Source organism: Pelovirga sp. C15f, assembly GCF_057178085.1.
Genome location: NZ_JBXUCV010000001.1, coordinates 461,373 through 519,043 on the forward strand (window position 1 = coordinate 461,373; position 57,671 = coordinate 519,043).

Annotated in this window: 54 protein-coding genes and 2 tRNA genes (2 of these 56 cut by a window edge); 34 read left to right on the top strand and 22 right to left on the bottom strand. The window is 49.4% G+C overall.

Annotated elements, in window-relative coordinates; translation table 11 throughout:
• The 5 genes from AC1931_RS02290 to AC1931_RS02310 form a co-directional block, all read left to right on the top strand.
• Positions 1–497, top strand: the final stretch of a protein-coding gene (locus AC1931_RS02290; RefSeq protein ID WP_483875608.1) for a putative manganese-dependent inorganic diphosphatase. 1,159 nt of this gene lie to the left of the window's left edge; the window shows 497 of its 1,656 coding nt (coding positions 1,160–1,656); its start codon lies beyond the left edge, outside the window; the stop codon is at positions 495–497.
• Positions 498–745: 248 nt separating this feature from the next.
• Positions 746–1,687 (top strand): helix-turn-helix transcriptional regulator, encoded by a 942-nt coding sequence (locus tag AC1931_RS02295; protein ID WP_483875609.1) that lies wholly within the window; start codon positions 746–748, stop codon positions 1,685–1,687.
• Positions 1,688–1,785: 98 nt separating this feature from the next.
• A complete protein-coding gene (locus AC1931_RS02300) occupies positions 1,786–2,754 on the top strand; it encodes a polyprenyl synthetase family protein (protein WP_483875610.1) in 969 nt (322 codons plus the stop codon).
• Between the two features lie 122 nt (positions 2,755–2,876).
• The gene (locus AC1931_RS02305; protein WP_483875611.1) at positions 2,877–5,414 is read left to right on the top strand and encodes an ATP-binding protein; all 2,538 of its coding nucleotides are present in this window, start codon (positions 2,877–2,879) and stop codon (positions 5,412–5,414) included.
• Between the two features lie 100 nt (positions 5,415–5,514).
• Positions 5,515–6,888, top strand: a complete 1,374-nt coding sequence (locus AC1931_RS02310) for a sigma-54-dependent transcriptional regulator (protein WP_483875612.1) — start codon at positions 5,515–5,517, stop codon at positions 6,886–6,888.
• 37 nt (positions 6,889–6,925) lie between these two features.
• Here the strand turns inward: AC1931_RS02310 and AC1931_RS02315 are convergent, their stop codons facing one another.
• Positions 6,926–8,122, bottom strand: a complete 1,197-nt coding sequence (locus AC1931_RS02315) for a 6-phosphofructokinase (protein ID WP_483875613.1) — start codon at positions 8,120–8,122, stop codon at positions 6,926–6,928.
• A gap of 195 nt (positions 8,123–8,317) precedes the next feature.
• Here AC1931_RS02315 and AC1931_RS02320 point away from each other — a divergent pair, with 195 nt between their 5' ends.
• Positions 8,318–9,628 (top strand): multiheme c-type cytochrome, encoded by a 1,311-nt coding sequence (locus tag AC1931_RS02320; protein WP_483875614.1) that lies wholly within the window; start codon positions 8,318–8,320, stop codon positions 9,626–9,628.
• A 72-nt stretch (positions 9,629–9,700) separates the two neighbouring features.
• On the opposite strand, the gene purB is transcribed toward AC1931_RS02320, so the two are convergent.
• Entirely contained in the window at positions 9,701–11,056 is a 1,356-nt protein-coding gene (gene purB / locus AC1931_RS02325) for an adenylosuccinate lyase (protein WP_483875615.1), read from the bottom strand.
• Positions 11,057–11,239: 183 nt separating this feature from the next.
• On the opposite strand from purB, the gene AC1931_RS02330 reads away from it, so the two are divergent.
• From AC1931_RS02330 to AC1931_RS02345, 4 genes are read left to right on the top strand one after another with little or no spacing between them, the layout of a single operon-like run.
• Positions 11,240–12,142, top strand: a complete 903-nt coding sequence (locus AC1931_RS02330) for a patatin-like phospholipase family protein (protein WP_483875616.1) — start codon at positions 11,240–11,242, stop codon at positions 12,140–12,142.
• A gap of 36 nt (positions 12,143–12,178) precedes the next feature.
• Positions 12,179–13,660 (top strand): M16 family metallopeptidase, encoded by a 1,482-nt coding sequence (locus AC1931_RS02335; RefSeq protein WP_483875617.1) that lies wholly within the window; start codon positions 12,179–12,181, stop codon positions 13,658–13,660.
• Positions 13,657–15,069 (top strand): M16 family metallopeptidase, encoded by a 1,413-nt coding sequence (locus AC1931_RS02340; RefSeq protein WP_483875618.1) that lies wholly within the window; start codon positions 13,657–13,659, stop codon positions 15,067–15,069. The genes AC1931_RS02335 and AC1931_RS02340 overlap by 4 nt, the downstream gene beginning before the upstream one ends.
• A 9-nt stretch (positions 15,070–15,078) precedes the next feature.
• Positions 15,079–16,470 carry a YhjD/YihY/BrkB family envelope integrity protein gene (locus AC1931_RS02345; RefSeq protein WP_483875619.1) on the top strand — a complete coding sequence of 464 codons (1,392 nt, stop codon included), beginning with the start codon at positions 15,079–15,081 and terminating at the stop codon, positions 16,468–16,470.
• On the opposite strand, the gene AC1931_RS02350 is transcribed toward AC1931_RS02345, so the two are convergent.
• Positions 16,458–17,165, bottom strand: a complete 708-nt coding sequence (locus tag AC1931_RS02350) for a UDP-2,3-diacylglucosamine diphosphatase (protein ID WP_483875620.1) — start codon at positions 17,163–17,165, stop codon at positions 16,458–16,460. The two genes, AC1931_RS02345 and AC1931_RS02350, sit on opposite strands and share 13 nt — an antisense overlap.
• Before the next feature lie 69 nt (positions 17,166–17,234).
• Here AC1931_RS02350 and gloA point away from each other — a divergent pair, with 69 nt between their 5' ends.
• Entirely contained in the window at positions 17,235–17,624 is a 390-nt protein-coding gene (gene gloA, locus AC1931_RS02355; protein WP_483875621.1) for a lactoylglutathione lyase, read from the top strand.
• A 16-nt stretch (positions 17,625–17,640) separates the two neighbouring features.
• On the top strand, positions 17,641–18,411 hold the full coding sequence (locus AC1931_RS02360) for a tetratricopeptide repeat protein (protein WP_483875622.1): 771 nt from the start codon (positions 17,641–17,643) through the stop codon (positions 18,409–18,411).
• Positions 18,412–18,489: 78 nt separating this feature from the next.
• On the opposite strand, the gene AC1931_RS02365 is transcribed toward AC1931_RS02360, so the two are convergent.
• Both AC1931_RS02365 and AC1931_RS02370 read right to left on the bottom strand, forming a co-directional pair.
• The gene (locus tag AC1931_RS02365) at positions 18,490–18,780 is read right to left on the bottom strand and encodes a PxxKW family cysteine-rich protein (protein ID WP_483875623.1); all 291 of its coding nucleotides are present in this window, start codon (positions 18,778–18,780) and stop codon (positions 18,490–18,492) included.
• Between the two features lie 121 nt (positions 18,781–18,901).
• The gene (locus AC1931_RS02370) at positions 18,902–20,056 is read right to left on the bottom strand and encodes an MFS transporter (RefSeq protein ID WP_483875624.1); all 1,155 of its coding nucleotides are present in this window, start codon (positions 20,054–20,056) and stop codon (positions 18,902–18,904) included.
• Between the two features lie 480 nt (positions 20,057–20,536).
• Between AC1931_RS02370 and AC1931_RS02375 the strand changes: the two genes are divergently transcribed.
• On the top strand, positions 20,537–21,955 hold the full coding sequence (locus AC1931_RS02375) for a phosphoglucomutase/phosphomannomutase family protein (RefSeq protein ID WP_483875625.1): 1,419 nt from the start codon (positions 20,537–20,539) through the stop codon (positions 21,953–21,955).
• A 130-nt stretch (positions 21,956–22,085) separates the two neighbouring features.
• Here the strand turns inward: AC1931_RS02375 and AC1931_RS02380 are convergent, their stop codons facing one another.
• Complete coding sequence (locus AC1931_RS02380) at positions 22,086–22,445, bottom strand: PilZ domain-containing protein (RefSeq protein ID WP_483875626.1); 360 nt, start codon at positions 22,443–22,445, stop codon at positions 22,086–22,088.
• A 149-nt stretch (positions 22,446–22,594) separates the two neighbouring features.
• Here AC1931_RS02380 and AC1931_RS02385 point away from each other — a divergent pair, with 149 nt between their 5' ends.
• From AC1931_RS02385 to AC1931_RS02455, 15 genes are all read left to right on the top strand, one after another.
• Positions 22,595–23,194: a TetR/AcrR family transcriptional regulator gene (locus AC1931_RS02385; protein ID WP_483875627.1), complete on the top strand. Its 600-nt coding sequence runs from the start codon at positions 22,595–22,597 to the stop codon at positions 23,192–23,194.
• Positions 23,191–24,702, top strand: coding sequence for a TolC family protein (locus tag AC1931_RS02390; RefSeq protein ID WP_483875628.1), 1,512 nt, complete (start codon positions 23,191–23,193; stop codon positions 24,700–24,702). The genes AC1931_RS02385 and AC1931_RS02390 overlap by 4 nt, the downstream gene beginning before the upstream one ends.
• A gap of 9 nt (positions 24,703–24,711) precedes the next feature.
• Positions 24,712–25,770 carry an efflux RND transporter periplasmic adaptor subunit gene (locus tag AC1931_RS02395; RefSeq protein ID WP_483876159.1) on the top strand — a complete coding sequence of 353 codons (1,059 nt, stop codon included), beginning with the start codon at positions 24,712–24,714 and terminating at the stop codon, positions 25,768–25,770.
• Positions 25,770–28,868, top strand: a complete 3,099-nt coding sequence (locus AC1931_RS02400; RefSeq protein ID WP_483875629.1) for an efflux RND transporter permease subunit — start codon at positions 25,770–25,772, stop codon at positions 28,866–28,868. The genes AC1931_RS02395 and AC1931_RS02400 overlap by 1 nt, the downstream gene beginning before the upstream one ends.
• A 178-nt stretch (positions 28,869–29,046) precedes the next feature.
• A tRNA-Gln gene (locus AC1931_RS02405) sits at positions 29,047–29,121 on the top strand.
• 315 nt (positions 29,122–29,436) lie between these two features.
• Complete coding sequence (locus AC1931_RS02410; RefSeq protein ID WP_483875630.1) at positions 29,437–30,396, top strand: tetratricopeptide repeat protein; 960 nt, start codon at positions 29,437–29,439, stop codon at positions 30,394–30,396.
• 228 nt (positions 30,397–30,624) lie between these two features.
• Positions 30,625–31,932, top strand: coding sequence for an aminotransferase class I/II-fold pyridoxal phosphate-dependent enzyme (locus tag AC1931_RS02415; protein WP_483875631.1), 1,308 nt, complete (start codon positions 30,625–30,627; stop codon positions 31,930–31,932).
• A gap of 101 nt (positions 31,933–32,033) precedes the next feature.
• Positions 32,034–33,308, top strand: coding sequence for a tRNA nucleotidyltransferase/poly(A) polymerase-related protein (locus AC1931_RS02420; RefSeq protein ID WP_483875632.1), 1,275 nt, complete (start codon positions 32,034–32,036; stop codon positions 33,306–33,308).
• A gap of 28 nt (positions 33,309–33,336) precedes the next feature.
• Positions 33,337–33,412, top strand: a tRNA-Gly gene (locus tag AC1931_RS02425).
• Between the two features lie 65 nt (positions 33,413–33,477).
• Positions 33,478–33,990 carry a PaaI family thioesterase gene (locus AC1931_RS02430; protein ID WP_483875633.1) on the top strand — a complete coding sequence of 171 codons (513 nt, stop codon included), beginning with the start codon at positions 33,478–33,480 and terminating at the stop codon, positions 33,988–33,990.
• A 364-nt stretch (positions 33,991–34,354) separates the two neighbouring features.
• Positions 34,355–35,707, top strand: a complete 1,353-nt coding sequence (locus AC1931_RS02435; RefSeq protein WP_483875634.1) for a TrpB-like pyridoxal phosphate-dependent enzyme — start codon at positions 34,355–34,357, stop codon at positions 35,705–35,707.
• Between the two features lie 32 nt (positions 35,708–35,739).
• Complete coding sequence (locus AC1931_RS02440) at positions 35,740–35,934, top strand: DNA gyrase inhibitor YacG (protein ID WP_483875635.1); 195 nt, start codon at positions 35,740–35,742, stop codon at positions 35,932–35,934.
• 14 nt (positions 35,935–35,948) lie between these two features.
• Positions 35,949–36,320: a 6-carboxytetrahydropterin synthase QueD gene (gene queD / locus AC1931_RS02445; RefSeq protein WP_483875636.1), complete on the top strand. Its 372-nt coding sequence runs from the start codon at positions 35,949–35,951 to the stop codon at positions 36,318–36,320.
• Positions 36,298–37,047, top strand: coding sequence for a 7-carboxy-7-deazaguanine synthase QueE (locus tag AC1931_RS02450; RefSeq protein ID WP_483875637.1), 750 nt, complete (start codon positions 36,298–36,300; stop codon positions 37,045–37,047). The genes queD and AC1931_RS02450 overlap by 23 nt, the downstream gene beginning before the upstream one ends.
• An 8-nt stretch (positions 37,048–37,055) precedes the next feature.
• Positions 37,056–37,772, top strand: coding sequence for a creatininase family protein (locus tag AC1931_RS02455; RefSeq protein ID WP_483875638.1), 717 nt, complete (start codon positions 37,056–37,058; stop codon positions 37,770–37,772).
• Positions 37,773–37,775: 3 nt separating this feature from the next.
• Here the strand turns inward: AC1931_RS02455 and coaD are convergent, their stop codons facing one another.
• Both coaD and rsmD read right to left on the bottom strand, forming a co-directional pair.
• Positions 37,776–38,264 (bottom strand): pantetheine-phosphate adenylyltransferase, encoded by a 489-nt coding sequence (coaD, locus tag AC1931_RS02460; RefSeq protein ID WP_483875639.1) that lies wholly within the window; start codon positions 38,262–38,264, stop codon positions 37,776–37,778.
• Positions 38,261–38,827, bottom strand: a complete 567-nt coding sequence (rsmD, locus tag AC1931_RS02465) for a 16S rRNA (guanine(966)-N(2))-methyltransferase RsmD (RefSeq protein WP_483875640.1) — start codon at positions 38,825–38,827, stop codon at positions 38,261–38,263. Before rsmD ends, coaD begins: the two co-directional genes overlap by 4 nt.
• A gap of 184 nt (positions 38,828–39,011) precedes the next feature.
• Here rsmD and AC1931_RS02470 point away from each other — a divergent pair, with 184 nt between their 5' ends.
• A complete protein-coding gene (locus AC1931_RS02470) occupies positions 39,012–40,145 on the top strand; it encodes a deoxyguanosinetriphosphate triphosphohydrolase (protein WP_483875641.1) in 1,134 nt (377 codons plus the stop codon).
• A gap of 62 nt (positions 40,146–40,207) precedes the next feature.
• On the opposite strand, the gene AC1931_RS02475 is transcribed toward AC1931_RS02470, so the two are convergent.
• The 10 genes from AC1931_RS02475 to AC1931_RS02520 form a co-directional block, all read right to left on the bottom strand.
• Entirely contained in the window at positions 40,208–42,241 is a 2,034-nt protein-coding gene (locus AC1931_RS02475) for a M1 family metallopeptidase (RefSeq protein ID WP_483875642.1), read from the bottom strand.
• A 103-nt stretch (positions 42,242–42,344) separates the two neighbouring features.
• Positions 42,345–42,953 carry a hypothetical protein gene (locus AC1931_RS02480; protein WP_483875643.1) on the bottom strand — a complete coding sequence of 203 codons (609 nt, stop codon included), beginning with the start codon at positions 42,951–42,953 and terminating at the stop codon, positions 42,345–42,347.
• 125 nt (positions 42,954–43,078) lie between these two features.
• Positions 43,079–44,167 carry a KamA family radical SAM protein gene (locus AC1931_RS02485; RefSeq protein ID WP_483875644.1) on the bottom strand — a complete coding sequence of 363 codons (1,089 nt, stop codon included), beginning with the start codon at positions 44,165–44,167 and terminating at the stop codon, positions 43,079–43,081.
• 5 nt (positions 44,168–44,172) lie between these two features.
• Complete coding sequence (locus AC1931_RS02490; protein ID WP_483875645.1) at positions 44,173–44,649, bottom strand: GNAT family N-acetyltransferase; 477 nt, start codon at positions 44,647–44,649, stop codon at positions 44,173–44,175.
• Positions 44,642–45,649 (bottom strand): D-alanine--D-alanine ligase family protein, encoded by a 1,008-nt coding sequence (locus AC1931_RS02495; RefSeq protein ID WP_483875646.1) that lies wholly within the window; start codon positions 45,647–45,649, stop codon positions 44,642–44,644. The genes AC1931_RS02490 and AC1931_RS02495 overlap by 8 nt, the downstream gene beginning before the upstream one ends.
• Entirely contained in the window at positions 45,627–46,694 is a 1,068-nt protein-coding gene (locus AC1931_RS02500) for a D-alanine--D-alanine ligase family protein (RefSeq protein WP_483875647.1), read from the bottom strand. Before AC1931_RS02500 ends, AC1931_RS02495 begins: the two co-directional genes overlap by 23 nt.
• A 262-nt stretch (positions 46,695–46,956) precedes the next feature.
• The gene (yhbY, locus tag AC1931_RS02505; protein ID WP_483875648.1) at positions 46,957–47,256 is read right to left on the bottom strand and encodes a ribosome assembly RNA-binding protein YhbY; all 300 of its coding nucleotides are present in this window, start codon (positions 47,254–47,256) and stop codon (positions 46,957–46,959) included.
• A gap of 21 nt (positions 47,257–47,277) precedes the next feature.
• Positions 47,278–47,601, bottom strand: coding sequence for an AzlD domain-containing protein (locus tag AC1931_RS02510; RefSeq protein WP_483875649.1), 324 nt, complete (start codon positions 47,599–47,601; stop codon positions 47,278–47,280).
• Positions 47,601–48,299: an AzlC family ABC transporter permease gene (locus tag AC1931_RS02515; RefSeq protein ID WP_483875650.1), complete on the bottom strand. Its 699-nt coding sequence runs from the start codon at positions 48,297–48,299 to the stop codon at positions 47,601–47,603. Before AC1931_RS02515 ends, AC1931_RS02510 begins: the two co-directional genes overlap by 1 nt.
• A gap of 55 nt (positions 48,300–48,354) precedes the next feature.
• Positions 48,355–48,519 (bottom strand): hypothetical protein, encoded by a 165-nt coding sequence (locus tag AC1931_RS02520; protein WP_483875651.1) that lies wholly within the window; start codon positions 48,517–48,519, stop codon positions 48,355–48,357.
• A 163-nt stretch (positions 48,520–48,682) separates the two neighbouring features.
• On the opposite strand from AC1931_RS02520, the gene AC1931_RS02525 reads away from it, so the two are divergent.
• Positions 48,683–49,645, top strand: coding sequence for a LysR family transcriptional regulator (locus tag AC1931_RS02525; protein ID WP_483875652.1), 963 nt, complete (start codon positions 48,683–48,685; stop codon positions 49,643–49,645).
• A 20-nt stretch (positions 49,646–49,665) separates the two neighbouring features.
• On the opposite strand, the gene AC1931_RS02530 is transcribed toward AC1931_RS02525, so the two are convergent.
• On the bottom strand, positions 49,666–51,342 hold the full coding sequence (locus AC1931_RS02530) for a Na/Pi cotransporter family protein (protein ID WP_483875653.1): 1,677 nt from the start codon (positions 51,340–51,342) through the stop codon (positions 49,666–49,668).
• A 260-nt stretch (positions 51,343–51,602) separates the two neighbouring features.
• Between AC1931_RS02530 and pfkA the strand changes: the two genes are divergently transcribed.
• The 3 genes from pfkA to AC1931_RS02545 all read left to right on the top strand — a co-directional run bounded on the left by pfkA (position 51,603) and on the right by AC1931_RS02545 (position 53,719).
• Positions 51,603–52,568 carry a 6-phosphofructokinase gene (gene pfkA / locus AC1931_RS02535; RefSeq protein WP_483875654.1) on the top strand — a complete coding sequence of 322 codons (966 nt, stop codon included), beginning with the start codon at positions 51,603–51,605 and terminating at the stop codon, positions 52,566–52,568.
• An 82-nt stretch (positions 52,569–52,650) separates the two neighbouring features.
• On the top strand, positions 52,651–53,388 hold the full coding sequence (locus AC1931_RS02540) for a dienelactone hydrolase family protein (protein WP_483875655.1): 738 nt from the start codon (positions 52,651–52,653) through the stop codon (positions 53,386–53,388).
• Positions 53,389–53,425: 37 nt separating this feature from the next.
• Positions 53,426–53,719, top strand: a complete 294-nt coding sequence (locus tag AC1931_RS02545) for a rhodanese-like domain-containing protein (RefSeq protein ID WP_483875656.1) — start codon at positions 53,426–53,428, stop codon at positions 53,717–53,719.
• A gap of 148 nt (positions 53,720–53,867) precedes the next feature.
• Here AC1931_RS02545 and AC1931_RS02550 read toward each other — a convergent pair whose 3' ends face one another.
• From AC1931_RS02550 to AC1931_RS02560, 3 genes are all read right to left on the bottom strand, one after another.
• Positions 53,868–54,602, bottom strand: a complete 735-nt coding sequence (locus tag AC1931_RS02550; protein ID WP_483875657.1) for an amino acid ABC transporter ATP-binding protein — start codon at positions 54,600–54,602, stop codon at positions 53,868–53,870.
• Positions 54,595–55,554 (bottom strand): amino acid ABC transporter permease, encoded by a 960-nt coding sequence (locus tag AC1931_RS02555; RefSeq protein WP_483875658.1) that lies wholly within the window; start codon positions 55,552–55,554, stop codon positions 54,595–54,597. The genes AC1931_RS02550 and AC1931_RS02555 overlap by 8 nt, the downstream gene beginning before the upstream one ends.
• 97 nt (positions 55,555–55,651) lie before the next feature.
• A complete protein-coding gene (locus AC1931_RS02560) occupies positions 55,652–56,455 on the bottom strand; it encodes a transporter substrate-binding domain-containing protein (RefSeq protein ID WP_483875659.1) in 804 nt (267 codons plus the stop codon).
• Positions 56,456–56,881: 426 nt separating this feature from the next.
• Between AC1931_RS02560 and AC1931_RS02565 the strand changes: the two genes are divergently transcribed.
• Positions 56,882–57,671: the 5' portion of a DMT family transporter gene (locus AC1931_RS02565; protein ID WP_483875660.1), read on the top strand. The gene runs 143 nt beyond the window's last position; the window shows 790 of its 933 coding nt (coding positions 1–790); it begins with the start codon at positions 56,882–56,884; its stop codon lies beyond the right edge, outside the window.

Genomic DNA, 57,671 nt, shown 5'->3' on the forward strand with positions numbered 1-57,671 from the left:
TGCTATCTGATACTCTGGTTTTGAAATCGCCAACGACCACCGAAGTAGATCGTCAACTGGTTCCCTGGCTCGAAGAGTTGTCCGGGCTGGAACACGCCGAGTTTGGTGCCCGATTGTTTGCCGCCGGCAGTTTGATGGCGAGTGGCGCACCGGCCCGTCAGCTCATTTATACCGATTTTAAAGAATATTCCGTAGGGAATTATCAGCTTGGTCTGGGACAGGTTGAGGTCGTTAACTTCCATACTTTTTATGACCGCCAACAGGAACTTGCCAGTGAACTGACAGCTATTCGTGCAGAGAAAGACTATGATCTGGCAGCGTTGCTTATCACTGACATTGTTATGGAAACCAGCTATCTGCTGACCGCCGGCCCCAGTGAACTACCCTATGTGATTGGCTATCCTCAAGAAACCGATAACCTTTATCGGCTCAAGGGCGTCATGTCACGAAAAAAACAATTGGTTCCGCATTTGATGAAGGTATTTAAAGGCTTGTGATAGAGGCAAAAAAATGCCCCGCGCCAGGAGGGAAAACGCGGGGCTAAGCTGTCTTAAGTTGTTGATTAACATTATAGCCGACAAATGATTAAAGTCAACTAAAAAAAATAAATTAATTTTAAATATTATTTTTAACGCCTGTTTGTCGTCCTGCTCAGATTATAAATCAAATGACTTCAGTGGTTTGCCGCGTTGGTGAGATTCTGTTACACTCCGGCAACCTTGTCGGAAATGCGGATAAATAAGTCATGATTTCTTTAGATCCATCATCAGTTGCGGTTGACGGTTCGGCTTTACGGCGAATTCGTGAAGAAAAGCGCCTGACACAGCTGTATGTGTCGAAGGTCGTCGGAGTTACAACTGACACTGTTTCACGTTGGGAAAATAATCGTTATCCAACCATCAGACGTGAAAACGCAGTTAAGCTTGCTGAAGCCCTTGAGGTTGAACTGGAGGATATCATTAAAAAAGATATCCAGATTCAACCTGGAGTAGAACAACAAGATTCCAGATCTTTGAGTAAAATCATCTGGTCGGTTGCAACCGTCTTAGTAGTTGTCCTGATTCTCGTCTGGTTTTTTGCTTCACAACGTAACCTCCCAATGGATCCACAATTACAGGCCCGGCGGGTGCTGCCGTTCCATGTGGCTCCGGGACATGAGCTGCTGATACAATTAGAGATTTCAGCTGAAACCCCTTTAAAGGGGATGATTCTAAAAGAAGAGTTTCCACCGGGATGGACGTTTATTTCTTCTGAGCCTGAAGCTGCCAGTGTCGATGCGCCGGCCGGGGTTGCCAGATGGATTTTTCGTAATCCACAAACGTTGTTTAATGTTTACTATCGCCTTGGTGTGCCTGATGATGTCCCTCTGGAAAAGATCATTACAGTCAGTGGCGAGTTAACTGCCAATCCTGAGGGACGGCAATTTATTTTGCCTGTCTCTGCTGATCAACGTACCAGTATCAGACCATTTCACTGGGCTGATACCAACGCTAATTATGTCATTGATGATATGGAAATTCTTGTTTTTTCCGAACTGACTGAAAACACCTCCGAACTTGATGAGGAATGGTATCTGGTTGAGCAGATCTGGCATTCAGGTTCGTATCAATGGGATGATGTTAACTATCGTTTTGTTCCAGTCTCCGCAGAAGAAAATCCAGCGCCATCACCACCAGGTGGCAATTGAATTTGACATTGGATGAGGCCCTTTTTAGAATGCCGCATGTGTCGGGATCTCTTCTTTGTCCCTCTTTAGCATAACTTGATGTCGGGAAAGAAAAAAACATGGATGCAGTTGTTGCCCTGATAAAAGATGAGATGCAGGCGGTTGAAGAACAGATCAAGAACCATCTGTCGTCTGAGGTGGAGTTGATCGGCCAGGTCGGACAGTACGTTCTGTCCAGTGGCGGCAAGCGCTTGCGCCCGATGCTGTTGATTTTAAGCTCACGCTTGTGCGGGTATCAGGGAAACAAACATATCGACCTGGCCGGCGTTGTTGAGTTCATCCACACCGCTACCTTGCTCCACGATGACGTCGTTGACAGCGCGAGCTTGCGGCGTGGCAACCGTTCGGCAAACTCCGTATGGGGAAATCAGGCTTCTGTCCTTGTAGGTGACTTTCTTTTTGCCAAGTCCTTTTCTGTCATGGTTGGTTCAAATAGCCTGCGCATTCTGAAGTTGCTGGCCGATACGACAACACAGCTGGCAGAAGGGGAAATTCTGCAATTACTTAATACCTGTGATCTGGAGGTTGATGAGAACCGCTACCTTCAGGTTGTACGGGATAAAACCGCCATCCTGATCGCCGCCGCCTGCCAGGTGGGGGCAGTTCTGGCTGGAGCCGAGGCTGAAAAAGAGGACGCCCTGCGTGAATTCGGCCTGGAAATCGGAACAGCTTTCCAGTTGATGGACGATGCGTTGGATTACGTTGCAGATCAAAAAGAATTCGGCAAGGAACGCGGTCATGATCTGTTTGAAGGTAAAATGACCCTGCCGCTGATCCATACTTACCACAGTGCGTCGGCTCGAGAGTGTGCGCAAATTTCCCGTATTGTCGAAGCGGAAGATCTGGTTGTCGAAGATCTTGATTATGTCTGTAAGCTGATAGAAGAGAAGGGAGGCATTACCTACACCCGGGGTAAAGCCTTGGAAAGGATTGCACGAGCAAAAAGTCTGCTGGAAATATTTCCCGATTCAGCGGCGCGCCAGGCATTGTTCGAGCTGGCTGATTATGTAGTTTCGCGCACCAAATAATCATTTTTTTCATCACCAGACTGAATCAATAAGTATCCAGCAGGGCACATTCTAACCGATCCTTATGCCTGGCGAGCATGTGTCGATTGTGCCGCGCAAGGATTCTGGTTTATATTCTCACCATGCTACGCATAAAGCTTCATACCAAGGTTCTCGGTGCCCTGCTGTTGTTGGCACTGGTGCCGCTGATACTGCTCTTGTTCAGTTCGCATCACAGTTTGCGGCTGGTTGAAGATCTATTGCGTCAACGCACCACCGAAACCCTCGACACCCAGGCAACCAGAGCGCTGGAAAAAAGAACCCAGATGGTTGCTGATCAGATTTCTGCCTTTCTCCAGCAGATTGAAGGGACCCTCTTTGACCTGACCCTGCTGGAGCCTCGTCAGGACAATTATCAAAGATTCAGCAATAATCACCAGCGTCAGATCTGGTATCGCGGTGGCAGCAACAATAATCCAACGGAAATTCGCGAGACCGTTCCGCTTTACAGTGAGCTGGCATTTATCGATGCGACCGGCATCGAACGAGTCAGAATTGTCAATGGCAAACCATGTAAACAGCTAAGGGACATTACCGATCCTTATCAAACTACGTACCCGGGGGAAGATTATTTTGAACAGGCATCGCGACTTTCTCCAGGTGAGATCTGGACTACCCATCTTTCCGGTTGGCATGTCTCTCGCGATGAACAGTTGCAAGGTGCTGCCAATCCCCTCGAGGCAGTTGAAGGAAAAAAATACTCCGGGGTGATCCGTTTTGCCACTCCGGTCTACGACCAGGATGAATGGCAAGGAGTCGCAGTGCTTTCCCTGGATCATCGTCATCTGATGACCTTTACCCAGCATATATCGCCCATTGACGATCAGGATGCGGTTTTCCCCTCCTATGAGAGTGGCAACTATGCTTTCCTGTTTGATGATGAAGGATGGATGATTACTCATCCAAAGTTCTGGAATATCAGGGGATTTGATACCAATGGAGAGTTGGTGCCACCCTATACGGTCGATACACCACAAAAGGTTATTGAGGCCGGAAGGATTCCTTTTAATTTATTAACCGCAGGTTTTGTCCATCCTAACTACCCGCAGGTTGCCAATCTGGTACGACGCGGTGAATCCGGTGCCCTGTCAACAGTCAATGTTGGTGGTTCAAACAAAATCATGGCCTATGCGCCGATCCCCTACAACAAGGGTGTTTATCGGCAATCAGGAGTATTTGGTGGTATTACCATCGGTGCTGAAATCGATCTGTTTCATTTGCCAGCCACATCAACGGCGCTACTGATTGAGAATGAAATCAGTAATTATCTGATGCAATCCTGGCTGGTTATTTCCATCACGGTACTGCTTGTTGCCTTTGTTGCCTATCTGCTGTCAAACAGCATTGTGCGACCGATTCAATTGCTGACCGAGGGGACCCGCGAGATGACCAGCGGCCATCAACTGCGGGTAAAGGTTGACGTAACATCCAACGATGAGGTCGGGGCACTGGCTGAGGCCTTTAATCAGATGGTTGAAGAGTTGACCCGCCGCCGCGAACGCCTGCTACGAACCATGCAGGCCTTGCGACATTCCCGCAAGGAGATTATTTCTGAACGAAACTTCAAAAATACTCTGTTTGAAAACATTGAAACCGGCTTGATTACCTTCGACTCTCAGGGACATGTCACATCGGCAAACGGGTCGGCCTGTCGTATCCTCCATATACCGCGTCCAGTTGATAACCCGGCCTGGCAACAGCTGTTGAATGATTGGCCGGAATTAATACGTGTGCTCGACAAATGGTTCAATAACAGCGATTGCGATCGTATGAACTCACGCCCTCTCTATGTTCCGATTGAACGTAAGGGCCGCAAGTTAACCTACCGTACAGCTTTGTTTCCTTTAAGTTTTCGTCAACAGGATGGCTGGTTGTTAACCATCGAAGATTTAACTGAACGGGTGAACATGCGCCAGCAGATGGCGCGCATGGATCGTCTGGCGTCCCTTGGCCGGATGTCGGCAGGGATTGCTCATGAAGTGCGTAATCCATTGACTGGCGTCAGTCTGCTGTTAGATGAGCTCCATGACCGTCTGCTTGGTCAAGAGTCCGACCAGTTACTGATCCGCAGAGCCCTTGAAGAAATTGAACGTCTGGAATCACTGGTTTCACAGATGCTGCGATTTTCTGCTGCTAAGGCGCCCAAATTGAATAATGGCAGAATTGATGAGGTGTTGCATGATTCCATCTTTCTGTTGCGCAATCAGTGTCAGCGTCTGCAGGTTAGAATCATTGAACATATTGCTGCCGATCTTCCTGCCCTGCTGCTGGATGCAGACCGAATCAAGCAGGTGGTCCTGAACCTGCTCAACAACGCTCTTGATGCCATGCCGAATGGTGGTGATCTGAAGATCAGCGCTGAACAGGTTGACAATAACATCCTGATCACAATTGCTGATAGCGGGGAAGGAATCAATGCTGATCAGCTGCCTTTGGTATTTGAGCCCTTTTTTACTACCAAAGGGCAGGGGACCGGCTTGGGTCTTTCAATTTGTCACAATATTATTACCGAGCATGGCGGTGATATTCAGATAGACAGCACGTTGCAGCTGGGCACGCGTGTTCAGATCCTCCTTCCCTTAACCTCTGACCTGCCTGTTTCCGTGAATGAAACACCCTGAACCGCTCTTTCCCCTGACTGGCGAAAATTCACCATTTTGTTTTGGACAGACCTGAAAAATAGGGATATTCTGGCGCCAAAATAAATTGTGGAGGAACAGCATGGAAAAAATTCTGATTGTGGATGATGAAGCATTTATCCGTGAAAATCTTGAACGGATTTTGACCGAAGACGGCTATCGCACTTGCTCGACCGGGAGCGCCGGCGAGGCCATCAATATCGTTACCGAGGATGAAATCGGGCTGGTTCTGCTCGACTTGAATCTGGGCAGCAGTAGTGGCCTTGAGGTGTTGCGCTCCATGCGCGATATTGATCCTGAACTGCTGGTTATCATTATTACCGGCTACGGCACGGTTGAGAGCGCTGTTGAAGCTCTCAAGATCGGTGCCTACGACTATATCAAAAAACCATTCAAAGCTGATGCCATCCATCTGATTGTCAAACTCGCTCTGGAAACACAAAGCCTGAGGCGTAAGGTCAAGCGTTTGTCGCCTCGCGATGCTGATGGAATCAACATGGTTGGCAACAGCCCGCAGTTGATGCAGATTTTCAGGCAGATACGGGAAGTGGCCAAACATGAAACATCAACAGTGCTGTTGACCGGCGATAGCGGCACGGGTAAAGAACTTGTAGCTCAGGCTATTCATCAGCTGTCACCACGCTGTGCCCAACCTTTTATCGAAATCAATTGTGGATCTCTGCCTTTCAATCTGCTGGAAACAGAACTCTTTGGCCATGAGCGGGGAGCTTTTACTGATGCCAAAACCCGTAAAATAGGACTCTTTGAAGAATCAGACGGGGGGTCAATCTTTCTCGATGAAATTGGCGAGATGGATCTTGGACTGCAGGTTAAATTACTGCGGGTTCTTGAGGACAGAAAGATCCGTCGTTTGGGTGGTAATCGCAATATTGATATCAATGTCCGCATTATTGCTGCGACTAACGCTGATCTCAAGGGGGCCATTGAGCGTCGCGAATTTCGTGAAGATCTTTATTATCGGCTGAATGTTTTCCCGATTCATATCCCGCCACTGCGCGAGCGGCGAGAGGATATTCCGGTGTTGCTGGAACACTTCCTTCAGCATTTCAGTCTTGAATTCAAAAAACGGATGCGATCTTTCAGCCGTGAAGCGCTGGAACTGATGTTACGCTATCATTGGCCGGGAAACGTGCGTGAACTGCGTAATGTGGTTGAACGAATCTGCATTATGAATGATGTTGAGATCATCCAGCCGGCTCACTTGCCACGAGAAATCTGGGGTGAAGCACCACAAAGCACATTGCCGGTTCATTGCGATATCCCCCCGGAAGGGATCTTACTCGAAGATGTGATTGATCGCTTTGAGCGGGAACTGGTGGAAAAGGCGTTCATCATTTCAGGAGGGAATGTTGCCAAGACCGCGCGGATTCTCAATGTGCCGCGTGGCACCTTACGCTATAAACTGGAGAAATATCAGCTCGGTGACGACCAGTAGGGGCACGGCGCGCCGTGCCCCTACGTCACAGCAATGTTCACCTGTCGCTGGTCATAATAAACAATGGCTGATGCATGAATGATTCATATTTTGGCCGCAACCGCTCAATGTTATAGTATTTATTCACATTGATGATTTTCTTCTGACCGGTGACTGTAGTAATGGGTACGGTATCATAACGCCCATTATGGATACTCACCAGTCGCCCAGACGTTCCTTCCAGCACCAGATCAAGAGCCAGATTGCCGAAAGCCATAGGAACCATCGAATCGAGGGCATCCGGTTCACCACAGCGCACCAGATAGCCCAGACGCTGGTTCAGCACATTGATGGTGCGACCATTATTGTATCTCGGTGACAGCTCCTTCAACTGTGCGGCCACCCGGTCACCGATTCCACCGAGTTTGCGGTGACCGTACTGATCCACCTCACTGCTCTCAAAAGACATTTCCTTGTCATTTTTCAACACAGCTCCTTCAGAAACCAGCAATACCGAATATTTACTCGGATTGCGGTTGCGATCTTTGGTTGCCAATTCTGCCAGTAGTTCCATCTCAATGGGATGTTCAGGGATCAGACAGCGATCGGCAGCGCCGGCCATGGTTGGAAGCAGGGCGGTGAATCCGGCGTAGCGCCCGAACACCTCGATAACCAGATAGCGTTCATGGCTACCGGCCGATGTACGCAAACGATGGGTCAGTTCGATAGTCCGGGTGACACAGGTTGAAAAACCGATACAATAATCGGTACCCGGCACATCATTGTCCATGGTTTTAGGGATAGCCACAACCTTGACGCCCTCTTCATGAAGACGCTGGGCATAGCTTAAGGTGTCATCTCCACCAATGGGAATGAGAAAGTCAAGACCAAGGTAATCGATATTTTTCAATACCTCTGCTGTTACGTCATTGATGCTGTCAGTGTAACTGTCACGCAGATGCTCAGGCAGGTTGGCTTTCGGTAGGTGACTGGGCCGGGTGCGCGAAGTATGCAGAAATGTACCACCTGTGCGTCCGGCGCGGTTGACTATATCTGTTGTCAGTTCAATAAAATTGCCACTGTTGTCGGCTTTATCATCGCGGACAACTTCTACCAGTCCGGCCCAGCCGCGGCGAATGCCAATAACCCGGTAACCTTCCCGCTTGGCACGAATTGTCACCGCGCGAATTGCTGGGTTAAGACCGGGGACATCCCCTCCGCCGGTGAGAATGCCGATGGTTCCTTTATGGGCCATTTTCTACTCCCTATTCTGTTAGTGTTGATGATTTTGATGTTAGCGTTTTGATCACAGCAAAGCAAAATAAAAGGATAAAATCTCGCAACAATCAGGGTGGCCTTTAAAACTTCTTTATCTATGGGTATTTTGCATATAGAATTTAACTATAAGTTAGGTTGTTTTTGCGATATTTCATGAATTGAAGGAGGTTTTATGCTCTGGGAATCCCCTGTATCACGCGGCTTTTTATTATTTGTGTTTATTATGTTCTTTATCGCATCACCCCTGTTCTCTGCTGTTGAGCCCCCGGTAAATCAGCTGCTCGTTGAAAAACAGCAATTCGAACCCGGCTCATTTGAAGATCCCGGGGTCTGTATTGCCTGTCACTACGACATTTACGAGCAATGGTCCAAGTCTATGCATGCCTACGCGTGGGAGAACAAATGGTATCAGGATGATTATCAACTGGCCCATCGTGAAACAGATGGTGCCACTGATGTTTTCTGTGCAGCCTGTCATGCCCCTGTTGCCGCCCGTACCGGTCAGCTGCCGCCCCATGATGGCAGCCAGTTTGATGCTACCAGTAAACGTGGAATTTCCTGCGATTTTTGTCATACGGTAACCGGCATAGAACGGACGTACAATATGGGTCACGTTTCAGAGCCCGGACCGATGAAATATGCCAACCGCGGAGACGGGGAGTCCCCTTATCATGGGGTTGTTTATTCAAAAATTCACACAGATGCGGTTTTTTGTGGTTCCTGCCACAGTGTTAAACATCCGGTGACTGATGTTGCCGTTATTGATACCTATGATGACTGGCTGAGTGGTCCCTATGCTGACCAGGGGATCACTTGTCAGGATTGTCACATGACACCAACCCCGGGTGTCGGCAGCAACCCTGGAAAATCGAGTCCCATCGGTCAGGAGCGTGACAATGTCGCTGTTCATACCTTTGCCGGGGGCAGTGTGATTGCCCAACGAAATATGGGTAACGATCACCAGGCCAAGCTAGCGGAAGACATGTTGAAAGCCGCTGCCAGGTTGAGTCTCGAACCGAAGGTTACTGCTGACCAGTTGGCATTGACCGTTCATGTTGACAATGTCGGTGCCGGTCATAAAATCCCGACAGGTGTTACCTATATCCGAAAAATGTGGCTGGAAGTTCAGGTTATTGATGATAAGGACACAGTTGTTTTCAGCTCAGGGCTGGTCGACGACAAAAATCATGTAGACCCTGACGCGGTGTTTTACCGTCTGTTGTTCAAGGACAGTGACGGCAATTTAACCGGCAAGAGTTGGCGAGCTGTTGCTATCGGTTACGACCGCCGTATTCCAGCCCGGGGACGCGATACCGAGATTTATTCGATTAAACTGCCGGCGGCCGGTTCTTATCGTGCTGATGTTCGCCTGATGTATCGTTCCTTATCCCAGGAAACCCTGGATTTCCATGAAGGGGATAATTCAGAAAAAATTGAAAGTATAGAGATGGCAACAGCCAGTGTGGCGATCGAGAGTTCCTGATTTATCGCTGATAAGTTTACATTCAAAAGGCCCCTCCGTCATGCTGGACACAGGGGCCTTTTGACTTTTTTTTCAATCAAGCAAATCAACGATGCGATCCGCCATGCCGATATAGGAGGCAGGGGACATGGCGAGTAGCCGCTGCCTGTCTTCTTCGGCCAGATCCAGCTGTTCAATAAAGGTGCGTATGGTTGTGGCGTTAATGACCTGTCCACGGGTTAAATCTTTGAGCTTTTCGTAGGGTTTCTCGATACCGGCCTTACGCATGACGGTCTGGATCGGTTCAGCCAGGACCTCCCAGGCCTGATCGAGATCGGCGGCCAGCTTGTCCCGATTCAGTTTGAGCTTACCAATTCCCTTGATAGTGGCATGGCAGGCAATCATGGTATAGCCAAATCCCACGCCCATGTTGCGCAAGACCGTGGAATCGGTCAGATCGCGCTGCAGGCGTGAAATCGGTAGTTTATTCGACAGGTGCTGGAAGATGGCATTGGCCAGACCGCAATTCCCTTCCGAATTTTCAAAATCAATGGGGTTGACCTTGTGGGGCATGGTCGAGGATCCAACTTCACCGACAACAGTCTTTTGACCGAAGTAGGCCATGGAGATATAGGTCCAGATGTCGCGGTTGAAATCGATCAGGATGGTGTTCCAGCGGGTCATGGCGTCAAAAAGCTCGGCCATATAATCATGGGGTTCAATCTGGGTGGTAAAGAGATTTTGTGACAGGCCGAGTTCACTGGTAATCATCTCACCGCTTAATCGCACCCAGTCAACATCGGGATAGGCAGACAAATGGGCATTAAAATTACCGACGGCACCATTGATTTTGCCAAAAAGTTCGACCTGCCTGATCTGCTGACATTGACGCCTCAGGCGTGATACAAATACCGCCAGTTCCTTGCCGAGGGTTGTTGGCGATGCGGTTTGGCCATGGGTGCGCGCCAGCATAGGGACGCTGCCATACTCCTTAGCAAGAGCACTGATCAACTCGACAATCTGCTCCTGCAAGGGCAATAAAAGCTGCAGCCCATCTTTAAGCATCAGCGCATGGGAGAGGTTGTTGATATCTTCCGAAGTGCAGGCGAAATGAATAAATTCACTGAGATCTTGCAGGCTGGTGTCGGCAATCTGTTCCTTTAAGTAGTACTCAATAGCTTTGACGTCATGATTGGTGACCGCTTCAATCTTTTTAACTTTTTCCGCCTCGACCGGAGTAAAATCGATAATCACCTGGCGCAATGTGCTTTCTTCCGCCGCACTGATCTGCCGGCACTCGGGGATCCCAGGCTCTTTACTTAAAGCGAGCAACCACAGGACTTCGACCCGGATGCGATTGCGCATGAGTGCGTACTCCGAAAATGCGTCGATCAGTGGGGCCACCTTGGCGGCATAACGACCATCAATTGGTGATATTGCAGTAATCATCCCTTGCTCCTTCTTTTTTTCTATTAAACTTTTCGAATCGGCACTATAGCGGTGGACTCAGGCTGCTGCAACTTCTTTATTTTTTCATCAATAGTTTGGTGCGGGTCTCTTGTCAAATGATATTCGGACAGTTTACCCTTAAATGGTGTACATTTAAATCATTCGTGGAGTAACGGGGTTCCAGTGGCAAAAACCAAAAATAAAACTGTTTCTTTAGTATTGGGTAGCGGTGGAGCGCGAGGTCTGGCCCATATCGGGGTGATTCAGGTCCTGGAACAACAGGGATATGACATTCGTTCTATCTCCGGCTCTTCCATGGGTGCACTGGTAGGGGGTATCTATGCTGCCGGGCATTTATCGACATATACCAAATGGGTCAAAGCCCTTGATCGTTTCGATGTGCTTAAGTTGCTTGATGTGTCATTCAGTGGATCAGCTTTTTTCAAAGGGGAACGAATTATCTCAACCCTGCGTGAATTGATTGGTGACAGCAATATTGAAGATTTACCCATTTCCTTTACGGCTGTTGCCACTGACCTTGATGAGAGCAGAGAAGTCTGGTTGTCAAGCGGCCCTTTGTTTGACGCAATTCGTGCATCGATTGCCTTTCCCACGGTTTTTTCTGCGATGAACTATCATGGCAAAACACTGGTTGATGGCGGTTTGCTGAATCCGGTACCGGTTGCACCTACCCTCCATGATCATACTGATCTGACAATTGTTGTCAGTCTGAGTGGTAAATCGAGACACATTTTGCCGGTGCAGCATGAACCCGACAGCAAAAATGGTCGCAGTACTGGTTATCACAAAAAGATTATTGACTTTATTGAGTCCCTGCAGCGCAAAAATAATCGTAAAAATGAGCATCATGACGAAAACTTTTTTGATGTTATTTCAAAAAGTCTTGATGCCATGCAGTCAACCATCGCACGTCTCAAACTGGCAGCCTACACTCCAGATATCGTGATCGAAATTCCAAAGAATGTGTCTACTATCTACGAATTCGAACGGGCACATGAATTAATCGAAATCGGTCGCCAGGAGACCGAAGCTGTCTTACGTCATTTCAATGGACATCATTACTAAACCAGCTGCCGTTAGGTGGTGGAGGACAATTTAAAAATGTATCGACAATTTTTTCTGTTTATTCTTTTCTGTTTGGTTTTTTCGCCCGCTGGCGCTTTTGCTGAAAGTCTGAGTGAACGGGTGCATGAACATCAACTTGAAAATGGCCTGACGGTCCTGCTGGTAGAGCGGCATAACTCGCCGACAGTCGCTGCCTATATCAGCTTCAGGGTGGGTGCGGTTAACGAGAACAGTGAAGAGCGTGGTATAGCACATATGCTCGAACATATGTTGTTCAAGGGCACCGAGACTCTGGGAACCCGTGATTTTAAGGCAGAACTACCGTTGCTTCAACAGATCGAAAAAACCGGCGCCCAGCTGGATCTTCTTAAAAGTCAAGCGGATGCCGACGTTGAAGAGCTGCAACGGTTACACACCCGTTTGGATCAGCTCCAGCTGGAGCACCGTGAATGGGTAGTTAAGGACGAATTTTCCCGTATCTACGCTGAACAGGGCGGTGTCGGATATAACGCCTTTACCAGCAAGGATCAAACCAGTTACTTGATCAATTTGCCTGCCAATAAACTTGAGCTGTGGGCTGCGATCGAGTCAGATCGTCTGCGTAATGCAGTTTTTCGTGAATTTTTTACCGAACGTGAAGTTGTCCAGGAAGAACGCCGCCGTGCTGTAGACGTCAATCCAGGGGGGAAGTTGTATGAAAATATGCTCGCTACAGCGTTCCAGGTCCATCCATATCGTCACCCTATTATTGGTTGGGATTCTGACATTCAGGGGTTCAGTTTGCCAAAAATTCGTGAATTTTTTTCTGCTTACTATGCCCCGGCCAATATGATTATTACCCTGGTAGGAGCCATTGATCAGGATGATACACTGGCAATGATCAATGACTATTTTGGTGATTTGCCGCCCGGGACAAAGGTTCCCGCGGTAACCGATCGCGAACCGCCACAACGCGGAGAGCGTCGAATTCATGTTGATTTTGATGCGCAGCCACGACTGATGATTGCTTACCATAAGCCGACCCTGCCGCATCCTGATGACTATAGCTTTGACCTGCTTGCCAGTGTTTTGACACAGGGGCGAACCTCTCGGCTCTATCAGTCATTAGTGGTCGAACAGCAGCTGGTCACGGATGTCGGCGTATTTACCGCCCCTGGATCACGATATGATAACCTGCTGGTGTTCACTCTGTTGCCGCGCAACGGTGTTTCATTAATGGCAGTAGAAACCGCCCTGGAAAACGAGCTGCAACGGCTGTTGAGTGATCCCTTGAGTTCTGCGGAGATTGATAAGGCCCGTCGACAAATTACTACATCATTATTGCGTGGTATCAGGACCAACAGCGGTCTGGCAAGAACGCTGTCGATTTATCAGGTGATTGGTGACTGGAAATATCTGGTCACTTACGAAGATCGGCTTAATTCAGTCACTCCGGACGATTTAAAGAGAGTCGTTACCACCTACCTGCACAATGCCAATCGCACTGTGGCAACCTTGAGTCGGGGAGGGGAGGAATGAAAAAGTTGCTCACAGGCTTTTATGCGTTTATTCTGTTGCTTGCGGTTATGGTTCAGAACACATCAGCCCTGCGGCCTGACCAGCTGACGTTCCCCCCCCTTGAACTGATTTTCCCTGCTATTTCACAACAGCACACAGTTAACGGGATGATCATCTACCTTAAAGAAAATGATGAGTTACCACTGGTTGATCTGACCCTTATGGTGCCTGGGGGCAGTATCTATGACCCGTTGGATAAAACCGGTTTGTCTGAGTGGTTTGCCCAGTCGCTGGAAACCGGGGGCACGGCATCGTTAACCCCGGCCCAACTGGAAGAAGAGCTTGATCGCATGGCTGCACAGTTAAGTGTAACCAGCAGCGGCTACAATTTTCAGATCGATTTATCCGTTCATCAGCGTGACTTGACCCACGCCATGGAATTGCTTGTTGATCTGTTACGGCGGCCGCGTTTTGACCGTGAGCGGGTGGATCTGGCCAGACAGCAGTTGATCGAAGCTGTCCACCGTCAGAATGATCGACCAGCAGCTATCGCCAGCCGCTACCTGGCTCGAGCGATAAACCCGGGGCACCCTTTCGGAGTTGAACCAACCCTTCAGACTCTGGATAATTTAACGACCGCCGATCTGGTTGCTGTGCATCAGCGTTTTTTCCAACCACAGCAGATCTGGTGGGGGATCTCTGGTGCTATCAATAAAGATGAAATCCTCGACCTTCTCTCAGTTTATACGGGCGACTGGAAAAATGGAGTGGCAGGCGATCTCTCTTTACCGGGTCTTCCCGCATCGCTAACCCCGCGTATTACCATCATCGATCGTCAACTCAGTCAAACGACCCTGCTCATGGGGCACCGGGGAATCAGTAAAGACAACCCGGACCTGCATGCCGTGCGTCTGGCTAATTACCTGCTGGGCGGCGGCGGCTTTAATTCACGTTTGATGCGTGAAATCCGCTCCAATCGCGGATTGGCATATTCGATCTACTCCATGTATCAGCCCGGACGCTATCTGCCTGAACTGTTTGTTGTCAGTGGAGAAACCCGCAATGATGGTGCCGTTGAGGTTATCCAGCTGGTACGCGACATGATGAAAGACCTGATCATTTCCGGGGTGACACATGATGAGCTTGAATCAGCCAAGAACAGCCTGATTAATTCTTTTATTTTTGCTTTTGAGGATACCCATGCTGTGGTTACCCAGAAAATGCGCCTGGACTTTTATGCCTATCCCGATGAGTACCTTGAAACCTATCAGGATCGGATAAAAGCCTTAACCGCCGAAGATGTTCAACGCGTGGCGCGCGAGTACTTCCGACCGGACCAGCTGCACATTGTACTGGTGGGAGACAGTGGTATACTGCTTCCAGATCTGCACGAAGAAGCGCTGGCTACTGAGCTGGTTGAACTTGACTAAGGCAGGACGATGACAGAAGCGGCACCACAACAAAATAGTCTGAAACAACAGCTTAAACGGCTGGTCTGGGAGCAGAATCTGCAAGAGATGCCCTGGGCTAAACGGACGCTGTTACGCCAGCTGCAGATGGTGGTTCTGGTGATCCGTGATTTTTACAACAATCGCAGTTTGTTGCGGGCTTCAGCCCTGACATATTACACCATCCTGTCGCTGGTGCCCTTGCTGGCATTGACCTTTGCGTTGCTTAAAGCTTTTGGAGTGCAGAATCAGCTGCAACCATTGATTCTCGACAAACTGAATGTTGGTGACGGGCAAATCGCAGAAGCAATTGTCGGTTATATCAACAATACCCAGGTTGCCCAGATGGGCGCGGTCGGGCTGGTCTTCCTGCTGGTTGCGGTGATTTCCCTGTTGACCAATATCGAAGCGGCCTTCAATGATATCTGGGGAGTTAACACCCTCAGACCATTACTTCGGCGTTTTTCGGATTACCTGTCGGTCATTCTGGTTGGACCGGTTCTGCTGATCAGTGCTATTTCCATGACCTCATCGTTGATCAGCCACAGTTTCACCCAAAGTTTGATTGAGATGCAGATGATCGGCTCATTGATTGTTTTCGTACTGAAAATTACCCCATTTATCTTTATGTGGCTGGCCTTCACCCTGCTTTACGTCTTCATGTCCAATATCAAAGTTCAATGGCAGGCGGCACTGATCGGCGGTGTCGTTGGCGGCACCTTGTGGCAGATCGCGCAACTTGGTTATGTCCATTTTCAGGTAGGCGTTGCTCGCTATAATGCCATTTACGGAACGATGGCTGCGCTGCCGATCTTTATGGTGTGGGTGTATTTATCGTGGGTGATTGTTTTGTTTGGCCTCGGGGTCTGCTATGCCAAGCAGAATCTGCGTACCGGTGCGCGCGATCTGCGCAGTAACGAGGTGAATCGACGGAGCTTTGAACAGGTGACATTGGCACTTCTGGTGACCCTGGCTGACCGGTTCCATCGTGGCGATCCGGCGATCAATCATGACAAGTTGGCAAGATTACTGTATGTTCCCCCTCGTCTGTGCCGAGCCATTCTCACGCAGCTCGAACAGCTCGGTCTGGTTACTGAAATAAGCGGTCATGCCGGCTGGCCAAGCTACCAGCTCGGCCGTGATGCTGACAACCTGAGTGTGTACGGAATCTATAGGATGTTGCGCAATGTCGGAGAGGATGTCATGTACCTGCATCCCCATTCCCAAACAACGGTGGCGCTGGAAACCTGTCGCAGCCTTGACGAGCTGGTTGATAACCAATTTGGTGCCGTCACTTTGAAGGACCTGGTGATGCGCAGCCGGCAGAAAGACAGTGATTCTGCCGATCTAAAGGATGATGACCCCCTGACTCAGCCGGAATAGGATAACACACTGATCTGGCCGTCTGTCAGCTGGACGTAGCAGCGGCGGTTTTGCCAATCACCGAGGGCAATGACTTCACGTTCATGCTGCCAAAAATGTACCGGAACATGAAAATGTCCACAAATGACCAGATCACACGGGTCGGCTATCGCGTTGGTGTTAAATTCCCGCAGCCATGGGGTGGGATCGTAGGGTTGACGACAAGAGCGTTTGTGTTGCGATTTATCACTTAACCAGATGCCGAATTTCCAGACCAGATCCGGGTGAATCAGACGTGATAAAAACCGGACAAAAGAACTGCGCCACAGTTTTCGCAGACACCGATAGGCTGGAGCCGGGTGAATCAGATCGCCGTGGCAAATCAACAGGGTGCGGTTATCCCATTGAATCAGCGACTGTTCGGTTATAACGGTACAGCCCAGGGTATCGCGAAAGTAGGGGCCAATGGAAAAATCATGGTTGCCTTCAACAAAATACAGTTTTGTCCCCTGCTGTGAAAGACGGTGTAATTGATCCAGCAGCGGCACGTAGGCTGCAAATACCAGGTGGTCATAGCCCAGCCAGAACTCAAAAATATCGCCGAGTAAAAACAGGGCGTCAAGGTCATCCTGTTGTTTCAACAGATTCAGCAGATCTTGATAGTTTTCGTCTGCAAAAGAGCGCAGATGGGCGTCGGAGAGAAAAATCGCTTTCATGGCAGCGACTATAATGAGCTGCTGTTAGCTTGTCAATGAATGATCATTTGAAGATCAAAGGAGAGTTTTATGTATTATCCAATGATACACATATGCTACCGCGTCATGGACCTTGAAGCGTCAGAAAAGTTTTATCAGGAAGCATTCGGTTTTAACATTTCGCGCAAAAAGGACTATCCGGAGGGGCGCTTTACGCTCTGTTATCTGCAATGCCCCGGATTGCCTTTTGAGCTTGAGTTGACTTACAACTATGACCCGCAAAAACCGTACATCATTGGTGACGGCTACTCCCATCTCGCCGTTGCCACCGATGATCTGGAAGGTTCACATCAGCGGCACAGCGCCATGGGACTCACCGTTACTCCACTTAAAGGGTTAACCGCAGGCCAGCCACGTTTTTATTTTGTTACCGATCCCGATGGTTTTCGGGTTGAAGTTGTACGTAGTACGTCCTCCTGACCGAAAAGAGTTATTCATGACTGACAAACGTTTATTTGATGCCGGCGCCCAGGCGCTTGAACGGGGTGATTTCCGAAAAGCCATTGACTGTTTTGAGAGGTTGTTGAAAGAAAACACAACAACTGAGTTAACCCTTGCTCTGGTCGAGGCTTACCTGGAAACCGGGGCCCACAAGAAGGCGTATCAATGTCTGAAAAATGGATTGGAAAAGCATCCGCAGGATATTGATCTGCTTTATGCCCTGGCCGACTACAACTTTGAGAATAATCGACAAGATGAGGCCCTTGCTACCTATCAGCAGATCATTGAGCTCGACCCCGAGGAAGCTGAAGCCTATGTCTGTAAGGCGATGGTCCTGCTTAGTCTGGATCAGGCTGAGGATGCTGTTGCGTTGTGCCAGACTGCCCTGAAAATCGAACCGGATCAAAGCTTTGCACTTAATGCGTTAGGTGATATTTACGCTCAACAAGGCAAGTTTGACACGGCAATAAAATTTTATCGACAGGCGGCACAACTTGATCCTGAAGATTCACAGCCCCTGCTGAATCTGGCCGATGCCCTGTACGAAGAAGGCCAGCTCGACGAAGCTGAAAAGTGTTGTCTTAAAGGCCTGGAACTTGACCCCAGCGTTGCCATGGGTTATTTCATCCTCGGCTCTATCTGCCTCGATCAGGAACGTACAGGTGAAGCGATAGAACATTTTGAACTGTTTTTGCGGCTGGAAAAAAGTCCTGCAGCACAAGATTTGCGCGCCGAAGTAGGTGCTGTTCTGGATGGCCTGAAATAAGCAGGGTGGATAATAAAAAAGGCACAGGCTGGAATTTTCCGACCTGTGCCTTTTACCGTAGAAACGTTGCCGGGATAATTACTTTTTCTTGCCGGCCGCTGCCCGCTTGGCGGCTTTGAGCGGATTAACGCGAACATCTGCAGATTTGATGTCAATCTTTTTATGGGTCGCAAAGTTGCACAAGCCGGCCGCCCATTTTGCTGCGGGATCTGGATAGGATGTGCAGACCTCACCAATGCTGCCGGTGACGACTCGATTACAACCCTGACATTGCTCAACGATAACCTTGCAACTCCCACCATCTGCGGTGCAACCGGCTTTTTTCCAGAAACTGCACTCTGTGCCGGGAAGAACTGTTTGACACTGCATCTTATATTTCCTCCTAAAGATTTCTTTGATACGTTCTCAAGAACGCTAACTAATATCGAATTTGTATTTTTGAGTCAATGGTTTTTATCGTTTAATTACCGCTGCAGGCAGAATCTAGGTTTTAGGTTTCATTTATTCGCTGGCGGTGCCAATAAACCGTGGTTGCAGCAATTGTGATCAATCCGCCGAGGCTGATCAGAGGCAGGGTAAAACTCCCGATTTTGTCATAATAGTAACCGGCCAGCAGTGGAGCAACCGCACCGGGAATATTGGCTGAAAAAAGCCAGCCGTAGATTGAGGCAACCCTTTGTGCTCCCCAGATTTTTGCAACAGATCCTGCATAGATGACCAATACACCGCCATAGTTGAAGCCTGTAAGAATGGCAAACAACTGCAAACCGGCACCGGATATAAGAATAACGGGAGTAAGAAACAGGATGGCAGCCTGGGCCATCAGGTTGATGATAATCGCCTGAACGGTACCAAGGCGATCAAACAGGCCGCCCCAGATGACTCGCCCAGCTGCATTGGCCAGGGCAAAAAAGGAGACGGCACTGACACCGGTTACCAGGGTTGCTGACTGATAGAGCTCTTTAATGTTGGCATTGACGGCGAATCCTGCTGCAAGACCGGTAAACATACAAAAATAGAGTATTAAAAACCGCGGATCACGAAATATCCAGCTCGCTTTCTGAGAAACCCCAGAAACGATGTATTTGAATTTGGGGGGATTCACCATAAAAATGGAAGCAAAGAGAATCAGCAGGGTGAATGTTAAACCAAAATAACCGAACAAATTAAACGGGGTAAACCCCTGGTTGAGGAGAAATCCTGCACCTGAACTGACAAGCGCTGCCCCACCACCGAAGCCGGCGACCGCAATGCCCGTCACCAGTCCTTTATTGTTAGGGAACCATTTCATGCAGGTGGAGATGGGAACTATATAGGCAATCCCGGCACCAATGCCGGCAATAAAACCATTACCGATAATCGTATAGAGGAAGTTTTCTCCTCCCAAAGAAGAAATAAGCCAGCCGCTTCCAAACAGAATTCCGCCACAGATTGTTGAAAAACGTGGCCCGAAGCGTTCAAGCAGCGTCCCAGAAAAGATCATTGTTGCCGGAAAGACAAAATAGAACAAAGTAAAAGGGATCTGGGCGTGGAACTGGCTGATGCCGACAAGATCTCGCAGGTGCATTACATAAACTGACCAGGAGTAGGTTGCCCCTAGGCAAAGTTGCATTAATAATGCTGAAAACACAACCATAAGGGACATGAGTTTACTCCTGATGTTAAAATATTGGAGGTACAGGTTATTGTCTTCTGTTCGCGTATGACAGTAAGCTAAGCAGCGAATGCTTTTTTGTCAATCGCCAACCATGAAAGGTCATGTCAGGTTTGAAATATTCTGCAATAGAATGGGAGTCTCTTTGTGAGCGCTGCGGACGCTGTTGTTACGAAAAATATGAATATCGTGGGCAGTTTTTTTACACTGAGACTCCGTGTGAATTTCTCGATCGACAAACCCGTCATTGCCGTGTTTATCATGAGCGTCAGGATAAACAGCCTGAATGCGAATGTCTCACCCCGGAACTGGTCCAATCGGGGGTACTGCCAGATGATTGTCCTTATGTTACCATGTTAAACAGCAATCGGCGTGACCGAGCTCTTTTAAAGCGCACCTAAACCAGATTGACCCATAATGCCTGGCTACGCGTGATACAATCCGGTAATTTTTTAAGGAGATTAAACAAAAATGGCAAAGATTAAATTTGGCACCTCCGGTTGGCGGGCAATTTTATGCGACGACTTTACCTTGGATAATGTGCGGGCTGTCAGCCGTGCAATAGCTGACTACCTTAATCACGAAGGGATTGCTGACCAGGGTGTCATCATCGGTTATGATGCCCGCTTTATGGGCAAGGATTTTGCCCGTGAGACAGTGCGTGTTCTATCTTCAGCCGGGATCCCTTCGTATCTGTGTGAGCGCGACACCCCGACCCCGGTCATCGCTCATGAGTTGTTGCGGCGCAAAGCCGCAGGTGCCATCAACTTTACCGCCAGTCATAACCCCCACACCTACAACGGCATCAAGTTTTCACCTGCCTGGGGCGGACCGGCATTGCCGCAGACAACCACCGATATTGAAGCGCGCGCCAATGCCCTGAAGGGTTGTGATGTCCCGGTAATGGATCTCGACAAGGCCAAAGCAGAGAATCTTTATACAGAAATTGACCCGCTTCCAGCCTATTTTGACACACTAAAAAAGTTGATCGATCTTGATGCCATTTCCGCATCAGGCCTGCGTATTGCGGTTAATCCTCTTTATGGTTCCGGGCGTGGTTATCTTGATGTTCTGCTTGAACAATCCGGCGTTCCGGTCGTAACCATCAATGCCCACCTTGACCCTTATTTTGGAGGAGAGCCACCGGAGCCTGCCGCGGCCCATATTGCTGATTTTATCAAATTGATTAAGGAAGACAGTCAAATCGCTTTGGGCCTGGCAACAGATGGTGATGCAGATCGCTTTGGTATCGTCGATCGCGATGGAACCTACATTGAGCCGAACTATATTCTGGCTTTACTCTTCGATTATATGATTCGCCGTAAGGGGCTCACCGGCGATGCTGCCCGCAGCGTGGCTACCTCTCATCTGATCGATGCGGTCGCGGCTCACCATCAGGTCAAGGTTCTTGAAACACCGGTCGGGTTTAAATTTATTGGTGAATATATCAGTGCCGGCAAAATTCTGATTGGCGGTGAGGAAAGTGCCGGTCTGACGGTTCGTGGCCATGTCCCTGAAAAAGACGGCATCCTTGCCTGTTTGCTGGTGGCAGAGATGGTTGCCGTTGAGCAAAAAACCCTCAAGGAACTGCTTGCGGACCTATATAACCGGGTAGGGGCATTTTATACGCGCCGGATCAATATCCGTCTGTCGGCTGAGCTGGAAGCTCATCTGCCGGCTAAACTGGAAAATCCACCTGCAGAAATCGGTGGCCGCAGCATAAGCGAAGTGATTCGTATCGATGGCAATAAATTTTTGTTTGCTGATGGCTCGTGGATGCTGTTTCGTAAATCGGGAACGGAACCGGTGGTCAGGTTATATGCCGAAGCTTCGAACGAAGAGACACTGCAACAATTAATTGACGCCGGCAAAAATTTTATTCTCAGTTGATGAGCCTGCCACCACGGCCACCTAGAAAAACAAACGGATCCAGTATGATGGATCCGTTTGTTTTGGGTCAGCTAAGGGTTGAAGTGGTCAGAGATGGCTACTACGACGCCGTTCGATGTCTGCAGCAATATCATGAATGGTGATGACGAACCCACTCATCCAGTTGTTCACTAATCTCTTCCGGCATATCAATAAATTTGATTCCCATTCCCGCTTCAAACGGAAGATGGCTGCCAAAGGGGCGTTTCCAGATGACTTCACATAAACAGCGTGCCGTGCCCTTAAGGGGTGCAGGAAGCTGAAACTCCAGTTCGAGCTGTTGGCCCGGTTCAATCGGGTTGGTTGTAGCTATATACATGCCACTGCGGCTGATATTCTTGCTGTAACCGAAAAGTGTCGGCCGCCCACCATGAACATGAACTTTCTGAATGATCAGCGGGGCACGCAAGTTATGTCGTAGATCAGCGACTGGTCGTTCAATATCGTTCATTGATTGTAACTCTCTGCTGGTTGTTGGTGCTTTTCATTTGCTTGGGCGCACTATGCCATAATTATTCTTTGTTGTCTTGGCTCTTTTGTTGACCTGTAACTATTTTCATGTAAACTCGACTCCGTTCGACATTTATTCCGGAGTTTATCATGAGCGGCACAAGAGAACAAAAAAAACAGCAGACCAGGCGGGCTATTGAAACAGCTGCGATCGACCTTTTCAGTCGTAAAGGTTTTGATGCCACCAGCATGGATGATATTGCCGGCGCTGCAGGAGTCGGCAAGGCAACTATCTACGGTTATTTCCCGGCCAAGGACGATATCTTTCTGCATTACTGCGACGATCGGCTGATAACCGCATTCAATCAGTTTAAAGAACAGCATTCAGAAGAAATTACCTTTGTCGAATATCTGGTTGCTTTTTTTATGATCAAGTTTGCTTCTATTACTGAAAACCGTGAATTTGGTCGATTGCTGCTGCGTGAGATGTTGTTTCCCAGAGAAGCCACTGACAAGGTTCGCGAACATAACCAACGCTATTTTGACATTCTTGAGGGTGTATTTTCTGTCGCTGAAAAGCGCGGGGAAATTGCATTAGATCTTGACCATTTTATGTTGTCGGGCCATTTTTTTTCACTCTATGTCGGCTTACTGGCTGGGTGGTACAGTGGTTATTTCAAATCGTTGGAAGAAGTTGAAAAGAATATGAGAACTCTCTTCCAACAGGTCTGTCATGGGATTGTATCGTGAATTGTCTACCTGTTACTTTATTTGTCTTTGTCTGTCTTTTCTGTCCGCTTCTTTGCTGGTCAGCACCTTCGACCCTTAATGAGCTGATTGTCCTGGGGTTGCGTGCCAACACGCAACTACAGATAGACCAGCTAGAGGTAGACAAGGCACACCAGGCCATTGTGATTGAACAGGCAGCATTCGATCCTGAAGCCTTTACGCTGATAGAGTACGAACAGAGCAGGGTTCCCCTTGTTAATGATGATTTCAGTGGTAGCATAACGACCCGCCAGTATCAGGGGTCTATCGGGCTGCGGCAGCGCTTCAGCACCGGCATGACAGCCACGGCCCAACTGCTGACCGAACGTTTCAGCGGATTTGATGCTTCCAGTACCCTTGACCCGCGTTATCGAAGCACTTTTGTTCTTGAGCTGAACCAGCCTTTACTGCGCAACTTTGGTCGGGTAGCCAACCAGACAGCCATCGACCGCGCCGGCTATCAGCTACGGCAAACAGAACTGGGATTTTTATTCAATGCCCAGGAACTGGCACTGGACCTCGAATACGCCCTGCGCAGTTTGGCCTTGCAGCGGCAGATTATTGGGTTGCGAGAGGATGCGCTGGTATTGGCAGAGCACCTGCTGGATTTTAATCGTCGTCGTTTTGAAGAGGGTCTGGTTGCCATCACCGAAATCCAGGGAGCCGAGGCTACCCTGGCACAACGCCGGTTACTGCTGGCCCAGGCACGTCAAGAGCACGATCTGCTTCAGGAGCAGTTAAATCGTCAACTTAATGGGTTGCTGCCTTCTGATTTTAATCCGGTCCCCATGTTTGCAGGCGAGACCCTTCCTGAGAAAATCGTCAGCGAAGATTCCGCCCTGCTTGAGACTGCACGCGCTAAGCGCCTTGATCTAAAGATTGCTCAATTGTCCCTGGCAAGTCAGCAACGGCAACTTGACTTTTATACCCAGCAACTCAAACCCCAACTCGATCTGCGCCTGCAGGCCGGCCTGAATGGTTTGGCCGGTCGCCAGCAGACGGTCACTGCTTACAGTGGTGTCTGGGGTGATTCTTTTTCCAGCATGAGCAGCGCCGATGGCTATCAGTGGGGTGCCGCTCTTGAGTTTTCTATACCCCTGGGTAACCGCGCGGCTCTATCACGTCAGCGCCAGAGCCAGGTGACTGTTCAACAGCAGCACTACCAGATCAGCGATCTTGATATGGCTATTCATACCCAGATCCGCGAAGGAATCGTAGAACTCAATCACGCATTGGAACAGCAGACAATCAGCGCAGAATTTGAACGTCTGGCGTCCATTGCCCTGGGACAGGAACAGCGTCGCCTTGATGAAGGACTCTCCGATACGTTCCGCTTAGTAACTTTTCAGGACAATATGATTGCTGCCCGAATTGCGCGTTTGCAGTCCACTACCGCATGTCAATTGGCTCACGCCAACATGGCATTTGTCATGGGCGAAATCTTTGATCGATACCAGATTTATCTGGATGCTAACCAGGAGGGCTTTTAAGCGTTGACTATGAGGCAATTTTCTATCTGCAGCCGGCTGATACTGCCCTTGGTGCTGTTACTCATCTGTGGTTGTGATTCCCCGCCACCAGTTGCAAGCGTTGTCGACAACGATCGAGAGGTCAATGTGGTGACCCAGCCCCTGGTTGCGGTTGATCTGACCGAAACCTTTACCCTGCCGGCGCGGGTACAGGCGCGCGACGATTTAACCCTCTCAGCCGAAGTTGCCGGTACGATTGTAAACACGCCTATCCGTGAAGGGATGAGGGTGGTTCAAGGGCAAATGCTGATTGAAATTGATTCCGCTGTGATTCGTGCCCAGCTGGAGCGTGAGACCGAAAATGTCGCCGTATTGACGGCACGGCGTGATCGCCTGCAACGCCTGGCGTCGGAAGGGCTGGTCAGTCGGCAGGAGCTTGATGATGTCAATAACGGGTTGATAGCGGCACAGACGGCATTGGAACAGGCGCAGATACAACTACAAAAAACGACACTGCGTTCACCAATCGACGGCATGGTCGATCGCCGCATGGTTGACGCAGGTGAGTATGTTGACCCCGGCAAATCGCTGCTGCGGCTGGTTTCGGTTGAACAATTAGAGGTTATTGCCGATGTTCCGGAAAAAGATGTAATTTTTTTAAAGCCGGGGCAACAGGTGACCATTACTCCGGCAATTATTCATGGCGATCAGGTTGAGCCACTAACGGCAATGATTGAGTATATTGCCGTGGTTGCCGATGAGGTTTCTCGTACTTACCACACCCGGATGGTGATCGAAGAGCCCGATGGTATTTTGCGGCCGGGGATGATTGTTCGTGCCACCTTTGTCCGACGTGAGCATCAACAGGCACTGGTTGTGCCCTTGTTCTCCGTTCTTGACCGGCGCAACACCAAGGTCGCCTATATCGTTGAAAATGGCCATGCACGTGAGGTGGAGGTTGTCACCGGCAGTTCGGTTGGTCAACAACTGGTTGTGCGCAGTGGCCTCGAAGTCGGCCAACAACTGGTGATCAAGGGCCAGCAGTTGCTGATTGATGGGGTAGCCGTTAACGAGGGAGAAGCACGGTAATGCTGATTACTGATGCCTCGGTTAACCGGCGCAGCACCATTTTTTCGCTGATGCTGATCATTATCATCGCCGGCATGTACAGCTATCTGACCTTGCCGCGCGAATCGACCCCTGATGTCACAGTTCCCTATGTCCTGGTGGTAACTCCTTATGAAGGGGTGGCGCCGGTAGATATTGAAAGTCTGATTACCCATCCGATAGAGCGCAAACTTAAAGGCTTAAAAGACGTTGACAATATCCGTTCGGTCAGTGCCGAAGGGTCATCGATGATTATCATCGAATTTATGCCTGACGTGGATATCGATCTGGCCCTGCAGTGGGTACGAGATAAGGTCGATCAGGCCAAAGGGGATCTGCCGAGTAACCTGGAAAATGATCCCATTGTACAGGAGATTAACCTGTCGGAATTTCCTATTCTGATGGTGTCGGTAGCGGGTATTGCTGACGAAAGCGTTTTAAAAAAAGTTGCAGAGGAACTGCAGGACTGGATACAGACCATCCCCGGAGTTCTGGACGTAGGCTTGAGCGGGGGACGCGAGCGTGAAATCCGCGTTGAATTTGATCCCGACCGCATGTTTGCCTATGAAATTTCCCTCGCCGAAGTGATCCGTGGCGTTCAGCGTGAAAATGTCAATATCCCGGGGGGCAGTATTGATATCGGTGATGCCAAATACCTGTTACGAATCCCCGGCGAGTTTACCGATCCCCACGAAATTGACAATCTGGTGCTGACCCGGCGCGATGGACACATCATCTATTTCAAGGATGTTGCCGATGTGGTTGATGCTTTTGAAGATCGCAGCAGTTACTCTCGGCTTAATGGTGATCAGAGTGTCACTCTTGCGATCAAAAAACGCACTGGCGCCAATATTATTGACGTTGCTGATCAGGTTTTTGCTTTACTGACTGAAGCCGAACCGATGCTGCCTCCGGGAGTTGAGCTGGCAGTTACCTTTAATCAGTCAGATGATATTCGCAAGATGGTACGTGATCTTGAGAACAATATCATTACCGGACTGATCCTGGTGGTTAGTGTATTGTTTCTGTTTCTTGGCCTGCGCAATTCTTTTTTTGTTGCCCTGGCAATCCCTTTCACCATGTTGATTGCTTTTTCCGTTCTTTATCTGCTCGACATAACCCTGAATATGGTTGTCCTGTTCAGTCTGATCCTCGCCCTCGGGATGCTGGTCGATAATGCCATCGTCATCGTCGAAAATATTTATCGTCACATGCAGAGCGGGACCAGTGGTGAACAGGCATCAAAAATAGCAGTGTCTGAGGTCGGATGGCCGGTAATCAGTTCTACGGTAACGACTCTCTGTGCCTTTTTCCCGCTGCTGTTCTGGCCCGGTATTATGGGCGAGTTTATGGCGTTCTTACCCAAGACCCTGATTATTACCCTGCTGGCTTCATTGTTTGTGGCATTGGTCATTAATCCGACGATTTGTGCCCATGTTATGACAGTTCCCCCGGATCGCCGCCTTGAAGATAAAAAACTGCCGCTGATTCTTAAAGCTTATGCCTGGTCTTTGGAGTTTGCCCTGGGTCATCGTTTGCTGGTTGTTCTGGCATCACTGCTCATGTTGGTTGGTATCACTACCCTCTATGTCATGTTTGATCATGGAGTTGAGCTGTTCCCTGATACGGAGCCCAATCGCGCTTTTGTCGAAATTGAAGCACCGGTAGGCACCAACCTTGACGCCTCGGATCTGCTGGCACGAACAGTAGAAGCAATTGCTATGACAGAACTCGACATCAATTTTGTTATCACCGATGTTGGCACTACCAACAGCGATGACGGCGGCGGTGGCAGTGTGCTCTCCAATTTGAGTAAGATCTCGCTGGAGTTTGTTGATCGTCATGATCGCAAGGATCTAGCTACGGATGTGCTGGATCGGATTCGCCAGGCGGTTGCGCCCATTCCAGGTGCTCATTTTGTGGTAGAACAGCAGGAACAGGGCCCCCCCACCGGACCCCCGGTCAATATTGAGGTCAGCGGGGAGGACATCGATGTGATTGAGGGTCTGGTCAAAGAGATACTTGAACGAATCGAGTCGGTTCCCGGCTTAGTCGATATCCAGGATGACCTGGCGCGGGCGCAACCAGAAATCCGGATTGTGGTTGATCGTGAGAAATCCAGCTTGCTGCAGTTGTCAACTTCGGAAATATCGGAAATGGCCAAGGCAGCCATCAGCGGCACTAAACTTGGGGTTTTTCGGGAAGGTGAGGATGAGTATGATATTGTCGCGCGTTTTCCGTCGGAGCGGCGTCAATATCTTGCTGACATTGAAAACCTGTTGATTCCGGCGGAAACCGGGGTACCGATTCCGTTATCGACGATAGCCCACGTGGAAACCGGGGTGGGTTTCGGCTCGATCCGTCATCTTGATTTGAAACGTGTGGCCACTCTGTCGGCAGAAACCTACGGACGCAACAGCAACGAAGTATTGATGGAGATACAGGAGCGTCTTGCCGACCTGACTCTGCCCAACGGCTATTTGATTGACTATTCCGGTGAGCAGGAGGAACAGAACAAGGCCACTGCCTTTTTATCCAAAGCCTTTATTGGTGCCGTATTACTGATAATGCTGGTGCTGGTGACCCAGTTTAATTCCCTGTTGCAGGCGTTGATTGTCATGACTACCGTTATTCTTTCCCTGACCGGGGTTTTCTTAGGCTTGTTGATTACTGCTAAGCCCTTTGGCATCATCATGACCGGAATCGGCGCCATTTCTCTGGCTGGGGTCGTGGTGAATAACGCGATTGTGCTTATCGATTACACCAACCAGTTGATGCGTAACGGTATGGATGCTTTTGCTGCTATTATGCGTGCCGGGATGGTCCGTTTTCGCCCGGTGCTGCTCACCGCGGCAACGACAATCCTTGGTTTGCTGCCGATGGCACTCGGAGTCAGTTTTGATTTTCATACCTTTGGCTGGGAGATTGGTGGTGAATCGTCAGAATGGTGGGGGCCAATGGCCGTAGCCGTTATTTTCGGACTGGCTTTTGCTACTATGTTGACCCTGATTGTTGTTCCGGTTCTTTATTCGCTTGCCGATTCCCTGCGCAATCGGTTCTGGTCTACGAAAAATGTTTAGCTACAAAACAAACCTTCCAGCCACCAAACCACACAGAAAAGCAGGTAAGGGTTGTTGTTACTATAATCTTCATCCTTTTTGCCGGTCTTGGTGAGCTTTTAACCTAGGTGGTTGATTGATTTTTACTTTTCCCTTGACGCTATAAATGATCTTTGCTAGAAAATCGATCTTCCTTGATTGGGGCGTCGCCAAGCGGTAAGGCACCGGATTTTGATTCCGGCATTCCCAGGTTCGAATCCTGGCGCCCCAGCCAATTTTCTCAATTCATAAAACGGTCATCCGCCAGGATTCGAAGCGTAGCGAACGCTGACTTGATGTCAGAAAAGCGGCCACGGATGGCCGCGACAGTGAGCGTAGGGGAGCCTACGCAGGAATCGCCGTGATGGCGATGACGTAGTGGGCGAATCCTGGCGCCCCAGCCAATTTTCTCAATTCATAAAACGGTCATCCGCCAGGATTCGAAGCGTAGCGAACGCTGACCTGGTTGCAATATTTTAAAAATCCCTTCGGTTGATTAATCTTCAGTTTTGCAGTAGATTTTCACGGTCAAGAAGTGAGGTATTTACTGATGTCCAAAACTTTGTCACCGTCCACCGATGAATCCTTTGTGTTCTGGACCCCACCAGCTGGGATGACCTTGTCCATCGGTGAGGATGAACAACTTAAGCTGCCTGCTTTTCCACTGCCTCTGTGCGCTACCGACGCCCCTGATGATCTGTCCGTTACACCATCTGAGCGCCTTATCGGCGAAGGAATTTACGAATATCTGTGTGCCAACCCGGAAACCGAACGGGCTGCTGTTTATGCCGACATCTTGCGTCAGGCTTATCCTTTTTTGATATCCGATATTGGTTCACAGTTGCTGCTGCTTGATGCCCGCCCTCATGATGATGTCGCACTACAGAAGAAAATTCCTCTTTTAAAGATATTGTTGCAGTTGGACGAAAATAATTTCGGTTTGCTGCATAAGTTGGGTGTTTCCTGTTTCAATCTGGCCATGCATCCCAACCATTTAACCGCGACGGGTGAACACCTCAAGTGTGCCCGCCTGTGGCTTGAAAAAGCTCGTCGTATCCGCCCTCAAGATGTCCATAACCTCAATCACCTCGGTCAGGTCTGTTATCTTTCTGGTAATTACCATCAGGCCAAACTATATTGGCTGAATGTCGTCAACCAAATGGACAACGATAAAGAGCAAGCTCAGTTGCAACACCGCCTCGACCTCATTTCCGAGGGTGGCTTTCCGGTACTGGCGTTGCAATTTCAGCTTGAACAAATGGGGCAGGCGAAGAAACTGTTTGATGCCGGCGATATCTCTCAGGCCTATGATCTCATTGAAAAGCTGGTGCATCAGGGTGAGTTGTTGCAGGAGTTGCCGAGCGCTGATTTCTATCACCTTATCGGTATTTGCCGTGAGGCCGCCAATGATCTGGCCGGTGCCTTCGAAGCCTTAACCATGGCAACCCAGCTTGATGATAAGCATGAGCAGGCGCGTACGGCGCTTAAGCGTGTTTCCCCGGTCACCTAGAACAAAATAGAGGGACATATGGCTTCTTTCCGATTTGCTGATATTCTGTTGACTTTGGTTGTCCTGCTGATAACATTTGCTATTCTTTTCCTGGTAGAGCGGACCCGTAGCAAAAATCGTAAGAAAAAAGAAGAAGCTGGTTTCAACACAGATAAAAATTCTTTAGACAACTGACAAATGTTATCCCAAATAAAGTGGCCTGTTGCCAAATATTCCTGACGGAGGATCATGATGAACCCACTTGCAGTGGAACTGAACGAGCTGATTCAAAAAAACAATCCCCATACCCTTGAGATGCTGTCTGATCTGGGTAAAAATCTGTTTTTTCCCAAGGGTATTTTAAGTCAATCGGCTGAGGCAAAAGAAAAGGCCCATAAATTTAATGCCACCATCGGTACCGCCACCGAAAAGGGTGGCCCCATGTTCCTCCAGTGCATTCACGATAAACTCAAGGATTTTGATCCTAAAGACATTTATCCTTACGCACCTCCCGCCGGCAAGCCGGAATTACGCAAACTCTGGCGTGAAAAGATGTTGCGCGAAAATCCCAGCCAGCAGGATAAAGTCTTTGGTGTGCCGGTGGTTACAAATGCTTTAACCCACGGTTTGTCTATTGTTGCCGACCTGTTCATGAACGCCGGTGATCAGGTTGTGATGCCTGATATGATGTGGGGTAACTATAACCTGACTTTTGTTACCCGTCGTGGTGCGGTGGTCAAAAAATTTACCACCTTCACTGAAGCCGGTGGCTTTAACGTCGAAGCCTTCAAGGCGTGTCTCAAACAAACTGCTGTGGAAAAGGGCAAGGCGATTGTCCTGCTTAACTTCCCTAATAACCCCAGCGGTTATACTCCGACCGTCGCTGAAGGTGATGCTTTGGTGGCAACTCTTAAAGAAGTTGCTGAAGAAGGCTGTAACCTGGTGGTTGTAACAGACGATGCTTATTTTGGTCTTTTCTACGAGGACTCCTTAAAAGAGTCATTGTTCGGCAAATTGGCTAACCAGCACCCGCGTCTGCTTAGTGTCAAACTTGATGGTGCCACCAAGGAGGAGTTTGTCTGGGGTTTCCGCGTTGGTTTTATCACCTTTGCCGATGGTATGGCCGGTGACAGCAATGAGGTGCTGACGGCACTGGAGAAAAAGACCCTGGGAATTATCCGTGCGACCATTTCCAACTGTCCCCATCCGTCACAGACCTTTGTTATCGACGCGCTTCGCTCTCCAGACTTTGACAAACAGAGACTGGAAAAGTTTGAGGTAATGCAGGGGCGCGCCCTCAAGGTGAAGGAGGTTCTTGCCGACAGCAGATATGCCGAATCATGGAACTTCTATCCCTTTAACTCCGGCTATTTCATGTGTCTTGAGTTGAAAAGAGTCGATGCCGAAAAACTGCGTGTACACCTGCTGAACAAATATGGTGTCGGTACCATTTCCATCGGCAGCAAAGACCTGCGTATTGCCTTCTCGTGTATCGAAGAGGAGGACATTCAGGAATTGTTTGACCTGATACATCAGGCGGAACAGGATCTTGCTTAGCCCGTTTCCGAATCAGAAATATACTTAATAAAATAGGGCTGCAGCTGATCGCAGCCCTATTTTATTAAGTGCTGTGTTTTTCATCTGCACAATGGATTGTTATGGACAACCCTCAATTTATTGAAAAACTGGGTCAGCAAATTCCTGTTTACTCAGTATTTTTTGACTCTTTGCATGCCAGTGGTTTGACAGCCTGGCTGGTTGGTGGTTGTGTGCGTGATCTGTTGTTGGGTAACGAGTGTGCTGACGTTGATATTGTCAGTACGGAAGATCCAAGCGCTTGGGCACGCGCCTGGGCCAAGGGGAGGGGACACTGGTTCTGGCTTGATGAGCAACGCCGCCAAAGCCGGATTTTACTTCCTGACGGGATGTCTTTCGACTTTGCTCCGTTGCGCGCTCCTACTATCGCTGATGACCTGAAAGCGCGTGATTTTACAATCAACGCTATCGCTGTATCCGTCAACGAATCAACCCTTCTTTTCGATCCCCTGGATGGTGCCGCTGACCTCAAAAAGCGGCAACTGAAAATGTGTTCAGCCTGCAGTTTCAGCGACGATCCGCTGCGGATTCTCAAGGGGATTCGTCATGCCGCAGTTCTTGATTTCACTATTGATGACCAAACCATCACCGCCATGACGCTCAAGGCGCATCTGCTGAAGCAGGTAGCAGCCGAGCGGATTCGTGAAGAACTGCTGAAGATTGTTGCCGTCAGAGATTTCGCATATGTCCTGGATATTTTAACCCGGACAAACATCCTCCAGGTGTTGTTTGGAAAGCCTGATACAAGCTGGTCTGAAAAGGATTATGATACAAACCATCGATTCCTTTGTGAACGTTTGGATGCTTTTTGTGGTGAAGATCGGCTTGCCATCAGCAAGAAATTACACCAACAACGCCCAATCTTTCATCTGGCGGCCCTGTTGGTGGCGTATACCTCACAACCCTTTGTCCATATGTATCCGCTGCTGCGCCTGAGCAGGACTCAGCAACGTCTGTTAGGAGCCTTGTGTCATGAACTGCCGAAGCTTTGGCTCCAGCAGTTGTCGCGATTGTCATCAGTGCGTCAACATGCGCTGGCGGTGGAGCAACTTCACCCTTGTGGTGAGGAACGGATTCTTTATCATGGCTGGTGCCGGGAGCAGCTTCAGGATGATATTGCGATCGCCTTGCTGATGACCTATGAGCAACAACAGGTTAACGGTCGCATTCCTGACCTGCTTGATGGTCATGTGATAACTCAATATGCCGGTACTGATAAAAGCATCATAGGTGAGTTGCTGCAGCAGATTAAAACCTTGGAAATAGAGGGACGGATTCATTCAGTAGCGGATGCACACGCCTGGTTACTAGTGCATTTTGGATTTGACAAAAACTGAACGCTATCTCTATACTGCGCACCACCATGCGGGAATAACTCAGTTGGTAGAGTATCAGCTTCCCAAGCTGAGAGTCGCGGGTTCGAATCCCGTTTCCCGCTCCAATACAATCAAGGGCTTTAGCTGATAACAGCTTTGGCCCTTTTTTTTCACAATACAGGACTTGCGCATGGACACAACTGCAACTGGTACTTATGAAAAGAACGTTGATCTAAGTGGAGATACTAGCTGGACTGATTTTGATGCGCCGGCGCTGGTCGGCAATTCACTGCGATTTGTTTCCGGCGATCCACAGGGGGAGCGCTTTCGTGTCCGCTATTATCGTGATGCTGCCCAGCAGTTAAAAGCGCGGGTGTGGTTCGGCCCGGAAACCGAAGGACCGCCTGGTCATGCCCATGGTGGATCAATTGCAGCAGTACTTGACGAGGTCCTGGGCTTAGCGGGCTGGGCTGCAGGTCACGCGGTAGTTGTTGCCAATCTCAATGTCAGTTTTCGTAACCTGCTGCCGCTGCAAAAAGTGGTGACGGTCGAGAGTGAAGTGGTTTCGGTCAATGGACGTAAAGTCCTGGTGAAGGGGAGGGTGGGCAGCGGGTCAGCTATCTATGCTGAGGCAGAATGCCTGTGCATTGCGATCCGTAACCCAAAAGCCTCAGATGAGATGAACGAGAAGACCAGTTCATGACCAGCGACCAGATCAGCCCTTAAATACCTAGCGCCACAACATGACAACTCCTTGTGCAAATACAGGACAGCACCACAATTGTCGCTTGCCTCAACGCATCTTTAATACCTGGTCAATTCTGTAGGAGTATTTTCCGCAGGAATACATCAATATGGTGTTGATTGATAAAAAACTAGAGCGGTAACATGTTAACCGGTTGAATCCATCAACTGGAGCGCTGGAATCTTGTTTTTACTGTCGTTACATGCTATCCAGACATGTTCATCCTCTTGTAATTTTTTTGCAGAATTCTTTTATTTTCTGTTTTTACTTGAACATTTTTTCACTGATATCGCCAAAGCTTTAATAGCGCAAGGAGACATCCATGCAGACGAAGATTATCCTTCCCGAGTCACAGATTCCACGTCAATGGTACAATATTATCCCCGACATGCCCGGCCCTCTGGCGCCGGTTATCCATCCCGGTACCATGCAGCCGGTCTCTCCCGATGATCTGCTTCCTCTGTTCCCCATGCCGTTGATTGAACAGGAGGTCTCGACCCAGCGCTGGATCGATATCCCGCAGGAAATCCTCGATATTTACCAGCTTTGGCGCCCGGCACCAATGTTCCGTGCCCATCGTCTCGAGAAAGCTCTCGGCACCCCGGCAAAAATCTACTACAAGTATGAAGGTGGTTCTCCGGCCGGCTCCCATAAACCCAACAGCGCCATTCCACAGGCATATTACAACAAAATTTTCGGAACCAAGCGCATCGCTACCGAGACCGGTGCCGGACAGTGGGGTTCATCGATTTCTTTGGCATGTCAGATGTTCGGACTGGAATGTACGGTTTACATAGTCAAGGTTTCCTATAACCAGAAACCCTACCGCAAGAGCATGATGCAGCTCTGGGGGGCAGATGTTATCCCATCCCCCTCGCCCCGTACCAATGCCGGCCGCGCAATTCTTGCTCATGATCCTGACAGCAACGGCTCTCTTGGTATCGCTATCAGTGAGGCGGTTGAAGACGCCGCCACCCGTGAAGACACCCGTTATGCTCTGGGTAGCGTACTCAATCATGTTTGTTTACATCAGACGATTATTGGTCTCGAGGCCAAAGCGCAGATGGAGATGATCGGTGATTATCCGGATGTGGTTATCGGCTGTCACGGCGGCGGCTCCAACTTTGCCGGTATTGCTTTCCCCTTTATTGCCGACAAGGCCAACGGCAAACAGGTACGGGTTATTGCTTTCGAACCGGCAAGCTGCCCGACCCTGACCCGGGGTGTGTATGCCTTTGATTATGGTGATACGGCAAAAATGGCACCGGTTTCCAAGATGTACACCCTTGGCCATGACTTTATGCCACCGGGGATCCATGCCGGTGGCTTGCGCTATCATGGTGCTTCACCACTGGTATCGCAGCTGGTTCATGCCGGTATTGTTGAAGCCAGGGCAGTACAACAGTTGGCTTGCTTTGAAGCGGCGGTACAATTTGCCCGCTGTGAGGGGATTATCCCGGCACCTGAATCGAGCCATGCGATTCGCGGCGCCATCGATGAGGCGTTGCAGGCCAAGGAAGAAGGCAAAGAAAAGACTATTCTTTTTAATCTCTCCGGGCACGGACATGTCGACATGACTGCCTACGACGATTATCTTGCCGGCAAGCTCAATGACTATGAATATCCTGAAGAAGAAATCAAGGAGTCATTGTCACATCTGCCCAAAGTTGGCTAGAATGGAGGATGATGACTAAAAAGGTTGTTTCAATGGAGAAAATAATCAGATTAAACTGCCCTTATTGCAGAACAGAAACCCAGTGGCAGAACAACCCCTCGCGCCCCTTTTGCTCGGAGCGCTGCCGCATGATTGATCTCGGACGTTGGGACAATGAGGAATACGCGGTAGCCGGAGAAAAAGCTCAGGAACCGGCGGACAATACGGACGAAACGCAGTTTCCATAACCTCAGGAGATCCTATGTTCCACCTCTCAATCATAACCAGCTTTGCCGCCGCCCATAACCTGCTGCATTATCAGGGTGACTGTGAAAACCTGCATGGCCACAACTGGAAGGTTGAAGTGACAGTGAGTACCGAAGGCCTGGATAAATCAGGGCTCGGCATCGATTTCAAAATCCTGAAAAAACATACGCGCGAGATCATGAACTACCTGGACCACAAGTATCTTAATGATCTCGATGCCTTTAAGGATATCAGCCCGTCTTCTGAACAGATTGCGCGTTTTATTTTTGAGCAAATTGAGAAGTCGCTGCAGGAATACGAGGTAAATGTCCAGAAAGTAACGGTATGGGAATCGGATAATGCATATGCTGCATATACCCGCAGCTGATCTGATCGAAGTTTTTTCCTCGCTGCAAGGGGAAGGGGAACTGCTAGGACGGCGCCAGGTTTTTATCCGCTTTGCCGGCTGCAATCTCGACTGTGACTACTGTGATACCAGTTTTTTTAGTAGATGCCTGTGCCTGGTAGAGGCAGACCCTGGTTCCGGTGCCCTGGTCGACTATGAGAATCCGGTTCCTCTCGGGCGGATTGTGGATCTTATCCGGCAGTGGACTAAGGTCTACCCTCAAGCCCATCACTCCATCAGCATCACCGGCGGCGAACCATTATTACATGCTGAATTGCTTGAGCTCTGGTTGCCTCATCTGCGTAAACTTCTGCCGATCTCTCTGGAAACCAATGGCACTTTGCCGGCAGCTTTGCGTTTACTGGTGCAACACCTCGATTATGTTGCCATGGATATCAAATTGCCATCGGTGACTGGCCAGGTGACCGACTGGCAGGCCCATGCCGATTTTCTCGCTGTAGCCGTTCAAACTCAGTGTTCAGTGAAGATCATTGTCGGTGACCGGACAACCGACGTCGAACTGATACGCGCGGCCCATCTGGTTCATGACATTTCTGCAGCTACCCCGATTATTTTGCAACCGGTAACCCGCGACAACAAGGTGGCTGTTTCGGTGCGACGTTTACTGGCATTACAGGAGCAGGTTGCTGCAATCCATTCGGAAACTGTTGTTGTCCCCCAAACTCATATATTTATGGGGGTTATGTAGGTGGCGCTATGATAATTGAAGAAATGACCATGGTTGAATTTGCCGCCGGTCTGAAAACCACGCGCACGGTTATTGTCCCCTTTGGTTCGACCGAGCAGCACGGCAATCATCTGCCCCTAGATACCGATACCCTCCAGGCCATCGACATTGCCCGAGTTGCTGCCACCAAACGATCTCTGTTTGTAGCTCCGCCGGTCCATTATGGTGTGTGCCGCTCAACCGCACAGCATCCGGGTACCATCGGGATTTCTACCGGCACGTTAAAAATGCTTGTACTGGACCTGGTTACTTCCCTTTATATCCAGGGGCTGCGTTATATCGTTCTGCTCAGTGGTCATGCCGGAACAACCCATATGGCCGTCCTGGTCGATGCCGGCGAAGAACTGCTGAATCGTTTTGGCGATGTCCAGATTGCGGTGATAAAGGAATACGATCTGGCCCTGGCAGCAGGAGAGGGCTTATTGGAAACCCCGGGCGATTCCCATGCCGGTGAGATTGAAACCTCACGACTGATGTGCTCACACCCTGGGCTGGTCAAGGGGATTTCAGCGGCAGAATATCCGTCGTTTCCACCTGGAATTCTGGTGCGCGACAAGAAAAAATACTGGCAGGGTGGGGTCTGGGGGGATCCATCCAAAGCCAGTGCCGCCAAAGGGGAATTACTGCTGCAACGTATGGCTGAAAAGCTCTGTGAGACCATTGCTGCTTTGGAAGGGATGCACTGATGGTCAGCGATGACCAAATTTTTCCATCAGTTTGTCGGCAACCAGCGTTGGCACGAATTTGCTGATATCACCCTTGAGGCGGCCTACTTCCTTGACTATGGAGGAACTTAAATAGGCACATTCAGGGGAGGTCATCATAAAGAGGGTTTCTACCTGCTGACAGACGGTACGATTCATCTGTGCCAGCTGAAATTCAAATTCGAAGTCGGTGACTGCGCGCAATCCCCGCAGGATCACCCGTGCTTTTTTGCTGACAACATAATCAACCAGCAAGCCGCTAAAAGTTTCTACCTGGATGCGTGGATTGTCCGCGACCAGTTGATTGATCATGTCGATGCGTTCAGCAATAGAAAAGAGACCTTTTTTTTCATTGTTACAAGCCACGGCAACGACAACCTTATCGAATATTTCCAGGCCGCGGCTGATGATATCAAGATGACCGTTAGTTAGCGGGTCGAATGACCCTGGGTAGATAGCTATATGTCGATTCATGAAGTTTCCTCAGGTAAACCAAACAGATGGATTGCCGTTGAACCATAGCAACGACTGTCAAGCGCGGTCAAGGTGCCCCGGTGCTGTGGGATCTCGCTGCGATGGGTCTCCGCGCAGATTATTCCACCATCGGCTAAAAGATTCAATGATTCAACTTTTGCAATGACCAGATCTGTTAATCCGGCATGGTAGGGCGGATCAAGAAGGATCAGGTTAAAGGGCGCGTATCGGCACACTTTGTCAAGGCAGGCTGGAAGTTCACCGGGGATCAATGTCGCCCGCTCGTCATATCCGCATGCAGAGATGTTGTCCTTAATCAGTCTGATGGCGTAGGGGCTTTGCTCGATCAACACTGCCGTTGCAGCCCCGCGGCTTAAAGCTTCGAGGGACTGAGCGCCGGTTCCGGCAAAAAGTTCAAGCACCTTCAGATCACTGAGTCCACCAAAGCGGCTGACCAGCATGCTGAACAGGGCTTCACGAACCCGGTCAGGGGTTGGACGAATCTGCTTGCCGTCAAAGGCTGCCAGTTTTCTCCCCCGGGCTGAACCGGCGATGATACGCATGATTGATGAAAGCTCCTGCTGATTGTCAATATTACTGCTTGAATGGGTTTTTATCAGCAGCCCCGGGTTAAGGGCAAGGTTTATCATTAATATGTTGATGAATCTCTGCTGTCGTGACTTTTATTGTCACACCTGTTGCGCATTCTGTAGCTAAACTCTGGTTATTTAAAAAAGGAGTGCAGCCATGCACGAAGATTATTTATCCGACTATGCCACCAAAAGTATTACCAGTCGCGGCCGCAAATATTCAGAAGCCTACAAGGATGATCGCATGCCATTTGAGCGTGACCGTGACCGGATTATCCACTGTGCCGCATTTCGCCGTCTTGAATATAAAACCCAGGTGTTTGTCAACCACGAAGGGGACTATTATCGAACCCGTTTGACTCACTCCCTGGAAGTCGCCCAGATCGCCCGTGGTATTGCCCGCAAGCTACGCCTCAATGAAGATCTGGTCGAGGCCCTGGCTCTTTCACATGATCTGGGCCATACCCCGTTCGGCCATACCGGCGAGCATGTTCTGAACCGCCTGATGAAGGATCATGGCGGTTTTGAACATAACCAGCAATCGCTTCGGATTGTTGAAGTGCTGGAACAACGTTATCCTGATTTTGACGGGTTGAATTTGAGTTACGAAACCCGTGAAGGGATTATCAAACACACCACATCTTACGATAAGGCCGGAACGTCTTCGGTCACCCATTATTGTCCACAGGAACAGCCGAGCCTTGAAGCACAGATTATCGATCTCGCTGATGAAATTGCCTACAATAACCACGATATAGATGATGGGTTAAAGGCCGGCTATATCAGTATCGATGACCTGTCCGGAGTAGAGCTCTGGCAACGGACCTGGGTCGACATTGGCCTTCGCTTTCCCGGGATCAGCGAAAAGCGTCAGATTCTTCAGACAGTCAGCCGTTTAATCGGTGAACTGATTCAGGATCTGGTGATAACAACAACAACTGAACTTCAGAACCACCGGATTATCACTCTGGACAATGTTCGCAATCACCCCGGCCGGCTGGTGACGTTCAGTAGTGATATGAAAGAACGCAACAAGGAACTGAAAACGTTTTTGTTCAGAAAACTTTATCGACACCATAAGGTCGAGCGCATGCGCGTCAAGGCCGAACGCTTTTTGACTTTGCTGTTTGAAAATTATCTGGAAAACCCTTTGCTGTTACCGGAAAAGTACCAGCGTCGCTACGAGCAGCACGGCCGCGAACGGGTGATTTGCGATTATATCGCCAGCATGACTGATCGCTATGCCCAGGATGAGTACAAGCGTCTGTATGAGCCGTTTGAGCGCGCTTGATCATTCAGGATCTATCCTGTAACCCATAAGTTTTATGGATTACAGGATACTGGTTGTCTTGGTTAAAGGTTTTTTTGCAGCGGGGATGTCGTTGGCACACTGAGTTCTTTGAGCTGGTTATTGCCATTACTAAAAAAAAGCTGTCCGTAACGCCCGTAGTGCGGGATTCTGCGGGCCACAGACGCCGCATATGTTGATCCATCACTGACAAACCAGGCAGCATGGCGCTCTGGCTGATAAGGGTTACGTGTGACGATAACCCCCGCACTTTCTGTCGACATTGCTGCCCCATTCTGATGATGAACGAGGAGGTTCTCTAACGCCTCACCCATCTCTGCCCTCGGCATCAACCAGTCGTTAATTCCAAAAATCAGTAAATCATGCTCAGACAGTTGTGCGGTAGTAACCTGGTCAGCGAAAACGACCGGGATACCGTCCTGGCGCAGCCCGTCGAGTAACGTCTGGCGTGCTGACGGCACTGGTGACAACCGTTCTGCAACAACCGCCATCAGCTTCGTGCTGCCGCGGATAGAGGCAACCGTTGAAGGGATTTCCGTTGGATCCATCAGGCGGAACAGGTCGACATCCGGATCAATAGTGATCTGCTGCGGTTGCCATGGAGTGGTGATTAAAAATTCTTGTTGCTTACTATCGATGCGGATGGTCTGCTTGTATTCTTCATGGGTGCTGTGCAGACGAATATTGACCAGCAGTTGATAGGGGGCAACATCTTGCTGCAATTTGCCGCGTGTGATCCAGCCATTGTCGCCTTGCTCCAGCGTTACCTGACTAAACTCTAGTTGCAGGTCATCGGTTCTGCTCGTCCATTGATAAAAGAAGGGGCGTAAATCGTCGCCGGTCGCGTCGCTGAAATAATCTGCAAAATGATCCCAGCCGATGCGGGAAAACATGTGTTTTTCGGCTATATCGGCCAGTACCTGCCAGAAAATCTCATCTCCCACCCTATGACGCAACATGTGAAAAATCATCATGGTTTTACCATAGCCAATGGCTTGAGCGGGGCGATTGCTGCGATACATGAAGTTTTTTACGGCAAAGCGATTGGTCGGGTTGGTAAGGTTGGCATAGGTCATCAGGTGATTGAGGCGATAGCTGCGTGCTTGTACACTGCTATTATATTCTTCATAGAGGTGATCAGCGATATATGTGACCAGGCCTTCAGACCAGTTGCCTTGATTGAAATCAACCCAGACTCCGTTCCCCCACCATGAGTGGGCAATTTCATGGCCGAGACTGGTAGTGACAACAAAAGGCAGGCGGATCACTGTACTGCCAAGCAAGGTCCAGCCAGGCAGGCCATAACCGGTCGGGAAAAAGTTTTCGACGATGGCAAAGTGGGCAAAAGGGTAGGGGCCGAACAAGCGTTCATAGAGATCGAGATATTTGCGTGATTCTTTGAGGTAGGTTGGTGCCAACTCGGCCGATCCCTCATAAAAGTAGGCGAAGATCGGCACTGATCCGCTGACATCTTCAAATACCTGATAAGGTCCTGCAGATAGAGTCAGCCCGCGCACAGGATAATCAATTTTCCAGGCCGACGTACTGAAGGAACCATCATGATGACGATGAAGGCGCTCACCGGAGGTCACCGCTTCGGTGTTGCCGGGGGCGCTGATACGCAGCTGATAGCTGATAGCTGAATCATTTATTTGGGGATACCATGCGGTTCCGGCTGAAAGATAGGTGCCGGCAGGACTGATCGTTGCCGAAACGCCAAAGCTCGGGTCTTCAGTATGGACGGCAGTTATAGGGACGGGATCATTAAAGATGGCGGAATAATCAATTTCAACCGGCTCATCGCTGTCGAGCAGCAGCAGGTTCAAACGGCCGTTGTGAAACTGATAGTTAATAACCCTTTGTCCTTGGCGGATCTGATGAATGCGGGCTTTAGGGGAAAGACGCAGCTGCAACTGCTGCCCGGCAAGCTGATCAATTCTGATCGTTGCGGTTCCTTCCAGCAGTTGCTGAGCCGGATGGAGCTGCAGATCAAGATGATACTCGACAGCAGCCCAGGACAGTGTTGAAAAGGTGAACAGGGTCGTTGTCAGCACAAACAGCAGAAATCGTTTCATCATCACCTTTGCTAAACAAAAAGTTACAATTTCAGTCTACATTCTAACCTCTGTCGCGATTTAGTATCAAGATGCCTGCAGAAGTTCACTGCTGACTGACCCCGGTTTACTGTTCCCGGTGTTGTTGATGCCAGTCGCGCATGGCAAAAAGTTCACCATAGGTCAGGTGGGGGCGAAGGTTGCGCGCTGCCTGTTCACGGTAATGACGCAATTCCGGATAGTGTTGACAAAAAATATTCAGTTCGTCAATAACCGGATCATCATCCGGTATCTGCCTTAACTGCTCAATGGAAAACATGATCTTTTTCAGCGCACGGCCTAAAATGGTACCGGAAGTGACGATGCTACCAGCAAGCAGACCGGCAATAATACTTGCGCCCCAAGGCTGATTCATAGAAATGGCGAGTAGCAGAGTTGCAGCTGCTGCCGTGGTGACGATGCTGATAGCGATGGCAATCAGATCTGAAAAAAGTAATGATTCACGGGTCGAGGTAGCGAGAACAATGGCAATGACAAGGCTCAAGGCAATCAAAACCATAATGGCTGGGCCGCTGAGAAAATTACCGAAATAAAACAGCAGCAGCAGCAAAATATGAATCCCATCTGAAATACAGGATCGGACCATCAATTTTCTGCGCTCTTGTTTTAACACGGTCAGGGAACTTCCAAGTTCCGTACTGGTGGGTGGATCAAGGGTCAAATCAAAGAAATACATAGAGACAAAACCAGTATTGGGTTGATGGTTGTGCGCTGAAAGATGTAACCATCATTCCTGTTTTGTGACGGGAAAGCAACCCCATCTGCCTGTACAAGACAAACGGGGTTGCTCAATTTTCGTAATCAGTAAGGACGGTTAACCACTTTTTCTAGGGGTTCATCGATTTCGCGTTCCAGAGCGTTGGCGTAGTGAAATTCTTTTCCCTGGTAGTTTTTTAATACGACATCAGCGCCAAGTGATTGCAGATAGTCGGGTAAGAGTGGAATTTTGCCCCCACCACCAGGTGCATCGATAACGTAAGCCGGTACTGCCATGCCGCTGGTATGGCCACGCAGAGCCTTGATGATTTCCAACCCCTCTTCCACCGTGGTACGAAAGTGATCGGTACCCTGCACCAGATCAGCCTGATAGATGTAGTAAGGACGCACCCGGATCTGCAATAATTTATGCATCAGCTGTTTCATCACCTGGGGATCGTCGTTCACTCCACGCAGCAGAACACACTGATTACCTAAAGGGATCCCGACATTCGCCAGGCGCTCACAAGCCTTCGCCGACTGGCTGGTGATCTCGTCCGGGTGATTAAAGTGGGTATTCAAGTACAAGGGATGATGCTTGCGTAATACCCGGATCAGCCCTGAAGTAATCCGCATCGGCAGCACAACCGGTACGCGAGTACCGATGCGGATGATTTGAACATGAGAAATCGCCCGCAGGCGTGTGAGTATGTCATCAAGCTTTTCATCACTGAGCAGTAATGGATCACCACCGGAAACAATGACATCGCGAATTTCGGGGTGAGCAGCGATGTACTCAATCCCGGCACTGATAGTGCTGCTGCTGATCTGCATGTCGGCACCACCAACTTTCCGCTTGCGGGTACAAAACCGGCAATACATGGCACATTCGGAACAGACCAGAAACAGCACCCGGTCAGGATAGCGGTGTACCAGGTTGGGTACCGGGCTCTGATTCTCCTCTTCGAGAGGATCATCAACACAGACGCTCTCGTGACATTCACGCTGGTCGGGAACCGCCTGGTTCCAGATCGGATCACCGACATATTTGATCAGGTCGCGGTAATAAGGGGTCACGCGCATTGGATACTTATTGGCAACAGCTTTAAGAGGTGCCGGATCAATGCCGTAAGCCCGAGTCAGTACTTGTGGGTCAGTAATACTTGCCTGTAACTGTTTTTGCCAGATTTCCATAGCCCTCACCTAGAGTCTGAAAAACGTTTAACATAAGTAATACGGTCATCACCGGGACGGTAAAAGTCGCGAATCCGCGCTTCTTCCTGGTAGCCACCCTGCTCGTAAAAGCTGCGGGTGCGCTGATAAAACTCCTGGGATGAGGTTTCCAGACAGAGCATCCGGGCTCCCCGCGCCTTTAGGCGTTTTTCGGTTTCTTCCATCAGTTGGCGTCCAAATCCTTTCCCGTGAAGTTCCGGATCAGTAGCGATCCAGTAGAGATCATAATTTCCTTGGGTCAGGGGTACCGCTCCGAACAACACATAGCCTGCCACCCGGTTATCAGCGTCGGCAATAATGACCTCATAGTCCTGTTGGTCCGGGTTGTTTAAAACGCTGTCGAGCAGTTCCAGCGCACAGGCAACTTCTGCACTGTTAAAAGCATTGCAGGTGAGCAGAATCCTTTCAAGTTGGGTGCGGTCGTTGTGATCTATATTACGCATGGGAATCTCCTTTGCGGGCCAGAGCCATATTAAGTATGCGCTGAATCAATGTCGGGTATTCGTGTCCGGCTACCCCAGCTGAACGGGCAAAGCCGGCATCGGGACAAATATCCGGATTGGCATTGATTTCAAGAATATAGGGAGTATCCTCCTGCAGTCGGATATCAACCCGGGCATAATCGCGACAACCGAACAGCCGACAGGCCTTGATAGCGATCTGTTCGATTTTTTTACGGAGTTTTTCGTCAACATCTGCAGGACACTGAGGTGTTGTGCCCTGGTAGTCTGCCGATGTCGTCTCCCATTTTCCGGCATAACTGACAATAGGAGCCTTAAGGTTTCTGGCAAAGACAATCTCGGCCAGGGGCAGGGCAGCGGTAGGAGGATTGCCGAGGACGGAAACATTAAATTCACGCCCGGAAATGAAGTGTTCAATCAGGGCATCCTGACAATAACGATCGTGGATATAGCGGACCCTTTTTTTCAGGGTCGATTCGTTGTGGACGATACTATCCGGGCCAATACTTAAAGACGCATCTTCACTGCAGGGCTTGACGATCAGAGGATAACCTATGGTTAATCTGGGGACCGCTTCATTACGTTTTACACAATAATATTCCGGGGTCGGAAGACCATGACGTACCAGAATATCTTTGGTCAGTCCCTTGTTCTGGGTCAGGGCCAGACACAGGGACGGTGAACCGGTATAGGGAATATCCAGCAGCTCATAGAGAGCGGCAATGTGCATCTCCTTGGCGCTGTCACCGCGGTATCCTTCACACAGGTTGAAAATGACCGCCGGACGCAGCAGCTGAAGTTTACCGATAAAGGAAACCACTTCTGAGCCCAGCGGAACCAGGGCAGCAACGTGTCCCAAGCGCCGGAGTGCAGCGGCAACTGCCTGTGCTTCGGTCTCGGCTCCAGCTTCGGAGATGAAATCCTGATGCTCACCGCGGATCGGGGTTGGTGAGGCCAGGTTATAACAGATTGCGACTTTCATCTCTGAACTCCTGAACAAGATTATAGCGTTGTGATGCGATATCAACCACCTGCAGGATCATCTCGGTATAAGATAATTCTGCCGCTCGAGCTGCTTTGGGGAAGCAGCTGTTCTGTTCAGGCCGGGGAAGAATTCCCGGCAACGGGTTCAGTTCAATAACCTGTGGGCGCCCTAACTCATCCAGGCGGACATCGACCCGGCACCAGTCACGACAACCAAGGGCGTTAAAGGCATTGCGACACAGTTGTTCAATCTGTTGTTGAAGGAAGGGATCGAGCATCGCGGGGCAAACAAAAATCTGCAGAGGAGATTTTTCCGTGTCCCACAACCATTTAGCTTCATAGGAATAGATCGGGTTGCTGCCTGCAGGCAAGCTGGAAAAGTTAATCTCGACAATCGGGAGGACCCTGATGTCGGCGCCATTGCCCAGTAGCGCCACGGTAAATTCGCGACCGGGGAGGAACTCTTCGATGATGGCTTTTTGGGCGTAAGTCGCCGCGATCCACTCTAACTGGCGGACAAGTTGCTTGCGATTATGCACCAATGCATTGTTGGTAACCCCCTTGCTGGAACCTTCCAGGCAGGGCTTGACCATTAGCGGGTACCGCAGGTTACGTGGAATTTCGACGGGATTTGTAATGGTCCAGAAACGCGGACTGGGCACTCGATGCTGTTTCAAAATCTCTTTAGTACGTTGTTTGTCTAGACATAGTCCCAGGGTGATAGGATCACTACCACTATAAGGAATCTGCAGCATCTCAAGCAGTGCGGGAATCTGAGCCTCACGACTGGCGCCATGCAAACCTTCAGCGATATTGAATACGAAATCCGGTTTTAGCTCACGGAGTTTTTCGAATGCATCCAGGTCGGCATTGATCAGGGTCACCTGATGGCGTGTTGACAGGGCCGCTTCCACCGCCGCAATGGTTTCGATATCATCCCATTCGGCATAGATGTCACTGGCAGGTTCAGCAGGAGGTTGCGAGGGAGGTTCGTCGTCGTTGACTGACTCCTCACGCAGATTAAAAACAAGCGCAACGTTCATGATAACCCCTTTTTATGTAGCCTGAATAAAACAACCAAACCATAAAGCAACAGCGTACGCAGTTCGGGTGCCTGGCGGCAATGGCTATAAAAAGGGGTCACTTTTTATGCTTGGGTCGTTACGCATTCCCGAACATGAATGCTGTTTTATGCAGCATATACGCTCATAATCAGGATTCGTCAATAAAAAAAAATTCGAGCCCTAATAAAAAATATAAGTGACTATATTTCAGTAGATTAGAAGCTTGATTGGAAAAGCTGTCTCAGGCTTTCGGTAAGTTAATCAGGGGGTTTTCCGGGTGTCTGCGATAGAGCAAAAAGGTCCTGCCGAGCACCTGAGCGACACTGGAGGCGGTTGCTCGTGCCAGTTCATCAGCGATCTCGCGGCGATCACTGAGGCATCCGTCCTGCAGTTTCACTTTGATCAGTTCATGGCTCGTTAATGCTTCGTCAGTTGCAGTCACCACCCTATCAGTCAGTTCGTCCTTGCCAATCATCACAATTGCGTGCAGATGGTGTCCAACTCCGCGCAGGTATCGAGCCTGTTTGCCTGTCAGTTTCATGATGTTTTCCATAGGTTATGATTACAAAAAAATCCCGGCGAACCAGTAAAGCAACATGCCAAGCAGCACGGTTCCGCCGAGACTACGGGTTTTCACGGCAAAGATCAATGTCGGAATAGCGACCAGAAATTCCAGTTTTCCAAAGGTAATGGCTGCATTGGTGGTATCGATGAAGAGGATCGGGGCCAGCAATGCGCTGAGAACCGCAACCGGGATGTATCCAAGCCAGTCAATCAACCCTTGCGGCATCTTTTTATGGGACAGATAGAGCAAGGGCAGGGCGCGGGGCAGGTAGGTCACCAGACCCATGCCGACAAACAAAAACAGGTAGTCATTAACACTCATCAGCTTTTATCACGTTTTTTTTGGAGCAGATAGCCGCAGGTTGCGGCACAGACAGCAGCGCCGACAATATAGGAATCCCCCGGAACGAGCTTTGCCCACAGCACCGCGACAACAGCAGCAATGATTCCAGTAATAACATGAAGTCGTTTGTGGAACTGGAACACCAGCAGACAGATAAACATCCCGATCAACGCATAATCGAGACCAAAGGCACCTGGCGGCACAAATTGTCCGACCAGTACTCCGCTGACAGTAGCCAGGACCCAGACACTGTTGGCCAGATGATTGACGATCAGGGCCTGAAAACGCGTCCAGTCGTCGGCTCGAAACCGCGCTATGTTAACAGCAAAACTCTCATCCGTAACACCATAGGCAAATAGCGTCAGAAAAGAGCGTTTAACACCATGCAGATAAACCGCCAAGGCAGAGCTCATCAGTACATGGCGCAAATTAACAATAAAGGTCGTACCGATGATCGCCCACAGGGAACTGCCGGCGGCAATCATGGCAACACAGATAAACTGGGCACTGCCGGCAAAGACCAGAATCGACATCATTGCCATCGCCCACCAGGGAATATTTGTCTGACCAGCCAGGACGCCAAGGGCAAGACCAATGGGAAAGTACCCGAGACAGATTGGCCAGGCGGCATAAACTGCCTTTTTTATTGAAGTAGAAGAGTGGAGTAGGGGATTCATGAGAAGAGGGTTTATCACTATCCGCCGAACAGTTCAAGGGAGGTTTTGCACCTGTTCAGTAACCGGCACCCCAGCGACTCATCAGATGGAGTCTATCATCGTCAGTGATCCAGTCGCCATTGACGACGCGACCACGGTGCTCCCAGACTTTAAGACGGATAGAACCGATAATGGTCAGCACAGCGATGGTTACAAAAACCGCTAAAATAAGATATGTCATAGTGAACTCCTGTTTGCTCCGGCCTTGTTGGCCGGAGATTTTTCAACTTTAACCAGACTTTTCTCCATTTGGGATTCCCACGGAGATTGAGTCTTTATGGATGGATTATTTCATTGTCATGATATATAAGTAAATTACTAAGAATGAATCTATAGGATAAGCTATGATTAACTTGCCAGATATGAATCGATTGAAGATTTTTTACTTTGTTTATAAACTTGGCAGTAGTGTTGCCGCTTCACGGCAGTTAGGTCTGACTCAACCGGCAGTAAGCCAGCAACTAAAAAAACTTGAAGAAGAATTAAAAGCTCCCCTGTTTGTCCGGATGCATAAACAGCTGGTACCTACGGCAGCCGGAATTCACCTATACCGCCTGATTGCTCCACTGTTTGAGAAGTTGATCAGTGAAATCAGGTCGATACGTTTACCTCATGACCGGCCGTCAGGAATATTGCGCATCGGTGCTCCACGTGAATTCGGCAAGGAGTATTTGCCGCGTTTTTGCCATCGTTTTCGAATGATTTATCCAGATGTTACCTTTGAGTTGAAACTCAAGGAAGCGGTACCGCTGTTATCGATGCTACAAAAAGGCGAACTTGATTTTGCCCTGGTCGATGTTTATTACGAACCGGGGGAGCTTCCTGGATTTCCAGTTGTTTTCGGTATGGAGCCGTTACTGCGGGAAGAGATGATGCTCGTGTCATCGAGGGATTACTATCATAGGGAAATCAACGGTGACCATAGCCTGATCAATCTGGCCGGCAAGGATTTTGTTACCGATGAGGACGATCCGTCGATCCTTGATCTCTGGTTTCGTCATCATTTCAATAAGCTTCCGGAATCATTGGCTGTGGTGATGACGCTGGACACACATGAGGCCCTGCTGAACAGCCTGCGTTTGGGAATGGGGCTCGGCGTTGCCACCGCTCATCTGATCTGGCGAGAAATTCAGCGAGGAGATCTTGTCCCGATTACAACGGCGAAAACAAACATGGTTAATATGATTTCCCTGGTGCAACTTTTAGATAAGATTCCGACTTTGACGGAAAAGGTTTTCCGGGAATTTCTGTTGCAGGAAGTTCAGCAACATGAAGTGACCGGGTGGTTCCAGTGTATATCTGATTGATGTGAATAGTTCGGCCTGCTTCAGTCTTCATCCTCAGCCAGGGCTTCGTAGAGATTCACCGTATGGTTTTTAATGCGGCGCATAGCTACCGCCATATCGCTGAAGGTTAATGCGGGCAGAGCGTTGCAGGAGCCCTCCTTCATCCGCTTCAAATGAGCCTTGCGGACAGAATCAGCCAGATCGTTCAGACGCTTTGCTTCCTTGCGGATCAGGGTTTTGTTGATCTCTGCTTCACTATGAAAAACCTTGCACACCAGATTGAAAAAAGCAAAGAGTTCATGATGAAAGTTATGCAGATCAGCCCAGGCATCGGCACTGTAGTCGAGATCGTTTTTTTCGAGACGACGCATATAAGAACACAGTGAGAGGGCATAGTCAGCAATAGATTCCAGTTCATCCGCCGCACGTACATAGGCATAGGCACAATCTGATTGTTCCTTGGAGGATTTCCCCCCCTGCATCAACGATACGGTAAAGGTGGTAATTTCATGCTGGATAATATCGGTCTGCTCTTCTATTGCCTTGACCTTACGGTAAAATTTTTCATGATCTTTAAGGTCGCGCTGGAGAAAGCTGCCGGCATGACGTAGAGCCTTATGAACCCGTCCCTGCATTTTTTTCAGTTCTTCAAATACCATCGTGATACCAAGAGCTACAGGCATGGAGCCGGGAGCACCGACATATCTGAACGAACCTTTGGGTCCGCCGACCCTGTCCGGCACCAATTTAGTGACCAGACTGGCAAGTACCCCAAGAAACGGCAGAACCATGAGGGTAGCTGTTACATTGAACATGCTGTGGGCAAAGGCAATATGTGCGGCGATATAGGGGCGGTCGCCGGCTTCGTTGGCATAATTGGCGATGCCCGGTACCAGGGTCTCAACCAGGGCAACAAAGTATGAAAAAATGATAACCAGAATGAATACCCCCACCACATTGAATACACTATGAGCCATAGCTGTACGACGGGCAGTGACCGTGCCGCCGATCGCCGCCAGTTGGGCGGTGATGGTTGTGCCGATATTTTCACCCATGACCAGGGCAACAGCCGTGTGGAAAGGGATAGCGCCGGTCATGGCGAGGGCAATCGTGATGCCGAGCATGGCTGAGCTGCTTTGCACAATCATGGTCAGCAGACAGCCGATAAGAACGCATCCGAGAATGCTGATCAACGACTGAGCATCGAGAAGCAGCATCAGGTTCATAAAGCTTTCATCACTGCGCAGCGGCCTGAACGCATCACTCATGATTTCCAGACCAAAAAAGATCAACCCTAGGGCAACCAGGGTTCGCGCCGTAGCAGTGATACGGTCATTTTTTGAAAAGAGCATCGGGAAAATGCCAAGACCGATAAGCAGCAACCCATATTTTCCGATTTTGATTGCCAGTATCCAGCCGGTTATCGTGGTGCCGATGTTGGCCCCGAGAATAAAACCGATGGCCTGGGTCAGTTGCATCAATCCGGCATTGACCAGGCCGACAACCATCACGGTAGAGATTGTTGATGACTGGACAAAAGCAGTTACTGCAATCCCGACGAGGACGGCCAGAATACGATTACTGGTTAACGATGAGATGACTTTGCGGATAACCCCACCCGACAGCAACTGCAGGCTGTCGGAGAGAAACTTCATGCCGAGGATAAAAACACCCAGGCCACCAATTGCGGTGTAGGTCATTGTAAAGTAGTCAATCATATGTTTTGTCCAACTCGTAATTAATCTGTTAGAGTTACTTCAATTGTCGGCAATTTAGATCCCTTTTTTTTTTCAGTCAAGGATAAGGACAGCAGAAAAATCCTTTTTTTTTATTAGTATAAAAAATCATTCGAAAATATATAGTTACGATCGTTTTATTAGAAAAGACAGGACAGCAAGAAAATCTGCATGCATCAAATTCTACTTTTTGTGTCAAAAGAGTACTTAACAATCTGGACAGAAACGAAAGGGGTACATAGATGCTCAAACGAATAGCTGTATTGACCAGCGGAGGAGATTGTTCGGGAATGAATGCCGCTGTCAGAGCCGTGGTACGTGCCGGTCTGGTGTCCGGCATCGAGGTCATTGGGGTGCAAAAAGGGTATCAGGGATTGATTGATCGATTATATGAAAAACTGACGACTAAATCTGTCAGCGGTATTCTGCAGCGTGGAGGAACTTTTCTCCAAAGCGCTCGTTGTAAGGAAATGCGTACCGACGCCGGCCTGCATCTGGCCTGCGACACGTTGAAAGGTCTCGGAGTCGAGGGGTTGGTGGTGATCGGTGGTGATGGCTCACTGGCTGGAGGACAGGCAATTTACCAGCAGGGTATTCCAGTCGTTGGAATTCCTGCCTCCATTGATAATGACATACCATATACCGACTTGTCTCTGGGAGTTGATACCGCCCTGAATAATATCGTCCGGGCGGTGGACAACCTTAAAGACACGGCGTCATCCCATACTCGTGCGTTTGTCGTAGAAATCATGGGTCGTCATTGTGGTTATCTGACGGTAGCAGCAACTATTGCCAGCGGTGCCGAGTTCAGCTTGATACCGGAAGAACCATTTGATCTGGAACAGATTTGCAGGGATCTGCGCAAACGCTATCAGGAAGGGCGTAACAACAGTATTATTATGGTGGCAGAAGGTGCCGGTCGGGCCGAGGATGTCGCCGCACAAATCAAGGATCGCATCGGTTTTGAAACCCGGGTCATTGTGCTGGGTCATTATCAGCGCGGTGGATCCCCTTCAGCCTTTGATCGTATACTTGGGGCGCGTTTTGGACGTGCCGCTGTCGATGGATTGATACAGGGTCACGCCGGCACCATGACGGGCTTGCAAGGTTCGGTTATTGCGTTAACAGATCTGAAAAAAGTTACGGAATCCGGAATTCGGCCGATTAATCCCATGTTTCCTTATCTTGCCAATAGCCTGTCTGTTTAAAATTACAGTGGGTATTCCCAATCTGGAGCAACCTCTGATATAGTTTACCGAAATAGTAATGTTTGCTTCTGGAGGTTTTTCTATGAAAAGTTTACTTGCTGCTCTGTTGTTCACCCTGTTTGCTTCCAGCAGTTTCGCCGCTGGATCGTTTGTTGACTATCAGATTGATGGTGTCACCTATGAAGGTTATTTCATCAGCCCCGGATCTGCGGCGTCATTGGTTTTGTTGATTCATGATTGGGACGGGCTTGGTCAATACGAGATTCAACGTTCACAGATGCTCGTTGACCAGGGATATGCGGTTTTCGCTGCTGACATGTTTGGTAAAGGAGTACGACCTGATCAGATTGATGAGCGTCGGCGCTTGACCAATGCCCTCTACCAGGATCGCCCAATGATGCGCAAGCTTCTGCAAGGAGCACTGGAAGCGGCCGATCATCAAGGGGCAAATATCGATAATGCCGTAGCTATTGGATACTGTTTTGGTGGTGCTGTCATTCTTGAGCTGGCACGTGCGGGAGCTTCGTTGAAGGGGTTTGTTTCTTTTCATGGCGGCCTGACGACACCCGAAGGGCAGAGTTATGCTGAAACAAAAGGCTCTGTCTTGATCCTGCACGGCACGGCAGATACGGCTGTTAGCATGGATGATTTTGCGCAACTGGCAAAAGAACTGGAGGAGCAAAAAGTGGTTCACGAAATGACCACCTACAGTGGTGCTCCTCATGCGTTCACCGTGTTTGGATCAGATCGATATCGCGAAGACGCTGACAGAAAATCGTGGCAACGTTTTTTGGAGTACTTGAAAGAAACCTTGCAATAACTTGACCCAACAACCAATGTTCAAGGAGTACGCACAGATGCTGCAGAAAATTTTCAATGTTTTATTGGTCGTGAGTCTGACCTTAATCTCGTCAGCTGGACTGGCCGCAAGCCCTACACATCCTGATCAGATTCCGCGGATCAATATTGTAGATCTTCAAACACTGCAAAGTCAGCAGTCAGTTGTTTTTGTTGATACACGTACGCCAGGGCAGTGGCAGCAAGCGGTTGATAAAATCCCCGGTGCGCTGCGCATTACAACACAGGCAGAGTTTGATGCGTTTACCCGTATGGTGCCGAGCGACACGGTAGTTGTAACCTATTGTACCTGACCGAATGAATCTTCCAGCGCCAGTCTGGCGCTGATTCTTGTCAATAATGGCTATACCCGTGTCTATGCACTTTTAGGGGGGTATGCTGCCTGGCAAGCAATGAAATTACCAGTGGAGGTTAAATAGACAGGATAAAATTAAAGATAACCTACAAAACCTGCTTTAAAAAATGTTTGGCGCGTTCTTCCTGCGGGTTGGTAAAAAAATGTTCCGGGGTACCTTCTTCAACCAGTTTGCCGTGATCCATGAACAGTACTCGATCAGCGACCTCGCGGGCAAAACCCATCTCATGAGTGACTACTACCATTGTCATCCCTTCACGGGCAAGCTGTTTCATGACCTCAAGGACCTCACCAACCATCTCCGGGTCAAGGGCACTGGTCGGCTCGTCAAACAACATCACCTTCGGGTCCATCGCTAATGCTCTGGCGATAGCGACGCGCTGTTGCTGCCCCCCCGATAGTCGAATCGGGTATTCCATCTCCTTCTCGGCAATACCGACCTTATTCAACAGGGCCCGGGCCTTTACCGTGGCATCGGACTTTTTTCTTTTACGAACAACTGTTTGCGCCAGCACCAGATTCTCAAGTACGGTTTTGTGTGGGAACAGATTGAACTGCTGGAAGACCATCCCAACTTCGCGACGGATCTTGTTAAGATCAGTTTTGCGATCTGCCAGGTCAACACCATCAATGTAAATATGCCCTGAGGTCAGCTCTTCAAGGCCATTTAAACAGCGTAGGTAGGTCGATTTTCCGGACCCGGAAGGGCCGATGACAACGACTACTTCACCGGATGTGATATGCGTGGTGATGCCGTCAACGGCGTGCACTACTTGTCCTCGGCCATGAAAAGTTTTCTTCAGATCGATGGTTTTAATCACTGACTGCTAGCCTCCGCTCAACCCAGGAGATCACCTGAGAGAGAACTGAAGTGAGAGTAAGATAAAGAAAAGCTACAACAAACCAGATTTCAAAGGTGGCAAAGGTCGAGGTAATGACCTCTCGACCCGCCTTGGTAAGATCCGTAATGGCGATAACCGAAACCAGGGATGAATCCTTGATCAAGCTGATAAACTGCCCGGCCAGGGGTGGCAGGGTGCGTTTAAAGGCCTGAGGTAGAATAATATGAATCATCGCCTGGGGAGTATTCATCCCGAGGGAGCGAGCCGCTTCCATCTGGCCTTTGGGGATCGACTGAATTCCGGCGCGAATAATTTCTGCGACATAGGCACCGGCAAAAATCGACAGGGCGGCAATACCCGCCGGCATACGGTCAATGTTGAGCACCGTGCCGAAAAAGAAGTAGACAATAAAAATCTGCACCAGCAAGGGTGTGCCGCGAATAATCTCAATATAAATAATTGATAACTGGCGCAGCGTGATGTTTTTTGACAGCCGGCAGAGTCCGGTAACCAGCCCGATGATAAGGCCGATAATGCTGGAAATGGCAGATATCCACAGGGTGACCCCGAGGCCGTACAATAAGGGACCGACTTCCCACTTGAAAGTAGAACCTATTTGATCGCCGGCAAAAAGACTTTCGTCGGGATAAACCTTCAAGGTATCGGAATCGACGGTAAAGGATTCAACTTCATCGAATTGATTGCGAATCGTTACTGTGGTTGAGTCGCCGACGGCTTCAATCCCGACAACCTGACTATCGTAAGCGGTCCGCTTAACGTTTTCATGATGATAAACGAAATACTGGGGGACACGGTTCCAGCGCCAAGCATAATTGACTTTACTCGTCGCTACCCAGAGTCCTGCACAGATGACAACAAGGATTAATATCGTCAATAACCGCCAATGCCAGTCTTTACGATAGCTGTTCACGTGTAGGTTCGCCCTTTTTATTGATTTTAAGCATAGGAAAGCGCGGACAGCCCGTGATAATTTTCGACCAGGATGTCCGCGCCGGCAAGAAAGAGAATCAGTTTTGAATCTGCTTTAACCACTCATCACTGACAAACCATTTGTTGTAAATCTGCTCATAGGTTCCGTCATTTTTAATCTGATTGAGAAAGTTGTTGAGCCAGTTAAGAAAATCGTAGTTGCCGCGGCGGATGGCCCAGGCCAGGGGTTCATGAGTGAAAGGTTCGTCTAGAAACACCAGGTTGCCATCATTACGCTGGGCGTAGGTAATGGATAGCAGTGGGAGATCATAGACAACGGCGTGAACCTTCCCGTTGAGCATGTCGAGAACCGCTTCCTGCTCGGTTTCAAAAGAAACATACTGGGCTTGCGGAATCATCCGCTGAACCGCCTGCTCTCCGGTAGTGCCGAGTTTTGAGGATACCTTGTATTTAGGGTTGTTCAGATCACGGTACGATTTAACCTCATCGGCGATTTCTTTGCGGATGATAACCGTCTGTCCAACGACGATGTAAGGGTCGGCAAAGTTAACCGAAAGATTGCGCTGCTGGGTCAGGGTCATGCCACTCATGATGATATCGAATTTGTCGGTCAACAGGGCGGGAATGATGCCATCCCAGGCGGTGCTTACCAACTCCAGCTTAACCCCCATGGCGTTGGCCATCCGCCGTGCAATATCGACATCGAAGCCGATAATTTCACCGCGCTGGTTCGTCAATTCAAACGGCATATAACCAGGTTCCATGCCGACCCGCAACACTCCGCGCTGCAGAATCTCGTCAAGAACGTCGGCAGTAGCGAACGCAGGAGCCAGTAAACTGACAGATAACAGACAGGCCAGCATGATTTTTACAAGTTTCATCGATCATCCTCCATACTTAATGAAAGTCATAGTGATGTCAGAAGCGTCTTAAACGAAATCTGACGGTGGAAAAACAATGGGGTCATCAATAGGATTTGCCTTCATCGAGAAGTTCAGATATAGACATGCGGGTTCCACACTGAGGACACGCGGGCAGGTCTTGAACTGGAAAATAGATGATCTCAGTGTAACGGCAGCGTGGGCAGATAACTTCGACCGGCTCCCGTCTTGTTCGATCCTTATGCTCCATGGATGACTCTTTATTAAATCTGTTCTACGCTGTCTGATCTAATGGTAGACAGGAAAGAAATTCCTGGGGCAGCGTTGGAACAGCCCTGATAATATATCCGGGTGGCGCCAATAGTTGAGTTATATCATGTTGTTTCTGTTTTAAACAAGCTCATTTGTCCCGGGAAAAGGTCTTTTGTGACACTTTTTGATCCAGCTAAAATCAATCGTCGCCAACTCAACGCTGAATTGATGTTGATTTCAGTGACCCTTTTCTGGGGGGCCACCTTCCCGATTGTCAAAGATGCGATTACCGAAGTGCCGGTTTTGTGTTTTTTGTGGGTTCGTTTTGCCATGGCCGCGTTGCTACTCGCTCCACTGGCGGGGCGCGCAGGATTTGCTACCCTCGACCGGCGCGGCTGGCTGGCAGGAATCATCCTGGGAATACTATTGTTTTTGGGCTATCTGTTTCAGACCTACGGTCTTGCCGTGACCAGCTCATCTAACGCCGGATTTTTGACTGGCCTCAATGTCATCTGGGTGCCGCTGTTGGCTGGTCCACTGCTGAAGAAGCCGGCCGCGACGGGTTCAAAAATCGGCGTTGTGCTGGCTATTATCGGACTTTTCATGCTGACCTGGAAGTCCCCATGGTCGATAAATCCTGGCGACCTGCTAGTTTTCATCTGTTCCCTTTTTATTGCCCTGCATATTCTAGGTCTGGATGTTTTTACCCGTGGTTACGACGGACGCGCGCTGGCCTGCGTTCAGATTGCAACCATGGCTATCCTGGCTTGCATCGGCAGCCTCCTGTTTGAACCGGTGACCTGGCCAGCGTCATGGACGCTTTCGTTGATAGCTGCACTGGTTATTACATCGGTTTTTGCGACGGCCTACGCATTTTGGGCCATGACCAGCTTTCAGAATCGTACAACACCAACCCGCGCGGCACTTATCTATACCCTTGAGCCGGTATTTGCCGCGATTTTTT

Excerpts from the sequence above, each read along its gene's own strand:
- AC1931_RS02470 (WP_483875641.1), top strand. The coding sequence starts at position 39,012 with ATGCACGAAGATTATTTATCCGACTATGCCACCAAAAGTATTACCAGT.
- AC1931_RS02510 (WP_483875649.1), bottom strand. The coding sequence starts at position 47,601 with ATGAGTGTTAATGACTACCTGTTTTTGTTTGTCGGCATGGGTCTGGTG.
- AC1931_RS02380 (WP_483875626.1), bottom strand. The coding sequence starts at position 22,445 with ATGAACGATATTGAACGACCAGTCGCTGATCTACGACATAACTTGCGT.
- AC1931_RS02530 (WP_483875653.1), bottom strand. The coding sequence starts at position 51,342 with ATGATTGACTACTTTACAATGACCTACACCGCAATTGGTGGCCTGGGT.
- yhbY (WP_483875648.1), bottom strand. The coding sequence starts at position 47,256 with ATGAAACTGACAGGCAAACAGGCTCGATACCTGCGCGGAGTTGGACAC.
- AC1931_RS02365 (WP_483875623.1), bottom strand. The coding sequence starts at position 18,780 with ATGCAGTGTCAAACAGTTCTTCCCGGCACAGAGTGCAGTTTCTGGAAA.
- AC1931_RS02440 (WP_483875635.1), top strand. The coding sequence starts at position 35,740 with ATGGAGAAAATAATCAGATTAAACTGCCCTTATTGCAGAACAGAAACC.
- AC1931_RS02320 (WP_483875614.1), top strand. The coding sequence starts at position 8,318 with ATGCTCTGGGAATCCCCTGTATCACGCGGCTTTTTATTATTTGTGTTT.
- queD (WP_483875636.1), top strand. The coding sequence starts at position 35,949 with ATGTTCCACCTCTCAATCATAACCAGCTTTGCCGCCGCCCATAACCTG.
- AC1931_RS02450 (WP_483875637.1), top strand. The coding sequence starts at position 36,298 with ATGCTGCATATACCCGCAGCTGATCTGATCGAAGTTTTTTCCTCGCTG.
- AC1931_RS02515 (WP_483875650.1), bottom strand. The coding sequence starts at position 48,299 with ATGAATCCCCTACTCCACTCTTCTACTTCAATAAAAAAGGCAGTTTAT.
- AC1931_RS02350 (WP_483875620.1), bottom strand. The coding sequence starts at position 17,165 with ATGAAAGCGATTTTTCTCTCCGACGCCCATCTGCGCTCTTTTGCAGAC.
- AC1931_RS02345 (WP_483875619.1), top strand. The coding sequence starts at position 15,079 with ATGACAGAAGCGGCACCACAACAAAATAGTCTGAAACAACAGCTTAAA.
- AC1931_RS02315 (WP_483875613.1), bottom strand. The coding sequence starts at position 8,122 with ATGGCCCATAAAGGAACCATCGGCATTCTCACCGGCGGAGGGGATGTC.
- AC1931_RS02385 (WP_483875627.1), top strand. The coding sequence starts at position 22,595 with ATGAGCGGCACAAGAGAACAAAAAAAACAGCAGACCAGGCGGGCTATT.
- AC1931_RS02375 (WP_483875625.1), top strand. The coding sequence starts at position 20,537 with ATGGCAAAGATTAAATTTGGCACCTCCGGTTGGCGGGCAATTTTATGC.
- AC1931_RS02295 (WP_483875609.1), top strand. The coding sequence starts at position 746 with ATGATTTCTTTAGATCCATCATCAGTTGCGGTTGACGGTTCGGCTTTA.
- AC1931_RS02340 (WP_483875618.1), top strand. The coding sequence starts at position 13,657 with ATGAAAAAGTTGCTCACAGGCTTTTATGCGTTTATTCTGTTGCTTGCG.
- AC1931_RS02525 (WP_483875652.1), top strand. The coding sequence starts at position 48,683 with ATGATTAACTTGCCAGATATGAATCGATTGAAGATTTTTTACTTTGTT.
- AC1931_RS02485 (WP_483875644.1), bottom strand. The coding sequence starts at position 44,167 with ATGGAAATCTGGCAAAAACAGTTACAGGCAAGTATTACTGACCCACAA.
- AC1931_RS02370 (WP_483875624.1), bottom strand. The coding sequence starts at position 20,056 with ATGTCCCTTATGGTTGTGTTTTCAGCATTATTAATGCAACTTTGCCTA.
- AC1931_RS02520 (WP_483875651.1), bottom strand. The coding sequence starts at position 48,519 with ATGACATATCTTATTTTAGCGGTTTTTGTAACCATCGCTGTGCTGACC.
- AC1931_RS02480 (WP_483875643.1), bottom strand. The coding sequence starts at position 42,953 with ATGTATTTCTTTGATTTGACCCTTGATCCACCCACCAGTACGGAACTT.
- AC1931_RS02420 (WP_483875632.1), top strand. The coding sequence starts at position 32,034 with ATGGACAACCCTCAATTTATTGAAAAACTGGGTCAGCAAATTCCTGTT.
- AC1931_RS02400 (WP_483875629.1), top strand. The coding sequence starts at position 25,770 with ATGCTGATTACTGATGCCTCGGTTAACCGGCGCAGCACCATTTTTTCG.
- AC1931_RS02430 (WP_483875633.1), top strand. The coding sequence starts at position 33,478 with ATGGACACAACTGCAACTGGTACTTATGAAAAGAACGTTGATCTAAGT.
- AC1931_RS02360 (WP_483875622.1), top strand. The coding sequence starts at position 17,641 with ATGACTGACAAACGTTTATTTGATGCCGGCGCCCAGGCGCTTGAACGG.
- AC1931_RS02395 (WP_483876159.1), top strand. The coding sequence starts at position 24,712 with ATGAGGCAATTTTCTATCTGCAGCCGGCTGATACTGCCCTTGGTGCTG.
- AC1931_RS02415 (WP_483875631.1), top strand. The coding sequence starts at position 30,625 with ATGATGAACCCACTTGCAGTGGAACTGAACGAGCTGATTCAAAAAAAC.
- coaD (WP_483875639.1), bottom strand. The coding sequence starts at position 38,264 with ATGAATCGACATATAGCTATCTACCCAGGGTCATTCGACCCGCTAACT.
- AC1931_RS02490 (WP_483875645.1), bottom strand. The coding sequence starts at position 44,649 with ATGCGTAATATAGATCACAACGACCGCACCCAACTTGAAAGGATTCTG.
- AC1931_RS02500 (WP_483875647.1), bottom strand. The coding sequence starts at position 46,694 with ATGAACGTTGCGCTTGTTTTTAATCTGCGTGAGGAGTCAGTCAACGAC.
- AC1931_RS02300 (WP_483875610.1), top strand. The coding sequence starts at position 1,786 with ATGGATGCAGTTGTTGCCCTGATAAAAGATGAGATGCAGGCGGTTGAA.
- rsmD (WP_483875640.1), bottom strand. The coding sequence starts at position 38,827 with ATGCGTATCATCGCCGGTTCAGCCCGGGGGAGAAAACTGGCAGCCTTT.
- AC1931_RS02560 (WP_483875659.1), bottom strand. The coding sequence starts at position 56,455 with ATGAAACTTGTAAAAATCATGCTGGCCTGTCTGTTATCTGTCAGTTTA.
- AC1931_RS02305 (WP_483875611.1), top strand. The coding sequence starts at position 2,877 with ATGCTACGCATAAAGCTTCATACCAAGGTTCTCGGTGCCCTGCTGTTG.
- AC1931_RS02495 (WP_483875646.1), bottom strand. The coding sequence starts at position 45,649 with ATGAAAGTCGCAATCTGTTATAACCTGGCCTCACCAACCCCGATCCGC.
- AC1931_RS02540 (WP_483875655.1), top strand. The coding sequence starts at position 52,651 with ATGAAAAGTTTACTTGCTGCTCTGTTGTTCACCCTGTTTGCTTCCAGC.
- AC1931_RS02335 (WP_483875617.1), top strand. The coding sequence starts at position 12,179 with ATGTATCGACAATTTTTTCTGTTTATTCTTTTCTGTTTGGTTTTTTCG.
- AC1931_RS02310 (WP_483875612.1), top strand. The coding sequence starts at position 5,515 with ATGGAAAAAATTCTGATTGTGGATGATGAAGCATTTATCCGTGAAAAT.
- AC1931_RS02455 (WP_483875638.1), top strand. The coding sequence starts at position 37,056 with ATGATAATTGAAGAAATGACCATGGTTGAATTTGCCGCCGGTCTGAAA.
- AC1931_RS02435 (WP_483875634.1), top strand. The coding sequence starts at position 34,355 with ATGCAGACGAAGATTATCCTTCCCGAGTCACAGATTCCACGTCAATGG.
- AC1931_RS02410 (WP_483875630.1), top strand. The coding sequence starts at position 29,437 with ATGTCCAAAACTTTGTCACCGTCCACCGATGAATCCTTTGTGTTCTGG.
- gloA (WP_483875621.1), top strand. The coding sequence starts at position 17,235 with ATGTATTATCCAATGATACACATATGCTACCGCGTCATGGACCTTGAA.
- AC1931_RS02545 (WP_483875656.1), top strand. The coding sequence starts at position 53,426 with ATGCTGCAGAAAATTTTCAATGTTTTATTGGTCGTGAGTCTGACCTTA.
- pfkA (WP_483875654.1), top strand. The coding sequence starts at position 51,603 with ATGCTCAAACGAATAGCTGTATTGACCAGCGGAGGAGATTGTTCGGGA.
- AC1931_RS02475 (WP_483875642.1), bottom strand. The coding sequence starts at position 42,241 with ATGATGAAACGATTTCTGCTGTTTGTGCTGACAACGACCCTGTTCACC.
- purB (WP_483875615.1), bottom strand. The coding sequence starts at position 11,056 with ATGATTACTGCAATATCACCAATTGATGGTCGTTATGCCGCCAAGGTG.